Origin of the sequence: Paenibacillus spongiae (genome assembly GCF_024734895.1) — a bacterium.
Classification (GTDB): domain Bacteria; phylum Bacillota; class Bacilli; order Paenibacillales; family Paenibacillaceae; genus Paenibacillus_Z; species Paenibacillus_Z spongiae.
The window spans coordinates 2,922,722-2,980,392 of the sequence record NZ_CP091430.1 but is presented as its reverse complement, the minus strand read 5'-3'; the positions used below and the strand labels follow the sequence as shown (position 1 = coordinate 2,980,392).

46 protein-coding genes and 1 pseudogene (1 of these 47 cut by a window edge) are annotated in these 57,671 nt (G+C 49.4%); 8 read left to right on the top strand and 39 right to left on the bottom strand.

What is annotated here, in order from left to right:
• Positions 1-34 precede the first annotated feature (34 nt).
• The 8 genes and pseudogenes from L1F29_RS13795 to gap form a co-directional block, all read right to left on the bottom strand.
• Entirely contained in the window at positions 35-556 is a 522-nt protein-coding gene (locus L1F29_RS13795) for an ankyrin repeat domain-containing protein (protein ID WP_258388875.1), read from the bottom strand.
• Positions 557-646: 90 nt separating this feature from the next.
• A complete protein-coding gene (locus tag L1F29_RS13790) occupies positions 647-739 on the bottom strand; it encodes a helix-turn-helix domain-containing protein (RefSeq protein WP_258388874.1) in 93 nt (30 codons plus the stop codon).
• Between the two features lie 116 nt (positions 740-855).
• Positions 856-1,002, bottom strand: a pseudogene (locus L1F29_RS13785) (helix-turn-helix transcriptional regulator); the annotation flags it as partial.
• A 656-nt stretch (positions 1,003-1,658) separates the two neighbouring features.
• Positions 1,659-2,693, bottom strand: coding sequence for a tRNA 2-selenouridine(34) synthase MnmH (gene mnmH, locus L1F29_RS13780; protein WP_258388873.1), 1,035 nt, complete (start codon positions 2,691-2,693; stop codon positions 1,659-1,661).
• 27 nt (positions 2,694-2,720) lie between these two features.
• Positions 2,721-3,773 carry a selenide, water dikinase SelD gene (gene selD, locus L1F29_RS13775; RefSeq protein ID WP_258388872.1) on the bottom strand — a complete coding sequence of 351 codons (1,053 nt, stop codon included), beginning with the start codon at positions 3,771-3,773 and terminating at the stop codon, positions 2,721-2,723.
• 136 nt (positions 3,774-3,909) lie between these two features.
• The gene (locus L1F29_RS13770; RefSeq protein ID WP_258388871.1) at positions 3,910-4,980 is read right to left on the bottom strand and encodes a hypothetical protein; all 1,071 of its coding nucleotides are present in this window, start codon (positions 4,978-4,980) and stop codon (positions 3,910-3,912) included.
• An 84-nt stretch (positions 4,981-5,064) separates the two neighbouring features.
• On the bottom strand, positions 5,065-6,123 hold the full coding sequence (aroC, locus tag L1F29_RS13765) for a chorismate synthase (protein WP_258388870.1): 1,059 nt from the start codon (positions 6,121-6,123) through the stop codon (positions 5,065-5,067).
• A gap of 1,127 nt (positions 6,124-7,250) precedes the next feature.
• A complete protein-coding gene (gap, locus tag L1F29_RS13760) occupies positions 7,251-8,285 on the bottom strand; it encodes a type I glyceraldehyde-3-phosphate dehydrogenase (protein ID WP_373876542.1) in 1,035 nt (344 codons plus the stop codon).
• Positions 8,286-8,605: 320 nt separating this feature from the next.
• On the opposite strand from gap, the gene L1F29_RS13755 reads away from it, so the two are divergent.
• The gene (locus tag L1F29_RS13755; protein WP_258388868.1) at positions 8,606-9,232 is read left to right on the top strand and encodes a DedA family protein; all 627 of its coding nucleotides are present in this window, start codon (positions 8,606-8,608) and stop codon (positions 9,230-9,232) included.
• Between the two features lie 88 nt (positions 9,233-9,320).
• Here L1F29_RS13755 and L1F29_RS13750 read toward each other — a convergent pair whose 3' ends face one another.
• Positions 9,321-9,617, bottom strand: a complete 297-nt coding sequence (locus tag L1F29_RS13750) for a hypothetical protein (protein WP_258388867.1) — start codon at positions 9,615-9,617, stop codon at positions 9,321-9,323.
• A 130-nt stretch (positions 9,618-9,747) separates the two neighbouring features.
• Here L1F29_RS13750 and L1F29_RS13745 point away from each other — a divergent pair, with 130 nt between their 5' ends.
• Complete coding sequence (locus L1F29_RS13745; RefSeq protein WP_258388866.1) at positions 9,748-10,848, top strand: PRK06851 family protein; 1,101 nt, start codon at positions 9,748-9,750, stop codon at positions 10,846-10,848.
• 198 nt (positions 10,849-11,046) lie between these two features.
• Here L1F29_RS13745 and L1F29_RS13740 read toward each other — a convergent pair whose 3' ends face one another.
• A complete protein-coding gene (locus tag L1F29_RS13740) occupies positions 11,047-11,481 on the bottom strand; it encodes a CBS domain-containing protein (RefSeq protein ID WP_258388865.1) in 435 nt (144 codons plus the stop codon).
• Between the two features lie 133 nt (positions 11,482-11,614).
• Between L1F29_RS13740 and L1F29_RS13735 the strand changes: the two genes are divergently transcribed.
• On the top strand, positions 11,615-13,288 hold the full coding sequence (locus L1F29_RS13735; RefSeq protein WP_258388864.1) for a ribonuclease J: 1,674 nt from the start codon (positions 11,615-11,617) through the stop codon (positions 13,286-13,288).
• A 115-nt stretch (positions 13,289-13,403) separates the two neighbouring features.
• Here the strand turns inward: L1F29_RS13735 and L1F29_RS13730 are convergent, their stop codons facing one another.
• Positions 13,404-14,351, bottom strand: a complete 948-nt coding sequence (locus L1F29_RS13730) for a ribose-phosphate diphosphokinase (protein ID WP_373876506.1) — start codon at positions 14,349-14,351, stop codon at positions 13,404-13,406.
• A gap of 313 nt (positions 14,352-14,664) precedes the next feature.
• Between L1F29_RS13730 and L1F29_RS13725 the strand changes: the two genes are divergently transcribed.
• The gene (locus tag L1F29_RS13725) at positions 14,665-15,327 is read left to right on the top strand and encodes a phosphatase PAP2 family protein (RefSeq protein ID WP_258388862.1); all 663 of its coding nucleotides are present in this window, start codon (positions 14,665-14,667) and stop codon (positions 15,325-15,327) included.
• 79 nt (positions 15,328-15,406) lie between these two features.
• Here L1F29_RS13725 and L1F29_RS13720 read toward each other — a convergent pair whose 3' ends face one another.
• The 3 genes from L1F29_RS13720 to L1F29_RS13710 form a co-directional block, all read right to left on the bottom strand.
• A complete protein-coding gene (locus L1F29_RS13720; protein ID WP_258388861.1) occupies positions 15,407-17,605 on the bottom strand; it encodes a heparinase II/III family protein in 2,199 nt (732 codons plus the stop codon).
• A 69-nt stretch (positions 17,606-17,674) separates the two neighbouring features.
• On the bottom strand, positions 17,675-19,357 hold the full coding sequence (locus L1F29_RS13715; protein WP_258388860.1) for a type 2 periplasmic-binding domain-containing protein: 1,683 nt from the start codon (positions 19,355-19,357) through the stop codon (positions 17,675-17,677).
• Positions 19,358-19,524: 167 nt separating this feature from the next.
• The gene (locus L1F29_RS13710) at positions 19,525-20,445 is read right to left on the bottom strand and encodes a carbohydrate ABC transporter permease (protein WP_258388859.1); all 921 of its coding nucleotides are present in this window, start codon (positions 20,443-20,445) and stop codon (positions 19,525-19,527) included.
• A 112-nt stretch (positions 20,446-20,557) separates the two neighbouring features.
• Between L1F29_RS13710 and L1F29_RS13705 the strand changes: the two genes are divergently transcribed.
• The gene (locus tag L1F29_RS13705) at positions 20,558-20,698 is read left to right on the top strand and encodes a hypothetical protein (protein WP_258388858.1); all 141 of its coding nucleotides are present in this window, start codon (positions 20,558-20,560) and stop codon (positions 20,696-20,698) included.
• A gap of 16 nt (positions 20,699-20,714) precedes the next feature.
• Here the strand turns inward: L1F29_RS13705 and L1F29_RS13700 are convergent, their stop codons facing one another.
• The 9 genes from L1F29_RS13700 to L1F29_RS13660 form a co-directional block, all read right to left on the bottom strand.
• Entirely contained in the window at positions 20,715-21,683 is a 969-nt protein-coding gene (locus tag L1F29_RS13700) for an ABC transporter permease (protein ID WP_258388857.1), read from the bottom strand.
• A gap of 103 nt (positions 21,684-21,786) precedes the next feature.
• Positions 21,787-22,947, bottom strand: coding sequence for a trans-sulfuration enzyme family protein (locus tag L1F29_RS13695; RefSeq protein ID WP_258388856.1), 1,161 nt, complete (start codon positions 22,945-22,947; stop codon positions 21,787-21,789).
• A 166-nt stretch (positions 22,948-23,113) separates the two neighbouring features.
• Positions 23,114-25,009 carry a heparinase II/III domain-containing protein gene (locus tag L1F29_RS13690; RefSeq protein ID WP_258388855.1) on the bottom strand — a complete coding sequence of 632 codons (1,896 nt, stop codon included), beginning with the start codon at positions 25,007-25,009 and terminating at the stop codon, positions 23,114-23,116.
• Between the two features lie 25 nt (positions 25,010-25,034).
• A complete protein-coding gene (bglB, locus tag L1F29_RS13685; RefSeq protein ID WP_258388854.1) occupies positions 25,035-26,111 on the bottom strand; it encodes a beta-galactosidase BglB in 1,077 nt (358 codons plus the stop codon).
• Positions 26,112-26,314: 203 nt separating this feature from the next.
• Positions 26,315-28,105: a sensor histidine kinase gene (locus L1F29_RS13680; protein WP_258388853.1), complete on the bottom strand. Its 1,791-nt coding sequence runs from the start codon at positions 28,103-28,105 to the stop codon at positions 26,315-26,317.
• A gap of 15 nt (positions 28,106-28,120) precedes the next feature.
• A complete protein-coding gene (locus L1F29_RS13675) occupies positions 28,121-29,209 on the bottom strand; it encodes a glycoside hydrolase family 88/105 protein (protein ID WP_258388852.1) in 1,089 nt (362 codons plus the stop codon).
• A gap of 130 nt (positions 29,210-29,339) precedes the next feature.
• A complete protein-coding gene (locus L1F29_RS13670; RefSeq protein ID WP_258388851.1) occupies positions 29,340-30,986 on the bottom strand; it encodes a response regulator transcription factor in 1,647 nt (548 codons plus the stop codon).
• Positions 30,987-31,168: 182 nt separating this feature from the next.
• Positions 31,169-31,420, bottom strand: coding sequence for a YolD-like family protein (locus L1F29_RS13665; RefSeq protein ID WP_258388850.1), 252 nt, complete (start codon positions 31,418-31,420; stop codon positions 31,169-31,171).
• Between the two features lie 179 nt (positions 31,421-31,599).
• Positions 31,600-32,655: an LCP family protein gene (locus L1F29_RS13660; RefSeq protein WP_258388849.1), complete on the bottom strand. Its 1,056-nt coding sequence runs from the start codon at positions 32,653-32,655 to the stop codon at positions 31,600-31,602.
• Positions 32,656-32,871: 216 nt separating this feature from the next.
• Here L1F29_RS13660 and L1F29_RS13655 point away from each other — a divergent pair, with 216 nt between their 5' ends.
• Positions 32,872-34,050 carry an AI-2E family transporter gene (locus tag L1F29_RS13655; RefSeq protein ID WP_258388848.1) on the top strand — a complete coding sequence of 393 codons (1,179 nt, stop codon included), beginning with the start codon at positions 32,872-32,874 and terminating at the stop codon, positions 34,048-34,050.
• 325 nt (positions 34,051-34,375) lie between these two features.
• On the opposite strand, the gene L1F29_RS13650 is transcribed toward L1F29_RS13655, so the two are convergent.
• From L1F29_RS13650 to L1F29_RS13615, 8 genes are all read right to left on the bottom strand, one after another.
• Complete coding sequence (locus L1F29_RS13650; protein ID WP_258388847.1) at positions 34,376-35,158, bottom strand: formate/nitrite transporter family protein; 783 nt, start codon at positions 35,156-35,158, stop codon at positions 34,376-34,378.
• A gap of 51 nt (positions 35,159-35,209) precedes the next feature.
• Positions 35,210-35,554, bottom strand: a complete 345-nt coding sequence (locus L1F29_RS13645) for a nitrite reductase (NAD(P)H) small subunit (protein WP_258388846.1) — start codon at positions 35,552-35,554, stop codon at positions 35,210-35,212.
• A gap of 35 nt (positions 35,555-35,589) precedes the next feature.
• Positions 35,590-38,025: a nitrite reductase large subunit NirB gene (gene nirB, locus L1F29_RS13640; protein ID WP_258388845.1), complete on the bottom strand. Its 2,436-nt coding sequence runs from the start codon at positions 38,023-38,025 to the stop codon at positions 35,590-35,592.
• A gap of 924 nt (positions 38,026-38,949) precedes the next feature.
• Positions 38,950-40,401, bottom strand: a complete 1,452-nt coding sequence (locus L1F29_RS13635) for a glycosyl hydrolase family 28-related protein (RefSeq protein ID WP_309252396.1) — start codon at positions 40,399-40,401, stop codon at positions 38,950-38,952.
• Positions 40,402-41,088: 687 nt separating this feature from the next.
• The gene (locus L1F29_RS13630; protein ID WP_258388844.1) at positions 41,089-41,997 is read right to left on the bottom strand and encodes a beta-L-arabinofuranosidase domain-containing protein; all 909 of its coding nucleotides are present in this window, start codon (positions 41,995-41,997) and stop codon (positions 41,089-41,091) included.
• A 192-nt stretch (positions 41,998-42,189) separates the two neighbouring features.
• On the bottom strand, positions 42,190-43,749 hold the full coding sequence (locus L1F29_RS13625) for a glycoside hydrolase family 32 protein (RefSeq protein ID WP_258388843.1): 1,560 nt from the start codon (positions 43,747-43,749) through the stop codon (positions 42,190-42,192).
• 51 nt (positions 43,750-43,800) lie between these two features.
• Positions 43,801-47,034: a hypothetical protein gene (locus L1F29_RS13620; protein ID WP_258388842.1), complete on the bottom strand. Its 3,234-nt coding sequence runs from the start codon at positions 47,032-47,034 to the stop codon at positions 43,801-43,803.
• Positions 47,035-47,241: 207 nt separating this feature from the next.
• Positions 47,242-47,427: a hypothetical protein gene (locus L1F29_RS13615; RefSeq protein WP_258388841.1), complete on the bottom strand. Its 186-nt coding sequence runs from the start codon at positions 47,425-47,427 to the stop codon at positions 47,242-47,244.
• A 493-nt stretch (positions 47,428-47,920) separates the two neighbouring features.
• Between L1F29_RS13615 and L1F29_RS13610 the strand changes: the two genes are divergently transcribed.
• Positions 47,921-48,937: a LacI family DNA-binding transcriptional regulator gene (locus tag L1F29_RS13610; protein WP_258388840.1), complete on the top strand. Its 1,017-nt coding sequence runs from the start codon at positions 47,921-47,923 to the stop codon at positions 48,935-48,937.
• A 20-nt stretch (positions 48,938-48,957) separates the two neighbouring features.
• Complete coding sequence (locus tag L1F29_RS13605; protein WP_258388839.1) at positions 48,958-49,944, top strand: LacI family DNA-binding transcriptional regulator; 987 nt, start codon at positions 48,958-48,960, stop codon at positions 49,942-49,944.
• A gap of 121 nt (positions 49,945-50,065) precedes the next feature.
• Here L1F29_RS13605 and L1F29_RS34385 read toward each other — a convergent pair whose 3' ends face one another.
• The 8 genes from L1F29_RS34385 to L1F29_RS13570 all read right to left on the bottom strand — a co-directional run.
• Positions 50,066-50,263 (bottom strand): GH32 C-terminal domain-containing protein, encoded by a 198-nt coding sequence (locus tag L1F29_RS34385; protein ID WP_373876505.1) that lies wholly within the window; start codon positions 50,261-50,263, stop codon positions 50,066-50,068.
• Positions 50,264-51,100: 837 nt separating this feature from the next.
• A complete protein-coding gene (locus tag L1F29_RS13600) occupies positions 51,101-51,427 on the bottom strand; it encodes an AzlD domain-containing protein (RefSeq protein WP_258388838.1) in 327 nt (108 codons plus the stop codon).
• Positions 51,418-52,152: an AzlC family ABC transporter permease gene (locus tag L1F29_RS13595; RefSeq protein WP_258388837.1), complete on the bottom strand. Its 735-nt coding sequence runs from the start codon at positions 52,150-52,152 to the stop codon at positions 51,418-51,420. The genes L1F29_RS13600 and L1F29_RS13595 overlap by 10 nt, the downstream gene beginning before the upstream one ends.
• A 300-nt stretch (positions 52,153-52,452) precedes the next feature.
• Entirely contained in the window at positions 52,453-52,656 is a 204-nt protein-coding gene (locus tag L1F29_RS13590; RefSeq protein WP_258388836.1) for a GNAT family N-acetyltransferase, read from the bottom strand.
• Between the two features lie 272 nt (positions 52,657-52,928).
• The gene (locus L1F29_RS13585; protein WP_258388835.1) at positions 52,929-54,044 is read right to left on the bottom strand and encodes an aminotransferase class V-fold PLP-dependent enzyme; all 1,116 of its coding nucleotides are present in this window, start codon (positions 54,042-54,044) and stop codon (positions 52,929-52,931) included.
• A 27-nt stretch (positions 54,045-54,071) separates the two neighbouring features.
• Positions 54,072-54,980 (bottom strand): carbohydrate ABC transporter permease, encoded by a 909-nt coding sequence (locus L1F29_RS13580; protein WP_258388834.1) that lies wholly within the window; start codon positions 54,978-54,980, stop codon positions 54,072-54,074.
• 13 nt (positions 54,981-54,993) lie between these two features.
• Entirely contained in the window at positions 54,994-55,929 is a 936-nt protein-coding gene (locus L1F29_RS13575; protein WP_258388833.1) for an ABC transporter permease, read from the bottom strand.
• A gap of 290 nt (positions 55,930-56,219) precedes the next feature.
• Positions 56,220-57,671, bottom strand: partial view of a type 2 periplasmic-binding domain-containing protein gene (locus tag L1F29_RS13570; RefSeq protein WP_258388832.1) — the 3' portion only. 177 nt of this gene lie beyond the right edge of the window; 1,452 of the gene's 1,629 nt are visible here — the last part of the coding sequence; its start codon lies off the right edge, out of view — the gene reads right to left on this strand; the stop codon is at positions 56,220-56,222.

The window sequence follows — 57,671 nt, the reverse complement described above, 5'->3', positions numbered from 1 at the left end:
CGAGTCCTGACTGCGATCGTCATAGCCCTGATACTTAGCTCAACGCACCATTATCCCGAAGAAGCTCCGCCACATTATGATTCCCTTGTTTGATTGCTAGAGACAATGCCGTATCTCCGCCTTCAATTCTTGCGTTAACATCGGCTCCATGTTCAATTAATAATCGTATCATTTCCAGATTATCGTCATGGAATGCAGCCGTGTGCAGACTGGTATGGCCGTTGCTGTCGAAAATATGGGTATTCGCTTGATGAGCAAGCAGCAGTCTAACCACATCCATGCTGCGTTCACCCGCAATTGCGGCATGCAGCGCGGTATTCGACGGAATGAAGGCGATTTTGGAATGAGACACCGCGTTCACATCTGCACCATGATCCAGCAGAATTTGCACGGCATCCTTGTTCCCGTGATGCGCCGCGTAACCCAACGGCGTAAGCCCCTCATCATTTTCCATATTTGAAAGCTGCGGATGAGCATCCAGAATTGTTTTGAGGCGAGAAGCATCCCCCGGCTGAACCGCTTGAAATACATCTGCAATACGCTGCTTGAGCTCCATTCATTATTCCTCCGTTTCGAATATTCCTGCTATGTAAATTCGGGTGTACTTAGAATTATAACGGCGGATTGAAGCTTTGCTTATCGAAAATCACTTTTTTTGACGGAACTGCGAAGGGTTCATGGCAAAGCGTCTGGAGAATAGGCCGCTAAACGAACTAGGGCTCTGGAATCCAACCTCCAAACAAATATCCGTGATCGGCTTATCGGTTTGAAGCAGTAGCTTCTTGCTTCCCGAAGCCTTCTTTCCGTTAGGAATTGATGCGGAGATATGCCAAACAACTGCTTATAGCTTCTTAGAAAATGGTTCGGCGACAGATAGGCCGCAGCCGCTGCATCCGCCAAGGAGATGGGTTGACCAAAGTAAGCCGAAATAAACTCATGGCCAATATATACGCGTTTATATAATTCCTCGCGCGTCGAGGCTCTTATGGACTGCAGCTTCATGATTTCATTATTAACCTGCCGATGAACCCCGAGGAGCCCGCTGGCTAATTCGTCTAACTTCTCTTCCAGCCATGCTGCATCAAGATTTCGATTGGCATATTCAGCCTTTATTTGAAACAAAGTGGCGGCCAGCCACTTGTCATCGTACGTTTTCTCAACAAATTCAACTGACTTATGGATGGGCGGAACAGGGTCATCTAATAGCTGCTCATTGGATGCCGTCAAACTATGATAGACCTCTTCAACCTTCATCTCGGGGAAAAAGATGCAGAACGATTCCACCGGAACCTCGGACTCAATGGTGATCGAGTATTCTTGACCTTGATTCAGCAGCAGATAGTTTCCTTCATCGACTGCGAAGTGTCCATGACCGGCTTGATAGTACGCCCGGCCATTCTTAAATGTTTTGATAGATAATGCGCCCTTGCCCTTCCAGAAATAATTCGCGCTCCTGGCATGGAGAATCGGACTTCGGCCTTGATTACGCCTCTTGTTTACTGCCATCATTCCCACCTTATCCAAGAAATAGCTGCTGTAAATTTCTTCTGGATCGACGACCGGTCTCCTGCTTCGGGCCGCTTGTACATGCCGTATGTACAGCACCATCCCCCGCCTACAAAAAAAACCGCGCAATGCGCGGCTCTTCTTTCATCCGGTCAAGGCAGCTTCGGCAGCTGCTTCATAATCTCCTTCAACGCTTGGTCCGTGTTCACTGCCCGAACCGTAATCCGGCCATGATCATACTGTTCCATGGCGAATTGATAGCGGGGGTCGTAATAATGCTCAAGCAGCAGTCTTGCCGCATCGTCATACTGCTCCTCCTGCAGAGAGCGTCGGATTTCGGCTGCGACTGGCGTGTGAATCCGTTTCTCGATCCGAGCGAAGGATTTGAGATACTCTTCCTTATAGTCTTTCGGATTATAATCGTTAATCAGATTGGCCACTCTTGCCTCGAACGGAATTTCGACAAACAGCGCAGTCCCCTTCTCCTTGGCTTTCATGATAAAATCAGGCAGAACGACCTTCCCAACCCGCTTGCTCTCTCCCTCTACAATCAGATAAGGCGCATTCTCCAGACGAATGAGCGCTTGAATCAGCAGCGATTCGAACGACTTCTGGTTATTCGGCCTGGTGCCGATATGCCCGAATATCGATCCGCGGTGCTGGGCCATCGCTTCCAGGTTGATGACCGGATAACCGAGCTGCTCCAGCCGATTGAGCAGCTCCGTCTTTCCGGTACCTGTGTACCCGTTGATCACATAGCAAGGAGGCAGCTCCGAGATCCCCTCCAGCTTCTGGACCACCCACTTGCGGTAGGCGCGGAAACCGCCTGTCAAGCGGTACATTCGTAGGCCCATTAAGGAAGCGAGGGTCGCGGATGTTTTGCTGCGCATGCCTCCCCGCCAGCAGAAGACGACCTTGCGCGCGTGCTCCGTGTCGCTGATGGCCCGAATAAACGCAGGCAGCTTGCGCGAGACGATCTCGAGCCCTTTATCTTTAGCTGCTTCTATGCTTTCCTGCTTGTACAGCGTGCCAACCTCCGCCCTCTCCGCATCGTCGAAGATCGGGATGTTCACGCTGCCGGGTATTGTTGATTCCGCATACTCGGACGGGGAGCGCACATCGATTAATTCGACTTCACCTTTGCGTTGAAGCTCAAGCAGCTCCTCTATGGTGAGATCCTGAAACATTTCGTTTACAGCTCCTTTTGAATAGCCCTAGGCCGTTACCGTTATATGTCCTGGCTGTTCGTTCGTCACCTCGCCGATCAGATGCGCATTCACGCCGGCACCGCGCAGATCGCCCAGGAGCGAATCCGCCTGCGCCGGGTCGACCGCAATAAGAAGCCCGCCTGAAGTGACCGCATCGCATAGAATCCATTGGTCGATCTGATCCAGCTCCTCAGCGAACGTAACCGAGCCCTCCAGATGGGCGTAATTATTCTTCGTTCCTCCGGGTACCAGCCCTGCTTCGGCGAGCTCTCGTACGCGAGGCAGTACAGGCACGAGGGATTGGGAAATCCGGATGCCGGCCCCGCTGCCCTTCGCCATCTCCGAAGCATGGCCCAGCAGGCCAAAGCCCGTCACGTCGGTGCAGGCATGAACGTTATAAGGCTCCATCGTCTCGGCCGCCGTCTTGTTGAGCGTCGTCATGACCTTGGTGACCGCGGCGACTTCCTCATCGGACAGCTTGTTATTCTTGATCGAGGTCGTCAGAATGCCGACGCCGATCGGCTTCGTCAAGATAAGCTTGTCGCCCGGCTTCGCGCCCGCATTTGTTCTCACTTTATCCGGATGAACAAGGCCCGTTACAGCCAGCCCGAACTTCGGCTCCTTGTCATCGATGGAATGCCCGCCAACCAGCGTCGCTCCCGCTTCCTTCACCTTATCCGCCGCGCCGCGCAAAATATCGGTCAAAATCTGCTTGTCCAGCGTATGAATGGGAAAAGCGACGATGTTCAGCACCGTCAGCGGCTTGCCGCCCATCGCATAGATATCGCTGATCGCGTTGGCCGCAGCCACTTGTCCGAAATCATACGGATCATTCACGATCGGCGTGAAGAAGTCGACCGTCTGTACAATGGCCATCTCATCGTTCAGTTTATAAACACCTGCGTCATCGCTTGTATCGAGTCCGACTAACAGATTAGGATTCGGCTCCGCCGCCGGAAGATTGCGAAGGACTTGGGACAGATCGGCCGGCCCGATCTTGCAGCCGCAGCCCCCTTTGCTCGACAGGCTGGTCAGCTTGACTTTATCGACTTGTGACATACTTGCCATCCCCTTCTCGATTAAAATAAGGCTTTATACCAAAGCTATGATTATAATATGGATTCAATAATTCAGATTACCATAGTTGCTGCCAAAAAAGAAATGATGCCTCACAAAGGCATCATCGGATTGTTCCCTATGTCGGTATTTCCTCGGCATTCTTTCGGAGTAAGCGGCTATTTCTTCGTCTTATCCACATATAGCACAGGAGTAAACACGACCCCACCACTACATCGGTCATAGCCACAAATATATCGTTGAACGGATACCCGCCCATCTTCGTGATGTAATACACGGTGAACAGGAGTATGAAAGGGGCACTAACGAGGAAAAAGCTGCTTTTTCTAAAGAAAAGAGCTGCTCCTGCCGCAAGTATCGCGCCAACAAACGAAGTGCCTAATACCATTAGGTTATGATCTTTCTCCCGGTTCGTCGGGAAGAGAATCCGGCTCGAATCCGCGAATGAGAAATACCATTCCTCTTCGGGCAATTGCTTGAGAGTGGCTCTGTAGGTGACGTCATCCGCTTTCTCAAGCAGAAGGTTCGAGTGCAGCCGATTCCCCGAATCCGGCAGACGAACCTCAAGCTCCACGAGAGGCTCTCCCTCCCAGAACTTCGCAGGCGACAGATAGTAGAGGTGTGAATAAATCGTATTGATAACACCTTTATCGTACATTCCCCCACGGTCGCCATATCGGATTGTAATCGACTTCGTCTCGCCTGGCCCGAACGTTAAAGTGAACCGATTTCCGGCCGCTTCCTGGCCACTGCTGTTATTCGCCATCCGCAGCGGCTTGCCGCTTATCGGCTCTGTAACGGCAGCTTTCATGCCAGGCGCCCAGTTGACCAGCCTTGGATCGTCCACTTCCGCGGTGGGAACCGGCTTCGATCCTTCTGTAACCGTCAGTTCCCCTTGCGCAGGGGTTAGAAAAATAATAGCGACTGTGTGCGGACTATCGTTCGTGTTATGAAGCTCATACAACACCGATACTTCCGCTTCCCGCTCATAAGGCGTAACTCCCTGTCCAATATCGAACGTAACCTGCTCCCGGATCAAGCTTATATTCGACTGGTCATCCAGCTGAAGCAATCCATACCCTCCGGCAGGATCGACTAACGGTCCTCCGTTCGCGCTCACGATTATAGGCTGCAGCATAAACAGAGCGGTTAAGGTCAACACAAGCCGTCGAATCCATACCCAAGACATCTCGCGCACCTTCATTTCTTCATAAGAGTCTATGGATATATTTTACTTCTAATTCGACTTGTCGTGAACTTCTATTTCCCCCGCTTAACGATCATGCATAGCTGCCTGCCGCTTTATTAGATCCTCCAATACGATGCAGGCCATAGCCTCCACAACGGGAATAATTCTCGGACAGATGCACGGATCATGTCTTCCTTCCGTTATTATCGTTTGTTCCTCGCCTGCGGTATTCATCGTTTGCTGTGGAACGGTAATGGAGGAAGTCGGCTTCACGACAACTCTGAACACGATCTCCTCTCCTGTACTTATGCCTCCTACAATTCCTCCGGCATTGTTCGTCAGAAATCCGGATGCGTTCATTTGGTCGTTATGCTCGCTTCCCAGCATGCCTGCTGCCGCAAATCCTGCCCCGAATTCAATGCCCTTAATCGCTCCGATCGACAGCATCGCCTTGGCCAGCTCCGCATCCAGCTTATCGAACACCGGCTCGCCGATTCCGGGACGCACCCCGCGTATTCTACATTCCACGATCCCGCCGCAGCTATCGCCTATGGAAGACAAATATTCGATTTTCTCCACCATACGTCCAGCGGCTTCAAGATCGCAAGCTCTGACCGGATTGCGCTCAATAACGTCCTCATCGAAGGATTCACATCGAATACCGCCGATTTCCTTCGTATAAGCAACAACGTTGACGCCTCTATGCTCAAGCAGCTTGCGCGCAACAGCCCCCGCCGCGACTCTGCCCGCCGTCTCTCTTCCAGATGCCCGTCCGCTGCCGCGGTGATCCCGAATACCGTATTTCATCAAGTACGTATAGTCGGCATGTCCAGGCCGGAAGGAATGTTGAATATCACTGTAAGCTTCAGGCCTCATATCGGTATTGTGCAGCATGATGAATAATGGCGTGCCTGTCGTCTTTCCTTCGAATACACCGGACATAATATGGATCTTATCGTATTCTTTCCTCGGTGACGTGACCGACGATTGTCCAGGCTTGCGCCGGTCCATTTGAACTTGAATATAGGGCTCGTCGATTTCAACGCCTGGCGTAACGCCGTCTACAATGACACCTACTGCCGCTCCGTGCGACTCGCCGAAGGTCGTTATTTTAAAGCTTTCTCCGAATGTATTTCCTGCCATGATGTCTGCCTCCCGAAATGAATGATTAGACCGATAAAAGTTATATAAGCTGAACCAAACACAACATGCTCCACAGTCAGAAGTCCCTACGATCGCATCGATTTTCTGGAGCTTAGCCCGGATGGAGCTTGCGTATTTCACCGATCAGCTGCTGTTGCCGGATTACCTGGCATGCTATCTTTTCTATCGAGCGATCGATGCGTTTGCCGGATTACCTGGCATGTAATCTTTTCTATCGAGCGATCGATGCTGTTGCCGGATTACCTCGCATGCTATCTTTTCTATCAAGCGATCGATGCAGATATTGGAATGTTGATGTTGTTGTAAAATGTGCAGACCTTTTGAGTAACCAGATAGTGGGCACGGTAAGGCTAGGTTGTTCGCTAAATATTCATCTACCATTTTGTGCCTAATCAATAGGCCTGTATTTGATATCATTTCTCCGATTAATAACGTCTCTGGTGTCCGCAACCTGTCCAATTCGGCTCGGTATTCAACAATAACGTCTCTGGTGTCCGTTACAAGTCCAGCTCACCTACATTACATGGTACACGGACATGGAATCCGTTATTTGTGACAAACACCTTATAGGGACGAACCATCCGGACATCAAATCCGCTATTCGCACCAAATGACCGCATTCCCTCCGATAATCGCATGAATAATGTCTCTGGTGTCCGCAACCTGTCCAATTCGGCTCGGTATTCAACAATAACGTCTCTGGTGTCCGTTACAAGTCCAGCCCACCTACATTCATATGGTACACGGACATGGAATCCGTTATTGGGACGAACCATCCGGATATCAAATCCGCTCACTTCATCTTCCGTCGGTTGTTGTGGGCGTACAAATCACTACCCAAATAGGATTATCCAATCAGAGGAGCGCCCGCTTGCACTTCTCATCAACGATTCTTCCAGCTCTGCTCGCTTTAACTTTCTTTTGATCACTTTTATAGATCCAGTATAGATCTCCGGTTGGAATAAATGAAATCAAAATATCGCCATGATGATATAGATTTAATTTATGCCATAAGAAAAAACCGCGTCTGCACGCGGTTCTCATCTTCTCAGCTTCTCATCTTCTATTCCAATATCCCAATCTCCCAATCATTCAGGCTGGTTAAACTACACAAGCTGCGGGGATTTGGCTTTCTCCAGCATGAGCTGCGCCAATTCGATAACACGGCTGGCATATGCCCATTCATTGTCATACCAGGCCAACACTTTAATCTGATTTTCCATGACCATGACCGATGGGCCGTCGATGACCGCCGATTTGGGGCAGCCGATATAGTCGGCCGATACCAATGGTTCGTCGGAATAGCTGACATAAGGCGATAACCGGGCCGATTCGGCTCCCGCTCGCAGAACAGCCTTCACCTCTTCCAAGGAACTCGCGCGGGATACGCTAACGGTTAAGTCCACAAGAGATACATCCTGTGTCGGAACGCGCAGGGAAATGCCTTGAATATGCGGAGCCAAATCTGGCAGCACATCGACGAGCGCCTTACCGACTCCTGTCGACGTAGGCACGATGGATGATGTGCAGGAACGGGCTCTGCGCAGATCCTTATGTGGATTATCCAGATGGTTCTGATCGGACGTGAAGGAGTGAATGGTCGACATCCAACCGCTCCGAACGCCGAATGCTTCGTTAAGAATGTACAGCAGCGGGGACAAGCAGTTCGTCGTGCAAGACGCGGCCGATACCAGCTTGTGCTGGTCCGGATGATAGAGCTGCTCATTTACCCCCATCACGATGGTCAAATCCATCTGTTTGCCGGGCGCTGTGATTAGAACACGGGAGGCGCCGGCTTCAATATGCTTGCCTGCTCCTTCCCGGTCATTAAATTTGCCGGTCGCATCGATTGCTAGGTCAACGCCGAGGCTACGCCAGGGCAAACGCGACGGATCGCGTTCGGATACAATTTGAATTGGAGTTCCATTAATGATCAGTTTGCCGTTGCTGACGGCGATATTGGCGTCCCATCTTCCATGTACGGTATCATACTTTAACAGATGAGCAATCGTTTCCGCGGGATAGCTGCAATTAATCGCCTGTAAATTGACCGATTGCTGCTTTTCATCGAATATTTTTCTGACTAACAGTCTTCCGATTCGTCCCATACCGCTAATCCCCACGCCAATATTCAACTTAATTCCTCCCCATACCACTATATAGTGTGTACTATTTAATATAGTATACACTATTTAAATCTATTTTGACCATCATTAAATCATTTTTGGTTATTTCACCGGACTAAATTCACGATAACGCAGTCAAATTTGATGTCCACCCCCTTATTTATGATGTAATATATTCCTATTGCGACATCCAATATTCAACCCTCTGGGTCTTAACCGATCTCTGACCAAAGTCCAGTACGAATCCTAAACTCCGGACAGTGTTGAACCGTTCCTGTCTCCTCTACACTTAGATGCATATCTAACGTTTTGTTTTTTCGGTGAGGAGCGAGATTATGGAATGGATTAGCGGCCTTTTTGAACAATATGGCTATTACGTATTATTTCTTGGACTGTTTGCCGAATCATTGGCGCTGCCCTTTCCCGGTGAATTGGCGATGGCGGTATCCGGACATATGAGCACGTTAGGAAACTTCCGATTACCGGCAATTATTCTGATCTCCTATATTGGAGCCATACTCGGTACGGTCGTCACGTACTATTTGGGCTCCAAACTGGGTGCTTCCTTATTCGAACGCAAAGGGAAATTCTTGTTTATGAACAGGCAGCGGCTGGATAAGATGACCCAATGGTTTGACCGATATGGCACTAAGCTTATTCTGGTCAGCTACTTCATCCCCGGCCTGAGACATTTCACCGGTTACACAGCCGGCATTCTTCAAATCCGTTTTCGCACTTTACTGCTGTACAATAGTATAGGCGGCTTCGTATGGGTATTGGGCTACGTGTCGATTGGCCATTTCTTCGGTATACACATCGAGCAGCTGCTGCATCAATTTTCCCGGTATTCCCTTGTCGCATTTATTGTAATCGCTTCGAGCGCGGCAGTCATTCTAGTCCTCAAGCGCAACAAAGAAGCGGTAACGAATTGGCTCCTCCGGCGCAAACGCAGCGATTTGTAACCCCTATACAGCAAAAAGCGGTCTCCTGCGGATATCCATCCGAAGCGAGACCGTTTTACTTCTGCTCATCATCCAAATTGGCCGGTACTTAATGCTCACTGCGCTTCTTGCGCCTTGTCAACGACAGCCCGCCGAATCCGCTAATGACAGCGATGTAGAACCCGATATCATACCACCATCCCGTATTATGGATCTCATAAATTCGAATCGAATCCTTGAATATACCGATAATCAATGAGATTGGCGCGATCCATCCATGCCAGATTCCCCAGAAGAAGCCAGCCGGGTTATCCGCCGAATTCTTGCCGTCGCCGGGCACACATCCCGTTAAGGATACGCTAATAAGAATAAGGGCGATTAACATGATGACCGTTCTTTTATTCATTGTCCTCTCACCTTTCGTTCGATCCATAAATTCGCGACTTCGATTTCCCCTCAGATGCACCCTTGCATTAGAGTTTCCATACAATGGATTAAAACACCATGACATTAGCCTAGAAAGGTGTGACTTTGAGATGACGGGAAACATCATTAATTTCTATGCGGGCGGCAATACCGCGCAGGGTTTTACGAACCTGTTCGATTCATCGCTGCAGGGGCTCGATCGGATTTACATTCTGAAGGGCGGCCCCGGGACAGGGAAGTCGAGCTTGATTCGAACCATCGGGAACAAGATGGTCAAAGCCGGCTATAATATATGGTTTATTCACTGCGCGTCCGATAATGACTCGCTCGACGGATTAATTGTTCCGGAATTGAAGATCGGAATCGTTGACGGAACAGCTCCGCATGTCATCGAGCCTCAGCTGCCTGGCGCCGTCGAGCAGTATGTGAATTTGGGCGCGGCTTGGGATGCCGATCAACTCGGTGACCGCAGGCAGGAAATCGAACAATTGAATGGCAGAATCAAGCAGGCCTACGAGCGCGCCTATGCCGGTTTTGCCGAAACGCTGCGGATTCACGACGATTGGGAAAAAATCTACATCGCCAACATGAACTACGCGGCTGCCGACGAATTAACGCTGGAATACGAGCAAATTATTTTTGGCATCAAGCAGCAGGATAAGCAAAGCCGGGTCGACCGCCGGTTCCTCGGGGCTGCGACGCCTAGAGGAGCGGTTGATTTTGTTCCGAATCTGACGGAAGGCTTGGCCAAAAGGTATTTTATTAAAGGCCGGGCCGGATCGGGAAAATCCACCTTCCTGAAGAAACTCGCCGCTTCAGCCATCGAACGGGGCTTCGACGTGGAAATTTACCATTGCGGGTTCGACTCCAACAGCCTGGATATGGTCATTCTCAGGGAGCTGAGTGTCGCTATCTTTGACAGTACGGCGCCTCATGAATATTTTCCCGATCGGGACACGGATGAGATCATCGATATGTACGAACGGTGCATTACGCCTGGAACGGATGAACTTCATGCAGATGCTCTCCGGGATGTGAAGGAAAGATACGCGGCCAGCATGAAGCAGTCCGTCGTCTTCCTTGCCGAGGCCAAGTCCTGTCATGATGAACTGGAGAACATCTATGTGCAGGCCATGGATTTCGGCATTGTCGATCAGATCCAGAAGAAGATTCAGCAGGAAATTGCCAGAATGCTGATCGTAAGCGATTAGATTCATCTAAGGCATCGCTGTCCTCCACTAAAGTATATGTTAATTCCGTCTTGCCCAGCAATACGGTAGCATTGAAATGGTATCGAATAACGAAGAAGCCTCCACAATCACTTTGACAGTGATCGTTGGAGGCTTCTTCGTTACCGGTTGGGGACGGACTCATTCGGTGCAATCCCGGGTGGTACGCGCCCCGATGAATCAATGAAACGCCTGTCCTGACTCATGCTCCGAAATTCCGCTTAACGCTTCCCCTGCTTCGTTGACGAATATTTCACGGACAGCCAGGTCGCCGAGCGATACGACCCCTAGCAATTGACCGTTCTCTACGACAGGAAGTCGGCGAATTTGTTCGGAAGCCATAATATTGGCCGCTTCATCGATTGAAATCCCGGAAGTAATGGTTCGAACGTCCTTCGAACACACATCGTTGACCGAAGAAGAACCGGGGTGATTGTCCGCATAGCCCCTGATGACCAAATCACGGTCCGTAACGACGCCGATCAATGAGCGGTTGTCGATAACGGGAACAAAACCGATGTCATGGTCGCGCATGATTACAGCGCAGTCATGAATGGAACTGTGACTATTGACTGTGATACAGTCTGACGACATAATATCCGCAATTTTTCTCATCAATTAACCTCCTTGTGTGAACTGTAAGTAGAATATCCCTTTACCGCTTTTCTATACACGACGAATCGACATAAAAAAGCTCCTTCAAGCAAATAATACCCTTCAAAACACGGAATACGGGAGGGGTTGCGCCATGAAAACAAAGGAAACGTTATTGTCGATCGTTGCCTTGGGCGGCGTGAATGAAATCGGGAAAAACATGTATGTGATTGAATACGGGGATGACATTATCGTCATTGACTGCGGCTCCAAATTTCCCGACGAAAGCTTGCTAGGTATCGATTTAATCATTCCGGATATCACCTATTTGTTGGACAACCACAGCAAGGTGAAAGCGATGATCGTCACGCATGGCCATGAGGATCATATCGGAGGAATTCCTTATGTCCTGAAGCAGCTCAATGTACCGGTATACGCCACCCGGTTAACGCTTGGGCTTATCGAGAGCAAATTAAAGGAGCACGGCCTGTCGGGCAGCACCGAATTAATCATCATCGATTCCGAATCTCAGTTCAATATCGGCGAGATCGGGCTGCGATTCTTTAGGACCAACCACAGTATCCCGGATTGCTTAGGCATAGCGTTCACGACGCCGGAAGGCACCGTTGTGCATACGGGCGATTTCAAATTCGATCTGACTCCTGTGAATGAGCAATACCCGGATTTGCACCGGATGGCTGAAATCGGCATGAATGGCGTACTGGCCCTCTTGTCGGAGAGCACGAATGCGGAACGTCCCGGCTTCACCCCGTCCGAACGGCTCGTAGGCCAGCATATTGAAGAAGCGTTCGTTCAAGCGCGGCAAAAAATCTTTATCTCCACCTTCGCTTCCAATGTGCACCGTCTCCAGCAAATCATCGACGCGGCAGAGAAAACGGGCCGTAAAGTCGCCTTGCTGGGCAGAAGCATGCTCAATGTCGTATCGATTGCAAGCGAGCTCGGATATTTGCGTATTCCGGATACAATGCTGGTCGAAGCGAGTGAAGTCAATCAATATGCGCCCGAGAAGATTGTCGTGATGTGTACGGGGAGTCAAGGCGAGCCAATGGCCGCCCTCTCCCGATTAGCCAGCTCCAGCCACCGCCAGGTTAAAGTTCATCCGGGCGATACCGTTATTATTGCAGCTACATCCATCCCCGGCAACGAACGGAACGTAGCGCGTATCGTGGATAATTTATATCAGCTGAAGGCGAAGGTAATCTATGGTTCAGGAACCGTGACAGGGATGCATGTATCCGGTCATGCCAGTCAGGATGAGCTGAAGCTGATGCTGTCCTTGATGAAGCCGAAATATTTCATCCCGATCCATGGTGAATTCCGAATGCTGCATCAGCACCGTCTGTTAGCGGAAGCCGTGGGGGTGGACAAGAATAACATCTTCATCGTGAACAACGGCGATGTCGTCGATATCGTGCACAACAAAGCCTTTCAAACCCGCAAAATACCGAACGGCAATACGTTCGTGGACGGTCTTGGCATCGGCGATGTCGGTAACATCGTTCTGCGTGACCGCAAGCTCATGGCGGAAGACGGCATTTTGATCGTGATCGTCACGCTGAGCAAGATGGATGGTCATATTTTATCGGGACCGGACGTGATATCGCGCGGGTTCGTATATGTTCGCGAATCGGAGGGTTTGCTGGATGAAGTCAGCCGGATCGCCGTGAAGGCGATCGAACAGCTGCAGGATACGGATGTTAGCCAATGGGGGGTCTACAAGCAGACGATCAAGGAATCGGTCGGACGGTTCGTGTACTCCTATACAAAAAGACGGCCGATGATCCTCCCCATCATTATCGAGGTTTAAAACCACAACAAATGGGGGCGGTCCTTGCCATTATGGCTTGAGACCGCCCCCGCTGCTTGTTAACGTGCTGTAGAGCGCATGAACCTTTTACTCCATGCAGCTTACTTACGCCATGCTATACACTCTTGATCTTGAACAGACAACTGATGGAACCGCCATGAATGTTCGTGCGAATCGCCTCGGCCAGCAAGGACGAGACGGTCAGAACCTTAACGTAATCCGGACACGGCTCCTGCAGCGGAAGCGAATCCGTAATGACAACCTCTTTAATGTTCTTATGCTTCAGCCGATGCAGAGCCGATCCCGAGAAAACGGGGTGGGTCGCGCACACGTACGAATCATGGGCGCCTCTTTCTTTCAGTCCCTCGACAACATTCACGATGGTCGATCCCGTATCGATCAGATCTTCAATGATGATCGGAGTATGTCCTTCGACTTCGCCGATCACATGCGTAATAACCGACTCGTTATGACTCGGACGTTTCTTAACCATGATGGCAAACGGATAATCCAAGTAATTCGCCAGCTTCTCCGCCGTTTCCGCACGTCCCGCATCCGGCGAAACAATGATCGGATTTAAAATGTTTTTCGATTTGATATAGTCGCAGATCAGATCGAGCGCGGTGAGATGATCGACTGGTATGTTGAAGAATCCCTGGATCGCCGGCGAGTGTAAATCGAGCGTAATGACGCGGCTTGCACCGACAGTCGTGAGGACGTCGGACAGCATTTTGGCCGAGATCGGTTCGCGCGGCGCGCTCTTCCGCTCCTGCCGTGCATATCCGAAGTATGGAAGGACGATATTGATCGTCTTTGCTGAAGCCCGCTTGGCCGCATCGATCATGATGAGGAGTTCGACAAAATGCTCGTTAATGGGATGGGAAAAGCTTTGGATCAAATATACGTCACGGTTGCGAATGCCTTCTTCATAATGCACATAGATCTCGCCGCTCTTAAACCGGGAGCGCTTCATCTTCCCAAGCGGCTGGTCCAATTGCTGGCAAATCAGTTCCGCTAACTCCGGATTCGACGAACCCGTAAAGATAGCAATTTTGTCGTTCAACGGAATTTCCTCCTTAATTTCCAACAAAAACTTCTGCTGGTGCATTCACTTCTTCACTCTTTACTGCTTCTCAACATGCTATGTCATCATTGTACACGCTATATGAATTCTATCCAAGTTTTTATCCTTTAATCGGTTCAGGCGTGAACTTGTTTCCGGGCATGACTGCGGGCGCAAACCTATGGTTCACGCTGGTTTGCCAGGCTCTTGGCATCGATGTCGTAAAATGTTCACAATTTGCAGAAACGAATTTATATTATAATTGCTTCTGCGTGTGTTTTTTGGACGACATCATAAACGGAGATTGATGATTATGCTTATGCGAATGAAAAGATTTTGGCCTTTGTCCACCATGCTTGTTTTTCCCGTTCTCGGCATGCTGTATGCGATGTTCAATAAACCGCTTGAGACCGTCTACAGCCTTGAGCTTGGCATCGACCGGGCGATCCCATTCGTCAAATACTTCGCTTTGCCGTATTCAATCTGGATTTTCTACATTTACGCCTGTCTCATCTATTTCTTTATCAAGGATTCGAGGTTCTATTACCGTTCACTGCTGACATACACCCTGTGTGCTTTGCTCTGCTACGGGATCTACTCCGTCTTCCAAACGACGGTTGCCCGGCCCACACTTACAGGTGACGATGTATTTACCGCGTTAACCCAGTTTATTTATAATCGCGACCAGCCGTTTAACTGCTTTCCGAGCATCCATTGCTTCTCCAGCTATATGGTCATGAAGGCGTTGTATACCAGCGGCTTCCGCAACAAGTGGAATCAGATTATCATTTACGGCATGTCTTCCCTCATCATCGCATCGACATTGTTTGTGAAGCAGCATGTCATTCTGGATGTCATTGGCGGCATTCTGATCGTGGAAATCGTGTACCGCGCTGTCGTCTATGCGGAGCGCACCTTCTTCAACCCTTCTCCATTGGCCAAAAAGAGCCAGCCTCAATACCCGGTCAGCAAATAAAGCGGACGCCTCAAAGGCGATCCGCTTCTTTAATCTCCAAGTATACGAAATCAAAAATGACATGCAAATGAATTGCCAATTATCCGAAGGAGCCGTCCCACGCTCTCCACTTATGATCCGAAGTCAAGAAGGAGGAAGAATGAAATTGATAGGCGGACATCTGAGGGGTCCGGAACAACAGCGAACCGTTAAATTCAATGCCGCAGCCATTGACGAAACCATACCGCCTTGGTCCGATGCCGTCTTCGCGGACGAACGAGAAGTCCGCGTCCGTATCGATTGGCCCGTAATTCAGGCGTCCCTGCTCCCACTTATATTTAGGATAACCCTCACCTTCCAGAATGCCTTGATCCAGATCCAGCTTATACGTAAGATGAATCGATTTCCCATTGGCCGTATAAGAGAGTGACAGACGGTCATGCTCGGGTGTGTCCCGGCTGATCCGCACCCGGTCCCGTACCGGATCCGCTGTGTCTGTGAGCGCAAATGGCGTCAACACGGTTACAAAGCTGTTCATCGATCCCTTCGTAACGCGGCGGGTATCCATTTCATAGACCATCTCACTATCCGCATAGCAGCGTTTGATCGTTTCCTGGCCGGTCCGCCTCGCGCTGCCAGGAAATTCAATTAGCAGTGCCAGCTCGGTACGATTCACAATCGGGTTCGTATCGCCGGGTCCTTGATGAATTCGCTGAACCTGACCGACATAGTGCTGCTCGCCTGATGCTAGCACGCTTCCCGGATGCCATAGATTTAAGGTGCTCAGCAGCTTATCGCTCTCGCTCTGTGACTGGGTCCAGTCGACGATGATGAATACGCCTTCCTCTTGCAGGTAGGTAACCGCCCGGTCCCATAGGATCTGGTGAAACGGCTCCCTCAACCGGGTACGGCCGTAGACCAGCTCGCCGAACCGCTGAAAGTGAAGCTTCTCCGTGGAGACCCGTTTGTAGGTGCCGTCATCATGAATAAAATCGAAGATGGAATCGTTTTTACCCGGTTCGCCATCCCGAAAGACGAGACGATTATGATAGATATCCGCGCGATACCGTCCGTTGGGCGCGCCGTCCCGGTATCCGCCGTCATGCAGCAGTATATTCTGCTTCTTGGCTAGAAATAGGATCGAGTTTTCATCCGCATGGCCGTGGTGTGCCTTCTCGGCAGGAGCATGGATCGTCCGCCGCAAATACTCCCTCGGGATATACGCATAATCCCCTTCGTCGCGGTAATTCAGCAGCATGTACGTCGAATCGTCCTCCCAGCCATCGCGGTACACAATCTTCTTCCCGATCACATCCTCCAGCAGTTCTTCGCTCTGCCAGTCCGGCCGAACCGGCTCCAATTCGTCGTCCGACCATAAATAGGCATTGGAGAAATAGGCGGCGAGATAAGCGGAAGGCGGCCCTTCATGGCTGGCAAGGAAGTATTCGTATATTTTGCTGGCGGCATACTTCATATATCCGCACCGGTAGTGGGCGGCTCCCTTCTCCAGACATGCCAGCCACAAGTACCAGCAGGAATTATAATGCGAATCCCCGAAGTCCGGCAGCTGTCCATATGGAATTAATGCATGCGTAATATAATCAAAATAATATTTGGTTTGCGGCATTGCGAAGTATTCCGACTCCTTCCCGGTCATCTCCGCATAGATGATGCAGGAGATCAGCCACAGCGGCAAATACAGCTCGGCATCCTCGATGGACCAGCCGCCATACGATTCTTCCGCCAAGTAGTCGCGCAGCTTCGCCCACTCCCGTATCTCCTCGGTATCTCCAAGCGCCGAAATTGCCAGCGATAGCGTGAAGACCCGCAGCATGGAACGGTTATGAGCGCCCCACTCCGGATAATGCAGCATCGCTTGCACGGAGCTGCGGATCGATCCTTCGATTTGCCGCTTGTCATCATCCGATAGGAGTGCAGAATCCTTCATGAACAGATAGCCTTGTATGTAATGTGTGCCCTGGAAGAGAGGCTCGAAGGAAGTGATGCCCTCCGCATATTCCGGATGCCGCTCCTTGATGAAGTCCGGCACGATATCCTTGAACGACTCGACCGCAAGAAGAATTCGTCTGGCCTGCTCGCCGTATTCGGCTTCGCCTGTCACGTGATAGAGAAAAGCTTCGGTTTGCGCCAGAATCGGAATACTTCCGGGAGGGGCGTACATCCCCAGAAATTGATCCGGGCGGTACGACTGCCGCCACTGTTCGATACCGGCATCATAATGAGTCCGGCCTTCGATAACCGCCGCTTTAATATAGTCCAGATACGTTTGCTTGTTCATTTCTACTCCTCCTTCGAATCTTCGGTTCATTAGAGAAGACCGCTGAGCAATTCAGCGGTCCCTTCGCCCTTATGGCTGGTAGTTTATTTTCGTGTAGATTTCCGTCAATTCCCGGTCGAATTCTTCGCCGCCGAGCTTCTTCCATCCAGCGATCATCGCATCATACTCTTTGTCAGGATCAGAGGAAACGATGATTTTCGTAATCGATTCGTTAATGAATTTCGCAATGGTATCCTGATTCTTCTGTGCGAACGGTCTTGGCTCCGACAGAATGACATGCTTCGGCGTGTAGGTTTCAAATATCTTCCACCAATTCGTTATCGTCGTCGCGTAATACTCCGGATCGAATACCTCCGATTTGATCGCGGCGTTCTTCAGCTGCTCATAGGTCATCTTCGGCTGCCCCTGCTGGATCAGGGAGAGGTCTCCGGGACCTGCATACCAGGCGACTTCCTTGGCCGTTTTATCCTGATCGATATTTTCCCATGATCCGTCCTCCGCCTTCTTGCGATGAACGCCCTCGATACCGGATTGCATCGTCAGGATGACATCGGGGTCAGCCATCCAGTTCAAATATTTCATCGCTGCAATCGCCTGCTCTTCCTTGCTTGCCTTCGGAACCATAATGAGCATTCCGTAGTCGGCCGATCCTGCAGCGTACCGCTTGCCGTCCGGTCCGATGAGAGGCTCCACCGGCACCCATCTCGCTTCCGGAACCGCCCCTCTGGACGAATCGGTCGAAGCCAAGCTCGAGTCATTATTCTCCATGAAGCCGGCTACGCCTTGCGCAATATACTGGTTAAACTGCTGATTGTTCACGTCCGTACCGAATTCCTTCGGTATTAATCCTTCCTTATACAGCTTATTCAGAAATTTGAACATATCGCGCGCACCCGGCGAGGCGATATTCGATACATATTTGCCGTCGAGCCATACGCCGCCATACATATCCGTTCCGTTACCCACCAGCTGCGGACTAACGCCGAACGCGCCGGAGAGGTTATACATGAATGCTTTGCCGATCGCCGGGAACGCATACGGCACCACTTTGTCCTTGCCTACATTGCCCGGATCCTTCTCTTTGAACGCTTTGAGCACCGTATAAAGTTCATCCGCCGTCGTCGGTGCCTTCATATTCAGCTTATCCAGCCAATCCTGACGGATCTTGATCGTCGGGCCACCGAAAGGATTCGCTCGAATTGCCGGTATGGCATATCTCTTCCCTTTGTATACGCCAGCCAGGTCCAGCGCTTTCTGATTATTGGTCTTGATTTGAGAACCGTACTTCTCGAGCAGCTCATCCAGCTCCCACAACCCGCCCTGCTCGGCATATTTGAACAACGTATTGGAATCGTAGGAGTAGATAATATCCGGTGCTTCGCCGGAGGCGAGCCAGACGTTCAGCTTGCTCTCCGCTTCTCCGCGCGGTACGCCGACCATCTCCAGATCGATGCCAAGCGGCTTCACCTGCTCCTGCGCCCACTTGACGAGAGGCGCTTCCGTCAGCTTCATGCCTTCAGGCGTATTGCCGCGGTCGTAAATCATGACGCGAAGCTTCACCTGCTTGACCTCTTCTTCTTTCTTGACCGGTTCTTCCTTGTTAACTGATTCGCCCTTGTCTTCCGACTCCGGCTTGTTCGTGCTGCCCCCAGCGCTGCCTGGATCATTGTTCGAGCTGCAGCCTGCCAATAGAAGCGAGAAGGATAGGATGATTGCAATAAACAGGGTGATCCCATTTTTACGAAATGCCACGTTCGTTCCTCCCTCATAATTCGTTTACAGGAATCGATATAAGTCGAACGAGTTAGAATGTCCTTCCGTCCGTTCTTTCTCACGCTCAACTTATAGATCTATATACGGGAAGGCTGCCATGCAGCCGACCGGCCCTGTCCTGGTTAGCAACCGCTGCTGAAGCTCCATTACCCTTTTACCGAACCGAGAAAGGAGCCTTTCACAAAATATTTCTGCAGGAACGGATACACGATGAGAATCGGCACCGTAGCGAATACGGCTGTCGCCGCCTTCAAGGATTCCTCGATGACCTGCAGCTTGCCCTCCTGCTGCATGACCTCCAGGGATGTATCGAGCTGAGAAAGCAGCAATATATTTCGCAACCGGACCTGCAGGGTGTAGAGATCCGGATCGTCGATCATAATAACCGCCCCCATGTAGCTGTTCCAATGTCCAACCGCATAGAACAAGCCGATCGTCGCCATGACCGCGCCGGAGAGCGGAAGCACAATGCGCAGCAGGTAGCGCATGTTGCCGCAGCCGTCAATGATGGCCGCTTCCCGCAGTTCATCGGGCATATTCTGAAAGAATGATTTCATGATGATGACGTTGAACGCGCTGATTGCTCCCGGAATCATAATGGCCCACAGCGTATTCAACATACCTAGATTCTTAATTAACAAATAACTGGGGATCAGACCGCCGCCGAACATCATCGTGAAAATCATATAGTTCAGAAAATATTTTCTGCCCACCAGATCCCGGCGAGACAGCGGATAGGCCATCAGAATGGTGAAAACCATATTAATGGCTGTTCCCACTACCGTAACGAAGATCGTCACGAACAGGGAGCGAATGACGTTATCGTCCCAGAAGACGGACTTCATGGCGTCGATCTGAAAATCCACCGGCCAGAGCACGACCTTGCCGGCCTGGATGGCGTGGCTGCTGCTGAAGGCATTGGCGAATGTGTTGACGAACGGAAAAATACAGATAAATGAAATCAACGCGATGAGCGTGTAATTGACGACGTGAAACGATGTATCCCAGGGTGAGTATCTTCGTCTCCGGATATATCTTGCAACAGGCGATCGGGTCTCCTCTGCCATAGGCTCACTCCTAAAAGTTTTGTGAAGCTAAGCTTCTTGGATTTTACTTCGCAACAAAACTTGCTTCGGAAGCATAATCACAAATGAAGATACGACGGGCGGAGCAGGAAGAATGATTCTGAAGAAGCGCCAGCGGTCGCCTTTGTTTCCGGATTTCAACCTCAAGAAATGGAATTCAAGAAAATCCGGGAACAACAGCGATCGGAAGAACATTCTGCCTGCGCAGCGGGTTGTATTTCAATGGTTCAACTGATCCTTACGCTCCTTGTTTACCAGATGCCTTCGCGGCCCATCTTATTGGCGGCATAGTTGGCGCCGATAATAAGCATCAGATTGACAATCGACTGCACCATGCCGATTGCCGTCGTTAGTCCGAATCCGCCCTGCCGGATACCCAATTCGTAGATATAGGTGCTAAGAACGTCGGCAACGTCCATAACGAGCGGATTCATTAAGGCATAAGGCTGCTCGAAGCCGATCGACACCATATGGCCGATGTTCAGAATAAGCAGGATCACGATCGTCGGCATAATGCCGGGAATGGTGATGTTCACGATTTTCTTCCATCTGCCGGCTCCGTCGATGGATGCGGCTTCGTATAAATGCGGATCCAGCGTCGTCATGGCCGCCAGATAGATAATGGTTCCCCATCCGACGCCGGCCCATATGCCGGAGCCGATAAATACGGAAACCCACCAGCTGTTGCTCGCCATGAAATAGATGGGCTCGAGGCCAATCCATTGGAGGACCAGGTTCACGATGCCGAATTTCGGCGACAGCAGGGCATAGATCATGCCGCCCATGAGGACCCATGACATAAAGTGCGGCAGGTATAACAAGGATTGCGAGATTCGCTTGAAGTATTTGCTGCCGACCTCGTTCAGCATGATGGCGAGAATGATCGGAGCGGGAAAGCCGATGACGAGGCCAAGCACGTTGAGCATCAGCGTATTGCGCACGATCTTGTAGAAGTCGGGGAGCTGAACCATTTCCTTGAAATACGCGAAGTTATTCCAGGGGCTGTCGAATACGCCCCGGAAGATGTTGTAGTCCTTAAATGCGATTAACAGGCCGAACATGGGGATATACGAGAAGATGAAGAAATAGATCAGGCCGGGTGACAAACAAGCATATAAATCCCAGTTTTTGCGAATTCGTTTCCAACGGGTACGGCTGCGGTCACGCTTAGCGGGCAAGTCCAGGGATACCAATGGAGGCGATTTTGTTTGCGCTTTCATAAGCTCACTGCTTTCCTTGTGGGATAAACCAATTGTAGCCTGCATTGAAAGCGGTTTACATGCGTTGATTTTTACATTTTATTAGTTTTCTTGACCTCGAATATTAGAACCGCTTCATCCTATGCAGGGCGTCATCCAGGTCGGCGAGCAGCGAATCCGTGTTCTCCAGACCGATCGACAGCCTGACCAGACCTTGCGGAATACCGGTCCGCGCCGATGCTTCCTCGTCCAGCCACAGCCCCGGCGAATTGATCAAGCTTTCGAATCCGCCCCAGCTCGGACCTTCCTCGAACAGCTTCAGCGACTTCATGAACCCGGTAATTTGCTCCCGATTCCCCTTCGGCACGAAGCTGAACAAGCCCGAATAGCCGGACATCTGGCTGCGCCCCAGCTCGTACTGCGGATGGCTTTCGAGACCGGGATAGAATACGCGCTGAACCATCGGATGCGATTCCAGAAAGGCCGCGGCCTTCATTGCGCTTTCCTGATGCTGGCGCATCCGGACAGGCAGCGTGCGAAGGCCGCGAATCAGCAGCCATGCCTGATGGGGATCCATCGCAGCGCCGAACATGCCTCTCTCTCGATGTGTAATTTCGTCCATGACCGATTGGCGCCCGATCATCACACCGGCAAGAATATCGCTATGTCCGCCCATATATTTGGTCGCCGAATGCACGACGATGTCGATCCCCAGGGCAATCGGATTCTGGTAGAGCGGCGTTGCCCACGTGTTGTCGACGATCGTAACGATCCCCTTCGCCCTGGCTATATCCGCCACCGCTCTCAAATCCTGAAGGGTGAACAGATTCGACAGCGGCGTTTCCAGATAGATCGCTTTCGTCTCCGGACGCAGCGCCTGTTCGATCTCGCTTAAGCTCTCCCCTGTTACGAATGTCGTCTCGACGCCGAACTTCGACATATAGGTTTCCAGAAACCCTCTCGTCGGCGGATAGACGTTCGACGGGCAGACGATGTGACAGTCTTTCTCCAATACATGCATCAATGCCGCCGTTATCGCCGCCATTCCGGAGGAGAAGCACCGCGCCTCCTCGCCCTCCTCCAGCGCCGCGATCTTCTTCTCCGCGATTTCGGTAGTCGGATTCGAGACGCGGGTGTACGTGTACCCATGATTCATCGTCTTTCTCGTAAACAGCGTATTCTGGAAGATAGGGGGAACAATAGCCCCTAAATGCCGGTCATACTCATCGCCGTAATGCGTGCAAATATCTTCCTTCGTTACGAACTCGCGTTTCTTCTCATCCATTAGATAGCCTCCTGCAAGCAGAAGCTGCTCACACCGTTCCATGACGGCGAAGCAGGCTTTCTCCTCAGATTATAAGTTAATGTTTACGATAACGATTACTGCCCTATATGTGAAAGAAAAGGCGCCCGGCGCTTCACGGCGGGTCGCCTTCTCGCTTCGTTCGCTCTTAATGGTTCTGCGATACCGCAAACCGGTGAACGGCATTGAAGCTCGTACTCCTGCCGGTGCGGCGAACCAATACGCCCCAGCGCGTCCGGTCAAGACGGTGCTCATAGCCTCTGAAGAGGTATACGCTCGTTCCCGGAGAGCCAGCCATATGCAGCGTCAGCGTCTTGTCTGGCAAGCGCCAGCTTACCTCCCAGTCCTCGTCGGTATCGCAGCGGCTGACATCCAGCATCAGCTGATAACCATCCGCATCGCCCGGCTGTGCGGACTTTGCGAAAGCCAGCTTCGACTCTACCTCGCCCGAACAATGGAACAGCCAATCGATTACATGTTCATCTTGATCATCGCCAGAAGCTTGCACCTCGAATTCATCCTCAAGCCGATCCGGGAATAATTGAAGACGTCTGGCAAAGTCTATGCCGGGGTAGACGTCCTTCGCGGATGCGAAGCAGCTGTTCTGTTCCTGATCGAATGCAACCATCTGTCCTGTCGGGCGATTGGGCTGCGTCTGCTTGTCGACCATGACCGAGTTATGAGCCACCGTCTTCCGCTGCCATTCGCGAAACAGATCCGAGCCGTAACCACTGTTCGAAATATCGCGAGAAATAACCTCATCCTGCAGAAAAATCTCGATATTCATAATATCCGCATGAGAATGACCGCGCAGTACAAACCCGTATTTCAGGAACACGGAAGCTTCGCCGCTTTGCAGCAGGCCGAAATAGATATCCGGGTCGAATGTCGATTTTCCGTCCGGAAGATACCGATCAAGATGACCTTCTGCGAGCTTCACTCCGCCCCATTCCCGTCCGAATAGCAGCCGGTCGATCCCTCCGATGTTCGCCGTCTTGCCGTCTGCTGCACTTGTCCGGTAGCAATGCGCTAGCGCGTACCGGAACGGCGCTTCATCTTGAATCTGCCGGATCCATTCGTACTGATGCGCGTAATTGTCGAAGCTCAGCAGCGGCCAGCCATCGTTCGGATTCGGAAATTCCCCGTTCGGGAACGCATAACGGACCGGATACCGGTACATGCGAAGCAGCGCATCCTCCATCTCCGGAAAATCATATCCGTAAAGCTTGCAGAATGCGAGATAATACGTAAGTCCGTCCGCACAATAAAAATGATAGTGGAAGGACGCCTCGTACCAGAAGCCTTCCGGCAGCAAGCCGTCTGAGAGCTTCTTCTTGATGCCGTATTCCCCTTCCGCGGCGCGCTCGCACCATATTCGCTCATTGAAGAACAGGCCGATCATCCCGGCGGCGGCTTTCATCCAGCAGATGATATTCGGCGTACAGCCGACCTTCTCGATAAGAAACGCCGCTTCCGGCAGGAAGAACCGATGCTTATAGGTCTCCAGCTCTTCGCCCGTCAGCTCCTCCTTAACCAGCTCAAGCCCCTTCAGCATCGCGATGACGGTTACCGCGTCGGTTAAGTCGGTCCCCGAGAACATTCCTTCCTGGCCAGGCGGCGTCCGGACCTGGAATGTGCCGTAATGATCGCAATAGAAGGCCAATACTTTCCGGATGAAGGCCAGATAGGCCGGATCTTCATAGATGTTGTAAAGAACCGCCGCATGAAACACTTGGGAGCCGACTGTGGACCGGTAAATATAACACCAGGCATCGTCCGCTTCCTGTGCCTCGCGCAATTGTCCGCATCCGCTGCATCGGTGCTCATTGGGCTTCTCCGGATCGAAGATCAGTGAGGCAAAACACTTGTCGCAGAAATAATGATGCCCCCATCCGGCGACTCTGGCAGGGTCATCCTCATAATGCGCTGCCCACCAGTCGGTTTGGGGCTTGATTTGATTCACGATTTGCTCCGCCCATGAATGCGATTTGATTTTCTCGCGAACGGCTTGCCAATCCTCCACCAACCGCATCGTAACGTTCATACCGCCCTGCTCCCTTCGGGTTCCATTATTTCATCTGCGGATGCTTCAGGCTTTCCACCAGCATCAATAACGTCATCGCCTGGCCGTACGGCATCGGACAGACGGATATCTTCTTGTAATAATCCATCGTATCTCCGACACAGGTTCCATAGGATACGTCCTGCACCATCCCGGCCTCGTCGATGCGGCTGACGACCGCCCGAAGCGCCTTGCAGCCGCATTCGCGGAAGGATTCAGGCAAGTAGCCTTTGCGGACCGCCTTCAGGATCCCGTAAGCGAAACCGGCCGTGGCCGAGCTCTCCACGTAGGAGTCGGGATCGTCCAGCAGCGTCCGCCACATTCCCTCCTCTGTCTGAAGGGAGACAAGAGCTTCCGCCTGGCGTTCCAAGGATGTAAGAAGAAACTTCCTGACTCCGGCCGGCACCGGCACAATATCCAAATAATCGATTAAGCCCGCGGTATACCAGGCGTTCCCCCGGCCCCAGCGCGCGCCGGCAAAGTGATGGTTCCCAAGAAACGTCCAACCGTGATAGAACAATCCTGTCTTGACATCGGTTAAATATTTGAGATGGACGAGAAACTGGTGGACGCTCTCCTGCACATACTCGTCCTTGTTCAGCAGCACGCCCATCCGCCCGAGAAACAGAACGGACATATACAAGGTATCATCCCATAATTGTCCTTCATTCGCGCTGCTGACCGTCAAATGCGAGATTCCGCCTTCAGGGGTTCGCGGCATCTCCTCATACACGTACTTGACCCACTCCAAGCAAATGTCAAGGTAATCGGGCCGGTTCAGCTCCTCATACAGATAGCTCATTGTGAGCAGGGGACACATCGTATTTACATTTTTCCCCGGCAAGCCCTTCTCGATATGTCGGTCAAACCAGCTTGTCAGGCTGCCCAGTATTTCCTTGCTGCCCGTTTCCTTATAATACAAATACATGGCGAACAAGCCTACGCCCTGCGACCAATCCCATACATCCATCGAAATAATGCTGTCCTTGACATTCTCTTTGATCGTCGGCTTCAAATCCTTCATGCCTTGCAGGACACGAGCGATCGCATCTTCGGTCAATTCCTTGCTCATCGTGCCTAGCATACGTTTAACTCCTCCTTCGCCCAGGTTGGTACTTATTTTACAAGAATATCGGACGTTTTCTATTGGAGTATCTTGCTGTTATATTAGCTATTTTGACGATTGAACTGTCCTCATTCGCTGCGCGAAGTGATGTTCCGATCGCGGCGGCATTACGGAATTATTCGCCTGCTCCGCTGCAATGCTGCCGTCGTGGGCACCCTCATCTAGTCTCGGCTATGTCCGCCATCCAATATCGGCAGCCGGATTTGAACCGTCGTTCCTTCGCCGGATTTGCTCTGAATCGATAGTCCGTACTTATCCCCGTATAAGATTTTCGCGCGCTTGTGAACGCTTATGATGCCGACATTCGTATGCTTGTTCGAATCAATGATGGTACCGTACCGCTCGGGGTTGAGCAGCCGCTCCACCATCTCCTCGTCCATCCCGATTCCGTTATCTGCCACTTCGATAATCAAATCCTCTTCTTCCGCACGGCAGATGATATGGATCACGCCTTTGCCCGGCTTTGCTTCGATGCCGTGGATGACGGCGTTCTCCACCAGCGGCTGCAAGATGAATTTCGGTACGCGGCAGTCCATAAGCTCGTCGTCAAGCCGGTACACGACTTCGATTTTGTCGCCGTAAATCATTTTATGGATCGACAGATAACTTTGTATGAACGAGATTTCCTCCTGCAGCGTAAGGACGTCGCCCTTCTTGCCGATGCTCTCGCGCAGCAGCTTGCCCAGCAGGTAAATCATTTCGCCGATCTCTTCTTCCCCCTTGATCTTGGCCATGCTGTACACCGACTCCAGGGTGTTATATAGAAAATGCGGATTCATCTGCGCCTGCAGCGCTTTGTATTCGAACTGAAGCGTCCGGTATTCCGCTTTCTGCTTCAGCAGCTTCTCCCGATACACCGAGTTGAACAGGTCATTGATCTTGTCCGCCATGGAATTGAATTTGGCCGCCAGCAGCCCGACCTCGTCTCGGCTCTTCGGGACGATCACATGATGATTGAAATCGAGCGAGAAGCTGGTCATGCTCTGAAGCAGCAGCCGGATGTTTTCCGTTATATTTTTGGAGATAAACACGGCCATAAGGAAGGCGATCAGCAGCGATACCAATATGGTGCTGATGGTCCAATATTTAATGCTGTCCGTATCTCGCGTCAGCTGCTTCACATCGATGATTTGTACGATTTTCCATTTATCATACAACGTCGATACGACCGTCGATATATATTGGCTGCCATTATACGCTAGGCTGTTCTTCGATTCATTCGCCAGGTAGAGCTTGTTGTCCAAGAAAAAATGCGCGACGCCGCTATGCTTCAGGTCCGGCACGAACAGCTCATTATTCTCGTTAAGAATGAGAATATCGCCGTCCATCAGTTGATTGACATTCGTTATAATGCTGCTGATATAGCTGCTGTCCAGCCCGATCGCAATCATTCCGACATATTTGGCCGTCGGAATATCGAACATCGCGCGCACCATGAATACCGTTCCATGCTCCCCTTGAAACCAAACCGGCTTGCCGCGTTTCTGCTGAACGGCATCGATATCGAGCCGCTGAAGCAATTCTTGATCGTATTGATGGAACGTTTGCCGCTGCACCAAATAGGGCTTCTCATTCACATCGATGATCATCACGGCCAAGAAATCTTCCTTCGTAAACATAAGCTCGCTCATAAAATCATTAATATATTTATTGCGGAAATAAATGGTCTCTTCGGACGTATCGGTCTGGCTCAGCCGCTCGCTTAGACTGGAGCTGCGAAACTGCTGGAAGGCGATCTCCTCGATATCCTTGGTGCGCTTCTCCAGATTGATGCCGATTTGCCCGATCAGATATTCGGAGAATTCACCGGAATTTCGTTTGATCGCCCCGATGGAGACGACATAATTAACGACGCTAATCATAAGAACCGTTACGAAAATGATCGCTGTAAACGAGAGGAGAAATTTCGAGCGAAGCTTCATGTTCATAAAGAAGCTGCTGATTCTGCGCATGAACTCACCCACATCTTAAGAATAACAATCGTCATCGAAGTGATGCAGATACTCGACCAGCATGAGAAGCGTCATCGACTGGCCGTAAGGCATCGGACATTGCGGAATCTCCTTATAGAACTGCCGTGTGAGCCCCATCCGGGTGCCGTACGATACGCCGTGAACGATTCCCTGGTCGTCAATATGACGAATGACCGCATGAAGTGCCTGGATTCCCGCTTCTCTGTAAGTCTCGCTAATATAGCCTTTACGCACCGCCTTCAGAATGCCATACGCGAAGCCTGCTGTCGCCGACGTTTCTTCATAGGCTTCCGGATCGTCCAGAAGCGTCCGCCACATGCCGTTCTCCGTCTGCAGCTCGCTAAGCTTGCGGGCTTGCTGCTCCAGAGAAGAGATGAGAAACAGCTCGATCCCTAGCGGAAGCTCGATGATGTCGAGATAGTCCACCAGTCCGGCCATATACCACGCATTGCCCCGCCCCCATAACGCCCTGGCATAATTGTCCTTGCGCACGAATGACCAGCCGTGGAAGAACAGGCCTGTTTCGGTATCCGTCAAATATTTCAGATGGACGAGAAACTGGCGCATGCTCTCCTGTACATAGAAGTCCTTCCTCAGCAGGACGCCCATCCGGCCCATAAACAGCACCGTCATATACAGCGTATCGTCACGGAGCTCGCCCTCGTTGGCGCTATCGAGGGTCACATGCGTAATGCCGAATTCCGGCGTTCTCGGCATTTCATCCGCGGCATAGCTGGCCCACTCCTCGCAAATTTCCAAGTACAGCGGATTGTTCGTCTCTTCGTACAAGTAGCTGAGTGTGAGCAGCGGGCACATGGTGTTCACATTTTTCGCCGGAAGGCCTTCCCGGATCCGGTTATCGAACCACTCCGTCAAATAACGCAGAACGCCTCGGTTGCCCGTTTCCTTGTAATACAAATATAAGGAGAAGAGCCCTACGCCCTGGGACCAATCCCATTTGTTCATATTAATAATGCTGACAGGGGTGTCTTCCTCGATGGAAATCGTCAGATTCTGCATGCCGGTAATGACCTTGCCGATTAAGGTTTCGATTTGCTCCCGCTGCAATCGAATGGCTTTCATTTGACTTTCTCCTCCTCTGTCTACCGGATGTAACCGCTGCCATAATGATTGACGGTCATGATGTATATCATACAAATCTCACCATAAGACAGAACGGCACCGCATAGTATCGGGCAAATTTACGGTTATATTAGCTTTCTTTACTTCTGTTCTTGTATTCCTTCGGGGATATGCCCTCCACTTTCTTGAAGACTTGATAGAAGTACGCATATTCTTTGTAGCCGACCATTTCCCCGACCTCATTCACTTTATGCTTCGGGTCCTTCAGCAGCCGCTTTGCCGCTTCAATTCTTGCCTTATAGACCAGGTCGACGAAATTGATGCCGGTTTCCGTACGCAGCAGACGGCTCAAGTAGCTCGGGCTTAAGCCGAAGTGCTCGGCGACGGCGGTCAAGCTAATATTTTCCGAGAAGTGGCTGTTAATATAGTCGATGGACTTCTTCACCACGAGGCTGTACTGCTTGTCGCTGCCTTCCAGCTTGCCCTTGATGTTCTTGACGAAAGCAGCCAGATAGTCCGAGGCTTCCTTCATATTGGGCAGCCGGTAGACGTCCTCCAAGATCTCGTCAATACTCTTGTTCAAGCCGAATTCGTCACCGGTTACACGGAAGTAATAGCGTGCCGCCACAAGACAAACATCGGACAGCAGCCCCTTGGCAACGAGAATATTGCCTTCGCAATACACTTGGATCTGCTCCAGGAATTGCTCCAGATGCGCGATCATCTCTTCGCTGCTCGCATGCTCAAGCATCTGGTTGAATTGCTCCAAATCGCGGATAATCGAGAACTTGCCGCCCTCGATCGAATGATGGCGGGGTTCTGGGAAGAGGACTGGCTCCTCCGTGCGGAAGAAGCTCGATTCCATGAGGGCAGAAGCCTCCGCGAATGCCGGCTTCAGCTCCGGCAGCAGCTTATACGCCGAACTGACCGCTATACAGCAGTGCAGGCCATGCCGCAGACGGACCAGCTCGATAAAATCATGGCAGAAGCCCTGCAGCTTCATTCTCAGCTCGCGCGGCGTCAATACTTTGGGGAATAGACATGCGAATACGAGGTCATCGCGAGGGTAGGATTCTATAATCTGAAATTCACGCTTCGCCGCGGCTGCTTGCGCCATCTCGGTAAGGCTTCTATGAATGCCTGAATGGATTCGGGTGCTGTCGACGCCCTGTACGGTTGCGGCCGTCTGCTTCGACCGGACAATAACAATCGCATTGCGGACGCCAGTAATCGCGAGATCGGCTGCTGTTTGATCCAGATCCGGCTCGAGGGGCACGCTTCCGCTTATGAGTTCGGCTATAAATTTGCTTCGCAGCGAAGGAAGCGAGCTTTGATGACGCGCTTCCAGCCACGTACAAGCGACGGCCATCTGCTCGAGATGATGAATCTCCATGTCCCTGCCCTCCATCTCTTCCACGGCCAAGCCGATCACCCGCTGCAGTTCTTCATTCCGGACCGGCTTGACAATAAAGTCATAGACGCCGAGGCGGACAGCCCGCTGTGCATACTCGAAATCCTGATACCCGGTGATCAATATCGTTTTGGACAAAGGAAAGGTCGCATGCATGTAAGCAGCCAAATCGAGACCGCTTAATCCGGGCATCTTAATATCCGTGATCAGAATATCCGGCTGTTGTTCGAGGATCAGCCGTTTGCCTTCGATACCGTCCTCCGCTTGGCCGACGACCATGCAGTTCAGCTTGTCCCAATCAATCGTCTGCACAATCGATTGACGGATAAGCGGCTTATCGTCAACGACAACTACGGTCCTTTTCATTCATGTCCTCCTCTATCTTCATGTTGGGTCCTGCGGCGGTCCTTTCAACCATCCCTAGTGGATTCCACAGAAAAGGCGCGACTCCTCTAATTCAACCCATATTTGGCAGATTAGTATGAAAACAAAAAAAGCCGTGCTTCACACGACTTCTGCCTCGTCTTCTAGATCTATGATTGCATTCTCTAATCTCTCGGATAGTCCACCCGCATGATATCCATGAAAGGGACCTTCGTCGTCACTCCGTTCCATTCAATATGTACCCGGCCCGTACGAGGATCCATCAGCACGATCTGACCGCGCACGGGCTCCTCTTTTCCCCATACCGTCAGAACGATTTCTGAATTCTCCAGCTTTGCCTCGTTCAATTGATTGCCGATTTCCTCAAGCACGAATTCATCCCGCGTCGGCCTCTTTGGTACCTTTGCCTTAGCCATATTTCATTCCTCCCCAATAATGCCCATTCAATCATGCGTAAAATAGACGCCTCCGCACTTCTTGCCCGTCCGACTCATAACTTGCGATGGTTGTGCTAGCATACCATGTTTACATACCTGTATGCCATATGTGGAATAAGAAAGCCGCTGAGAGCTTCACCCTCGCGGCAATCATTGTCCTATTCTTCCGTTGTCTCAACCGTTCCGATCCGATCGCTGACTTCGCTTGATTCCGAGACGATACCCGCTTCCGTTCTCAGCTTGGTCAGCGCATCTTTGAACTGCTGCTCATTCACATACATATAAGGACTATCCCACACGCTTTCCACCTGCTGGAAGGTGATCTGATTGGGCTTCATATCCTTGTAGTTCATAATCCAATCTTTAAGTTCCGCTTCCGGGATGTCCGTCTTCATATTCTGGCCTACAATATCCAGCACCTTCCCCCACTGGGCAGCGCCCTCGAACGAGGCAAGCTTATCGAGCAATTGCTGGAGCACCTGCTGCTGTCTGACATTGCGGTCCGAATCGGAGGATTCGCCGGTACCCTGATTGGACTTGCGGTAACGGACGAAATCCAATACCTGCTTCCCGTCCAGATGCTGATATCCCTTCTTCAAATCGATGTTCGTGCCGTCCGCGCGGTCGATGTATTTCATATCCATATCGACGTCGATATCAAGTCCGCCGACCGTATCCACGATTTGACGAACGCCGTCGAAATCGACGGTGACCATATGCGTAATCGGAATGTCCAACAGCTCCGAGAACATCTGCTTCGTGTTGGCCAGCGCGGTCGTCTTGTCTTCAATCGAATAATGCGCGTAATAGTAATTCGCCTTATGGGCTCTGCCTTCCTCGGATTCAATCCTTAGGTCCCGAGGGATGGATAACAGGCTTGCCGAATGAGCGGCCGGATTATAGCTGGCTACCATCAGGACATCGGAATTCATGGTGCCTCCGCTGCCTTCGCGGCTATCTACCCCGGCTAACAGAAAGGTCATCGGCTTCAACTCATCGGCCTTGTCCGCTTCCTCCTGATTCGCGGTATTATCTTCTTGCCCGTCTTGTGTCGGCTGTGGATCTGCGGCGATATTGCGTATGGCATTGTCTGCTTTCTGATATAAATACCCGGCATAGGCACCAACTCCGATTAAGGTAGATCCCAGCACCACGAGTACGACGATCATGATTCTGCGGACAATGATTTGTTTTCTGGATCGTGTGACGGACATAAGCTCCTCCATAATAATCAATGTAGGGAATACCTATCCATTTTAAGGGTATAGTCAACCGTTGAATAGTTAATTTTTTCTTAGAATTTGTCGAATTCGCGTCATCTGTGAATGAATATCCATCCTACGCGGCACACTCCAATTCCAGATCATGATTGAAGGATTACCATTCTGGAAAAAATGGCTACTATTAATTCTCAACGGGGGAATGCCATCATGAACAATGTGCGCGCCTGGTCAGACCGATTCAAAATTCTGTTTCTTAATAACCGATTTGTCTTGTTTCTGCTCATCTTGTTTCTAATCGCCATTAATATATTCGTGTTAAGCAAGATTTCATTCGTGTTCAAGCCGTTCATCGTCCTGTTCAAGACGGTCCTCCTCCCGCTGCTGTTAACCGGAGTGGTCTACTACTTGTTGAAGCCCGTGGTCGATCTTCTGGAACGGAACAGAATAAAGCGAGTTTACGCCATCATTGCCCTGTATCTGTTCATTATCGGCGTTCTGGCTCTGCTGATTATTGCCGTCATTCCGCTTATTCGGGTCCAGTTGACGAGTCTGGTGGAGAACATTCCAACCTATACCCGCGAGATTGAAGAGAAGTTCCGAAGCTTGATCGGCAGCACGTTCTTCAATGATGCCCAAGCGGCGCTCGGCCTGGAGAATATGGATTTGATGAGCAGCATCGGCGAGAAGGCCTCCTCATTATTCAAGAATGCCTGGCAGCGGGTCGGAGGTGTGCTGGGCGCAGTTACGGAAACGATTCTGGCCATCGTCACCGTCCCCTTCGTCCTCTTCTACTTATTGAAAGACGGCAGGAAGCTGCCGGCGTTTATTCTATCTTACGTCCCAACGTCCCTGCGCCAGGAAACAGGACGGATTCTGGAAGAAACCAATCATCAAATCAGCTCCTATATTCGCGGTCAGGTCCTGGTAAGCTTCTGTATCGGCGCGCTGCTCTATATTGGATACCGCATCATCGGTCTGGAGTATTCGCTCGTTCTCGCTATCGCAGCAGCCTGTACGGCTGTCGTTCCTTATCTCGGGCCTGCAATTGCCATTACGCCTGCGCTCATCGTCGCCACCGTCACCTCTCCGGCGATGCTGCTGAAGATGATCGCGATCTGGACGATCGTGCAGCTGATCGAAGGTAAATTCATCTCGCCGCAAATCATGGGCAAGACGCTGCATATCCACCCGGTTACGATTATTTTCGTTATCTTGACGGCCGGCAATTTATTCGGCATTGTCGGCATTTTATTAGCCGTCCCAGGCTATGCTGTATTGAAGGTCGTCATGTCCCACGGCTTCCAATGGTTCAAAGTGCGCTCGCGGCTCTATCACGAGCGCAGCGGCGGCACGGCATGGACAGCTCCTGTTCAGGACACGGAATAGTCCGCTCGCCGTTAGCTTCGTATGGTGTATCTGGCGGGTCAGAGGCTGTAACGGTCAATAACGGGGTTATAGTCTGCGCTCGTTGTGATGAGCTCGGCTGTAACGCCCTTTTTGGGACTTACAGTGCCAGATTGAAATAGACGCACAGTAACTCCGCAGCGCTCGCGTTACATTCCGATAAATACTGGGCTTTTCCCCCATATCCCAAAGCCACTCAATGTCAGCAGCATCGCGCACGCAAGAGCTTCATCAGAAACAGTAAAGCCCGCGTTCCTGTTGAACGTGGGCTTATTAGAGCAACTACAAAAGCTGCAGGTAAGTTCACTCATGGCTTGCTTCGCACAGGAGAGATGAACCAATATACGAACCCGACAAAGATTCCTCCGCCGACGATATTCCCGAGCGTGACAGGTATCATGTTGCTCAACCAGCCGGCCAGCGTAATCGATTCTGGATGCTGCGGGAGCATGTAAGCGAGACTGAGCAGCGTCATATTCGCAACGCTATGCTCGAAGCCGCTGGCGATAAAGGCGTACAGGCACCACCAGATGAGCACGAGTTTGGCGATATCTTCCTTCGCCCTCCCGGCCGTCCATAGAGCCAGGCAAACGAGCCAGTTGCACAAAATGCCGCGGAAAAACGCCTCTCCGAAAGACAGCTCCATTTTTTTGGCGGCAGCGGTGAAGAGCAAATGCTCCGGCCCAGCCCCTTTGAACAGGCCAGCGCCAACGATAAGCAGACAGAGCAATAAGGCGCCGGCCAAGTTGCCAAGAAATACGATGCTCCAGTTTTTCAACGTATCGCTCACCGTCGTTTTGCCGGCCAGCGTGCTAGCCGTAAGATACATATTATTTCCCGTAAACAGCTCCGAGCCTGCGAAGACGACAAGCGTAAGCGCCAGGCCGAAGGACATGCCCATGACCATGGTCTGGAATGCCGAATTCGCAGCCGCAAGCGGCGCCCCTACGGAGTAGATCAAGATGATGCCAAACCCTACGTAGGCCCCGGCAAGCATTGCCGACACCGCATAGCGCGCAACGTTTTTGTTCATTTTCTCTTTCTTTTTTACAGCGGTTTCTATGATCGCTTCTACACTTGGTGTAAACATATGGTCATCCTCCCCGGTCTCTCTTCGATGCTGATCGATTGAACGATTGATTCAAGTTGATGCCGGATGGACGTCAGGCGCCGCGATGTAAACCTGATCTCCCTCTACCTTAACCGGGAACGAAAGAACCTGCCCCTGATCAGGCAGCTGAACGAGCCCTGTCCTCAAATCGATTTTCCAATCATGAAGCGGCTCATACAGGAAGCACCCCGATACCATCCCCTCTGCGAGCGGCCCGCCTTTGGGATGCGGACTGCGATTTTCCAGCGCGAATACCTCCCCTGCCGAAGTTCGAAAAACGGCGATTTCCCATCCGTTCCAGTTCACGGTGCGCCCGATCTGCGGCAGAAACTGCTCAAGCGCTCCGATCGGATCAAATACTTTCCGCTCCTTCATACATCCGTACCCCTTCCTATTCGTGATAATGCAGTTCATTTACTGGCAGTAGGCTCATGACTTTGGAACAGCGCCGTACATGTATCCGTGTCGTTCAACATTTTTTTCCATGGATCTTCAACCTGCTGGAGCGCAAACTCGATCCGCTCCACCAACGCTCTGCGGTTGTCCATATCTTCAACAACTGCCTTGCGGATCGCTTCCACCCCCATGCGCTCCACCCAATCCGATGTCCGTTCCAGATAGATTCCCGTCTCTCGGTAATATTGCATGATTGCCGAGCACAGATCGATCAGCTCCTGATCCGTCTTCACTTTACACAGCAGATCAGCCAGGCGCGCCGTAATCCCGCCGTTGCCGCCGATGAACAGCTCCCAGCCCCCATCATTGCCGACGATGCCAATATCCTTGGTGCATGCTTCGGCGCAGTTTCGCGGGCAGCCGTTGACCGCGAACTTGAATTTGGCCGGCAAATCCAAGCGTTCAAACTTGCGTTCCAGCAATGCGCCCATGCTCATCGAATCCTGGGTGCCAAAGCGGCAATAGGTCGATCCGACGCAGGTTTTGACAGTCCGGAGCGATTTGGCGTAAGCATAGCCTGATGGCATATCCAGCTCTTCCCATACTTTGGGAACATCCTCTTTCTTCACGCCCATAAGTCCGATCCGCTGTCCGCCCGTCACTTTAACGCACTTCACATCGTATTTCAGCGACACGTCTGCGAGCTTCTTCAGGTCTTCCGGAGTTGTGACGCCGCCATACATCCTTGGAACGACGGTATACGTGCCGTCCTTCTGAATATTAGCGCTCAATCGTTCATTGACGAAACGCGATTCTTTCTCATCTTCATAGGTGTCCGGATAGATCATGGTCAAATAGTAGTTCAGCGCGGGGCGGCACTTGGAGCAGCCCTCCGGATGGCTCCAGTCCAGTACGCTCATGACTTCTTTGGTCGTGGTTAGCCCTTTGCTCTTGATCTCCGCGACAATCTCGTCGCGGCCGAGCGTTGTGCAGGCGCATATGCCTTGCTTCTTGGAGGTCATGAAGCCATCGCCAAGGACGTATTGCAGGATTTGCTCCACAACGGGCTTGCAGCCGCCGCAGGAACGCGTTGCGCCCGTACAGGCTTTGATTTCCTCCACCGTGGATATTCCTTTATCGGCAATCGCATCCACGATGGCTCTCTTGGTCACTCCGTTACAGCCGCACACAATTTCATCGTCAGCCATGGCTTCCACCGAAGCCGGGTTTTTGGCTCCGCCGCTGCAGCAGCCTGTACCCATCAGCGAGTCATATATTTCGTCGGTCATCGCCGTTTTTTCCTTAATGAGCTTCTGCAGACGGGCGGAATCCGTGATGTCCCCGAAGAGCACCGCGCCTGCTATCACATTTTGCTTCAGCAATATTTTTTTGTAGGTTTGCTTCCATTCATCTTTGTGCACGATAACGGCATGCTCCGGTCCTTCGATAAATTCACCTGTCGAAAAAACGTCAACGCCCGATATTTTTAGCTTCGTCGATACGACGGAGCCTTCATAAGGAGCTGTTTCGACACCGCATAGATGCTTGGCAAGCACCATCCCCTGCTCAAAGAGCGGAGCAACAAGTCCATAGCAGACGCCGCGGTGTTCATTGCATTCACCGACCGAATAAACGCCCGACATTGATGTTTGCAAGTAGTCGTTTACTAAGATTCCGCGATTCGTTATGATCCCGCTCGCTTGCGCCACGGCCACATTCGGCTTGATGCCTACGGCCATGACGACGAACTCGGCTTCCAGCACCGTACCGTCCGAGAACCGAAGACCGGCGACGCGTTCGTCTCCGAGCAGTTCTACCGTTTGGACCCCCATTGCAAACTGAATGCCCTGACGCTCCAGCTCGGCTTTCAGCATCAACGCGGCCTGATGATCAAGCTGTCGCTCCATCAAGTCTTCCATCAGATGGACCACCGTTACGTTCATGCCGAGATGAACCAGACCTTTGGCCGCCTCCAGTCCCAGCAGCCCGCCGCCGATAACGGCCGCTTTCTTGTAAGTCTTGGCCGCCTCCACCATTTGCGTGCAATCAGAAATATCCCTAAAGCCGACAATGCCTTGCTTGTCGCAGCCGGGTATTGGCAGCATAAACGGTGTCGACCCTGTTGCAATAATGACTTTATCGTAATGGACGCGTATCCCGCTTTCCGTCACAACCTCATGACTTGCTTCGTCGATATGCGATACCGTCGTCCCGGTATGAAGCGTTATGCCGTTCTCTTTGTACCAGTCCCATCCGTTCAACACAATATCGTCAATCGTTTTGCTTTCATCCAGGACGTAAGAGAGCATAATGCGATTGTAGTTGGGATGCGGTTCGCTGCCGAATACGGTAATATCAAAACGCGACGTCAATTTCAATATTTGTTCTACCGTACTGATGCCAGCCATTCCGTTGCCGATGATGACAAGCTTTTCTTTACTAGGGGTCATAGCAGGAGCCTCCTCGAAAATCTCTGATTTGCTGGTCTATAGAGAAAGTATAGAGGCATTCGGTCAAAAGTTTAGTGACCAAGCTCACAACAAGCATAATTTTTCACAAAGTTCTACAATTACGCGACAAGCTGCTTCCAAAATTGAGATGGCCTGCACCCTGTATCCGCCATTTCTCCAGGAACGAAAAAAGAACCCTTCTATGAGAGGAATCTCTACGCAACGGTAGAAACACTCGTAAAGAGGGGATCTGTATAAGTTGAACCAATTATTTGACAATGCATGCTGCACAGGCAGAGGTTCTTACGATCATTACACTGTTACCGGTTTTCCTTGAATGGAACTGGAAGATTGAAACCCGGGAACAGAGGCGGCCCGTCCATGAATGATCTTTCTTCATGCAACAGCTGCTTTCAATCGATTCGCTCCCTTAGGCTGGTTTTAACAAGAGATGCTGTTCCATTTGCCTTGTATTTGATCAATGAAGATTCGGAGGGTGTTGTACAACGTACAACAATTTCTACATTATTCAGCGCCAGAGGCCGTTTTGTTGTACGTTATACAACAATATGGAAATGAAATCATGAGTTAGCCGCTATGCAGAGGGAGTTATTGTAGAATGTGCAACAATATCCGTATCATCAAGGCTTTTGCCCGCCCATTGTTGTATAACATACATGATTACAATGCCATAACCATATCCGATCAGGGGAGCGCCTGCTACGCCAACCGTTACCCGTCACCCGTCTGCCGATGCGATAGGGAAACGCCCGCACCGCCGCTTTATGGCTAACCGATGAGTGTAAACACGAACCCCCTGTAGCGACGATTTTAATCTGACGGATCGCGAATGTACGACTTCGTTCGCCGCACACACTGGTAATTGGACAGTCCATATGATCGCGTGAAGTATTATGTTCTATGCTACGTTGTTAAATTATTGGCAACGACCTTATTCGACGATCCGCCGTCCGATATTTGAGCGGTCGGGTTGCCTCTGACGAGATTTCCTGTGAGGATGTAGTGGTTAACCCCGGTATGGATTCGAATCCCTTGGCCCAGGGTGGAATTGCCGTTCAATGAAATCGTATTATTCGAAATATTGGCTCCCTGCACCGTTGAATCGGTCAGTATAATCCCGTGTCCGCCGCTTGCTCCCCTGCCATTATTATGGAAGCTGCTTCCTGTGATGGTCCATTTGCCTCCCTTGGAATATACACCCGATCCGAATGCGTTGAAGACGCGGCAGCCGCTCATCATAATATCGTTCAAGCCTGCCGAGGTGTTCTCATAGTGAAGATTGTTCCCGTTCGGGTACCCGCCGGAGGCTGTTGTGCCGCTGGAAGCAAGCCACGTATTGTTAAAATGCAGCAGCGCAACACCGTTCGATTTGACATGAACGCCATGCTTCCCGGCACTGTCAATGAAGCATTCATTGAAAAATATTTCGCGGTTGAGTACGCCTGACAGCGTCGTATCGATCAAGGCATTCGTCTCGCAAAGGATGACATCTGTCGATTCAATGACAATTCCGCCGCAGCTCCCGCCAAAATACAGGCCGACACTGCCGGCCGTTACATTGGTATTGATTCGCGAGCCGTTCGTAATCCACAGATTAGCCCCCCAGGTTTGATCGGTTTTTCCGTTTGCGGTGATCCCGCTGTGAGAGCAAAATACTTGCACATTGGAAACGAGACAATTATCGAAGTATCGGAAGTAGAATCCGTCATATAGATTAAAGCCGGTCATCCCCGGATCGTCCGCCTTAACGCCTTCGATCACGCTGCGCTGCGCATGCTCGCCGAATATAGCTGCACCCGAGGTTTTCTTCACATTAGAGGTGATGGTAAAATCCTTGAAGAAGTTGTTAATCGTCCCTGTATTGGTTGACGTCCCTCCGAAATAGATAATATTGCCCGCTGCAAAAGTACATTGAATAACACTTGACCCGCCGACGCCTGCCAAGCCGACATTGTGTCCAGTAATAGTCAAGGTGCCGCTGACCGCATACGTTCCTTTCGGCAGGAAGACGACTCCCCCACCCGCGCTTTGCGCCGCATTGATGGCAGATTGTATCGCGGCTCTGTCATCTGTCATTCCGTTGCCGGCAGCACCATAGTCCATAACGTCGTAATACGAATTGACGCTCGTTGCAGCTGCGGCGGTCTTCGGCCAACCCGCCGAGCCCGCGGCGTACATCCCGATCCCCGCGATGCCCGCGGTTCCCATTGTTTTCAACAGCTGTCTTCTGCTGATCCTGCCATCCCCGTCGTTCGTTGCCCCGTTATCCACTGACTTATGATGGTGTCTATGCTCCAGCCCTTGCCCTTGTCCTTGCTTCTGTCGCTGTCCCTCCGGTCCGCGTTGATCCTCCATCGTCCATCATCTCCCAGTCATTAGTCGATTCCGTATGCTGGCGTTCGTCATCCGATTGTTCGCGTTAATAACGTATGGAATGTATCAGTCAATTCATATTTATCCGTCGATTCATTTATGACCCGACCCGTTAAGAAATACAGGAATAGCGAGATTTCCTACCTACAATTCCCCTGAAGTACGAATCATACATTTGGCCATACCTTTGCTATGTTATTGAAGCCATCGAGCATGTCCATACCGTTGAGACGAGCCCTCGCAGTCGCGTGAGTACGGGACTATAGAGATGCAGCTTCCGCAAGCTTCAAGAGCCTAGTCTTCTCCCTGCCAAGCGGTGGTTCGAAGCAAAAAAGCGATGCATCGCTTCATGCACCACTTCGTTTAAGCCGTATGTATGAAACAGGCTCTTTTCGTAAGGCTATGTTAAATCTTAATGTTGATTTTCAACCAATAGAAAACCGCCTTCTGAAAAAGGCGGTTAATTGAACTATCGTTCCTACGTCAGTTGAATAAAGTCATTGATAAGAGTGGCCTTGTTTAGATACGCGTTAGGTGAACCGTTATATACTAGCGGCAACTTCGAATTAGCGGCAAAGGACTTCGGAGACAAGACTACAAAAAGAGCCTCCGAAATTTGGAGGCTCTTGCTCTTTTTCTTAGTTTCAATCATTCTCTTGTCCATCTCTTCTATGGATTCGGTCTTAAAATGGCTTCGGAACGCAAAGGAGGAAATGAAAGTCCTTCATAGATGTAGTTATCCTCCTTAGAGCTGGTGATTCGCTTCACTTTACCATCCCGACTGAACGTCAGGCTGCGAATTCCTTTTGCGGCCGCATCCCGGTGGATCGCTTCCCCTGACCGCAAATAATACAAAGCAGGATCTTTGATACCCATCGCAACATTGACCATGTGATTGCGGTGATCGAACTGGGTCTGATAACGCCAGAATGGAAAATCCGTGAACAAACCGGTCCAGTCCAAAGTTTGCCGATGGATTAAATCCGTCAATTCCAACAAAAATTCATCACCTGTACGATTATAAAGCCATTGAACGCAGAGGATATTTTCCCCTCCGCGGGATTCTCCCCAACTGGTAAGCGGTCGCTCCGATAGATATGCAAACTGGTAGATGAAGTACCTGGTCAAGAAGGGTATAACTCGCTCATCACCGGTTGCTTCCTGATATTGGATTAGCACCTTTAGCATGACCATCCGGGGCCACCAATCCTTGTTGCTCTCGGGACCGAACCATCCGTCCTCCCGTTGACTGTTCAGAGTCCATTCAACCCACGGCTGCACTTTTTCAATCAAAGCCTGATCTCCCAGCAGATACGCCAGAGGAAGCAATCCGTCCAGATAATACGGTCCGCGTTCCCAATTCTCTCCTGTGCCTCCCAGCCAGCCGCTGTTCGGTCCGACATCCTCCCAATGATCATGAAGTTTTCCGGTTAGTCCCTGTGCTTGGATTTCCAGCTGGTCGCGCAGCCAACCTGCAGGTTGAATCGCACCGAGCGGGAGCTCATTAAAAGGCGTCTTCTTCAGAGGGGCGCGGTTTTGAATATTAATCTTTGTACCAGCAATTAAAATTCCTCCCAATCAATATCAATCAGCATATTAAAATGAGGTCTAACCTTTAAGAAAGCAGCTCATTTCGAATCATGGGCGCCCTTTCTTTAGCAAAAACAAATTCTGAGCCGTTAGAAAAAACGGCAATTGGCAAGGGAGCAAGCTGTTCCACATAAGTATATAGAACAGCCGGAGCGGCCGACCCTTGTCAAGTTACTATGTTTAATAAGGATTTGAAGGCATCATTTCCCAAACTTGAATTGTATCGAATGCTGCATCGCCGCCTTCACTAAAGAGGTAAACACCTGTACTTTCCAGCCTAACCGGGTAAACTCGTCTCGTTATGGCCTGACGATCATTTGCAAATACTTCGATTACTGATTTATCAATAAAAATAGTTAATTCGAGTTTTTCAAACGCATTCAATTTAAATGGGGCCGCTTCACTGACCATTCTCCCCATAACTCCACTTTTTGTTGAATCAAACACAAGTTGGTTTGATTCTGTATCATAGTAGAGCAACGTTTCTTCTTCTTCATCCGCAGAAGCTCGTACTTTCAATCCCATTTTCTTGGCTGATCCAGGCGTTATTACAAGCTTTATTTCAGAAGATTCACCATTTATCCCAGAAAGTTCCACCCTATCCCCATCATTGATTCTCATGGAAGAAAACCTTTTTTCATTGTATCTCAGCGTTTTAAGTTCATCGACGGGTGCCATCCGAAGGGTGTTATCTTCTCCTAACCATAATGTTCTTGGCAAACCAAATACACCAGACCATCCGTTTTGCAATTCATCAGCTGGATTATCTAGTAGCCATGCCCACATGATCTGTCGACCTTTATCATCGATCAATGCTTCTGGAGCAAAGAAAGTATTATCCACCCATGACATACGTCCATGCGTTTCAAGTAAAAGTTCATCTTCCGTATATGAGCCAATATAATATTGGCAGCCTTTATTATGTGATATAAAGAGCTGCAGGTGTTTTCCACTTTCACTCCCTCCTTGTCTAGAGACGGGAAGCGGAAGGAAACTTGGACACATATCATCTTCACTTTCATCCGTCCATTTATTCGACATATCTCTTTGATAGAATCTATCTACATAATCCCACTTTTTTAAATCCTTTGATTGGAATAGATCGACCCAATCTCCTTTCATTTTAGGAGAAGAAGTCTCGTCTCTACCGTATTTATTCAATACACAAAGATTTCCTGTCTGCATATAATAAACGCCATCTTTTTTCCAAATATTACTCGGATCCGCACAGCCTAAATACAGCTTTTCCCCTTTACTATCAACAGTTTCGTGTATGCCATCCTCATTGCACTGTAATACAGGAGAATCGAACTTTTCCCATTTTTCATAATGCCTGTCTGAACTCTTGGCAATACATATACCTGAACCGCTCATACCTTCATCTTTAACAGGCAGCCCCCAATAGGTGAGATATACCGTATTATCATCATCCACAAAAGCGCCTCCACTAAAGCAGCCTCCATCCCCTCCGCCTGGGATTATTGCATCAGGATGATGTCGCCAGTGTATCAGATCAAGACTCGATATATGCCCCCAACGAAATCCGTCGCTCCTGTTGTCATAGAGATACATAAGATGATATCTTCCATTTGCATAAAAAGCACCGTTTGGATCGCCAGGTAAACCCAGATCTTCAGGTATGGCGAAGTGATAAGATGGACGATACCGATCATTAAGCAGCTTCATTCTAAATTCTCTTGTTGTCTGAATGGAATCTGACATATTACCAATATTTACCATATTTATCTCTCCCTCAAATTACAATCTCCGAAAATGTCCAATCCGATGAAATCATGTTAATAGCCAATTGTGTTTTACCTTCCGCGATTCACTTATTCCACCGTGTTTGTCAACAACCCATATAAAAGCTTCTTTACAATCTAGAATGATAGAAACCCTGGTATGTATAGTTAATTGCAGACTCCAAATTTCTGTTTCTCGATTAAAAGTCATTCGATGGTCTTTGTAGACTCCTCCCCCAACCATAGTAGATACATATACCCCTTCTACATTAGAGAATGGGATATTTACTGTGGCATAGTAGCAATAATCACTATTCTCGCTTAAGTACTCCGGCGTTATCCATGCGCTAACAACTTGAATCGACCGATGATTTGTCATCGCCATGTCAGCGTTCGAATTAGTAGCTATCACTGGCCTTGTATAGATTACCCCATCATCAACTTGGATCGAATGGTCTATGCTAATCTCCTCAATGACTGGTGAAGGCGGGTATTCCAAGTAAGGACCTAGAAATTGATTCTCTTCAAGCTGGCTCAGAATCAACTCCAGTTTATTTTCTTCACCCCAGATGACCCTTTCGGTTATATCTACATAATAGATGACTTTATTGTTCACAAAGCCTATTGCATTCTTGCCCCCTGTTGTATAACATTCGACCTTAATGGGTTTATCATTTATCTGCAGGCCGACCTCTTGCACCGCTTCCCCATCCGTGAAAGGAATAACTAAAATCAGCTTATTTGGAAAAGCCCAGGCGAATGAATCAGGAAAGCCCGAATCAATCCATTTTTCCACCAAATGTTCGGCTTCATTCTGATTCTTCAACTCCCCTTGCTCTAATAACACTTGGATCGCTGGGTCTGCGTAAAAGGAATGGCAAATTTGCAAGTGTTCCATACTTTGATGATTAGGGAATTCAAACCGCACTCCATCCGGTAGACACCATTGATCCAACTCTCTCGCTAGGCGTTGGCCCTCAAATCGAATAGGAAGATGTAAATAGTCGCCTATTTCCAGAAAGAATGCTTTGTTATCGTTTACGCTTACTTCTAAAGGAACACTTCCGGGCAAAACGCTAAGCTTTGTTTGACTTCCCGCTATGCCTTTCACGCCTGAAATCGCCATTGTCCCATTATTTAATCTAATTTCTCCTGAAACATTAAATAGTAGAGGCAATTCCAAATCGTCCAAAATGATCAACTCATATAGCACTACCTCAAACGAAGGAACGGTGATTGTAATTGAGTCCCCTAGTGAATAAATCCCTTTATCTGCATTGTCATCGTAAAAATAAACATTTGAGGCCGGATATAGCTCCTTCAAAACATATTGCCCAGTTCCTTTAAATCCGATTGCTTCATCTAATACAATCTTAGTTGTCGTTCTTCTTGGCGCTGGGTTACAAAGAAATATAAATCCATGATCTCCCTTTATTCTCGCATATCCATCAATTCCGCCTATCTCCACTTGTTGACCGAAAGCGATCTGGTAAGGAACGTAAGAATAATGATCCCGTGCCCATTTCAACCATTTATGATAGAAGGACTTGAAATCCTGACCATAAACATTGTCAAAATCATGGGGTAGTATACAGGCTGTCACACTTCCCGCTACAGCAATCCCGGACATTAATCCATATTTCCAGCCAAAGTGATCCCACACCTTCGTTAATTCAGGATCATCTAAACAAACCTGAGTAATTCGATGTACAAGTGCGTGATTCGTTTCTGTCGGAAGGAAGCGAAAATTCTCATTCCACCAGCTTTGAAATCTTATCCCATCAGCATTCATCCGTTCTGAGGACAGTTCAGGATAAACAGTTGCTAAATAGGCCACTTGCTGCTCCCAGTAAGCTTCATGCTGGTCCGTTCCTTTCAATCCCCACAATCCGTATTCTTTAACTCCATAGAATCCTTGGATAAAGAGATCCGGATGTTTGCTTTTTAACTCGGCAATCAGTGCCATTGCATTGCGCCATCCTTTATAAGCCCCATTACCGGGGATGTGGCCATGCTTATCGGAATAACAAAAGAAGCCGTTTCCGGGTCCAGGATCCCAACTCCAATTGGATAAATCATATTGGGCAATTGTATTGTCCTGCACTTGACTGAACCATGTCGCATATGCATCAGAAGCCATACAATTTTCTTTGGATTGCTTCCCTTCTATATCAATCTTTTTCCATTCTGGATATTGTTCAGAATAGGTCGTTACCGAACTGTTGCAAAAGGCTGCGTTATTAGCAGCAACTCCCATATAGAAGCCAAATTTGAGCCCCTTATCTCTTGTGTAATTCATGATTCGTTCAGCCGCCGAATCCTTCGGGGCAAGCTCGAAAAAGCTCTCCGGGCTTGCAGTTGGCAATTTCGCTTGCGCGAGGGGCGTAAAAATAATCATGTCACCGCCAAGCTCTTTAAACTGATCAATGACCTTGTAGTATAAATTTTCCTGCTCTTCATTGACAGGCAATTGCGGAAGAGGAAACCAATAGCAATATAAAATAAACAAGAATTGCTCGCTCTTAACTTCCAAAAAGTCTGAGGCAAAATGCCGCATCGCCTTGATTTCATTTAGATCTATCGGAATATGTCCTGAAGGATTGCGAAATCGCGGATAACATTTCTTCTTGTTTTCAGAAGCATTGGCGAAATCATGATTCATAATATAGTCGAAACTTCGCCGGTAAACCCCAATAAATTGCGGCTCACTACAATAGGCCTCATTCTCTGCTAAAACTAATGATGGTTCAAAGGAAAAAATATGGGTATCCTCGTCTATGTTCACTTCGAAGAAAGGATTTTCTATACCAGAGAACACCCCCCCTTTTTCCCATCTTAAAAATTGAACCGTCGGTGCATTCCAAAAGGTATCGTATTTGATCGATTCCTGCGGGCCCTGCTCAAACGTCGTCCGGCCTAACTCAACCCCAAACAGGTGTAGACCAGCATGCAGGTTTTTAAGGGAAAGATTTCTCTCCACATATTGCGAATGTATTCCAAGTTTATAGACTAAGGTCAATTCAAATAAAGGGGGATAGGTAAAAATAAATGAAGCCTCACCCGATGAGTATTGTGTATCTATGAGGATGCCGTTACTATTAGTGAACATTCCATGATCTGTCTTAATGATAAATTGATCATCCACAATCGAATAAATCTCCGTTGAAAGGCGGTTTTCAATAAATTGAAGACATCCTGATCTTGATAATGCTATAGAAATAAACGCGTTCTCCAATGTAATGATGGAATCCTTGGGAATATGGTCAGCTATGTTGTCAGTCAATCAGAATCCTCCTCTTTAATCTTTTATTCCAGTCAAACTGATTCCTTCAACAAAATACTTTTAACCTATTGCGAAAATAACAATAACCGGAAGGATCATCACTGTTGAAGCGGACATAATCAAATTCCAATCCGAGCTATACCCTTATTGTAAAACAGACTTACCACTTCGTTGCAAGCACTGTTTCCAGCGAATGAACCATTAATATTAAAAGCTATTTGGTCCAACTTTTTTTCTATTTTTCCATCCTTGTAAAGAGGAGTTAAATCCATCAATTTTCCCGTTCTCTACCCATGGCGGCATATCTTGCTCGATAAAATAACCTACATCTGGCAATTGGTTGGATGTTGCAAGCGTATTCAGCTTTATCGTGTAATTTTCCGGAATATGCATCGGTTCAACAGTGCCTCGGTAGGTGCTGGTTCATTGTCTGGAGCAGTGGTTTTTTGTGCGTTATCACTGTTCGATGCCGATTCCCCCCCATTACTGCTGCAAGCGGATACAATCAACAATACAGTCAACGCCAACAATACCCACACTTTTTTGAGTTGAAAATGTTTTAAAAAAAGACCTCCAGTAAATGATTTTTAATTACATATGACAAAGACAACGTTATCATTATTATTTCAATATTAAATCTGCTTAGTTCCAATGAATTAAGCAAATTTCATCGAACTAAGAGACTAAATTCATGAATTAATATGAATGACGTTGTCACATGACTTTATTATATTAAAGTCATTTGGATTGTCAACGGTTTTTTAGACTCTCAACAAGCAGTACTTCATCAACTTAACCTTCACAGCCTTAAACACTTGTATATGCTATAAGCTCCCTGCTATAATTATTCTGATTACGTTATCACATTTTCTGCAGGAGGTAATTAATGGTCACCAGCCTGGATGTAGCAAAAATGGCCAATGTTTCTGTCTCCTCCGTATCACGCACTTTTCAAGGCAAGGGATACATCAGCAATGATACGAAGCTTAAAGTGTTGGAGGCCGCTCATAAACTAGGCTATACCCCAAATCTGTTAGCCAGAAGTTTACGAAATAATAGAAGCAAAACGATTGGTTTGATCATATCTAACATAGATAACACATTCTATTCAGATATCGCCAAATACATTGAAATGGAATTAAGAAAATTAGACTACCGACTTATTGTTACTTATAGTGACAGAAGCTTAGAGCAGGAACGCAATTGTTTGGAATTACTTTCATCTTCAAGAGTGGATGGAATTATTCTAATTCCCGTTAAACCACAAAAATCAAAATCGAATTTAAAATATATCGATGCATTGATTCGCCAAAACATTATAATTCTGCAAGCTTTCCACCGACAGTATGAGGCTTTGGATTCTGTCATTATCGATGACTATAACGGATCCTATTTGGCAACAAACTATTTGATAAATAATGGACATGTCAATATTATTAGCGTTCAAGGAGAAGGAAATGTCATCAAATTGGACGGATATACGCAAGCTTTTACAGATAACGGGTTACAAGTCGGGAAAAATAATATTTTGACGATTCCTTCCCACGCTGATGCAATAGACATTATTTCCCGCACATTTGTCGAAAATCGTCCCACTGCAGTTATCGCCAATGATAATCGAATTACTCTGGACGTACTGAAGGTTTGTAAATCACTGAATCTAAAAATTCCCGATCAGATAAGCATCATTGCCCATGATGATAGCGCATGGCTGAATCAAATGGGGCTCTCCTCCATTCAAAAACCAAAAGAAACGATAGGACGCGCAATCTGCAACAATTTATTGAATCGCATAAACGCTGTCACAGCTTCAACCGATCCTATAACACTTAAGATGGAAACCAGTCTAATTATGCGTCGATCTATTAAAAATTTACATTTCCCAAAACCTGACATATCGTAAAGATTATTGAGGTGAATGATATGATTACAAGTCGCGATGTAGCAAAATTTGCCAATGTTTCCGTTTCCACAGTTTCCCGCGCTTTTCGCGAAGATGTTTATATCAGTAAAGAAAAAAAGAACAAAGTTCTCGCAGCTGCCTCTAAACTTGGCTACACTCCCAACCATATGGCAAAAAGCTTAAAAAGCAATAAGAGCCATACAATTGGCATCATTATTACTGATATTGAGAATAGCTTCTACATTCAAATCACGAAATTTGTTGAGAACGAGATAAAAAAAGCAGGTTATCGCTTGCTCATAACTTTTAGCAATGAAGATCCTGAACGAGAACTGGAATGTCTCAAACTGCTCTCGGCATCCAGAGTGGACGGAATTATATTCACGCCGTCATCGCGCACAAATAAAGATTTTATCGACAAATTAAGGGACCAGAATATTCTCATTATCCAGACCTATAGAAACTTGTTTGATTATTTGGATTCCATTGTTAATGATGATGAATATGGCGCTTATATGGCAACCAAACATCTAATTGATCACGGCCATACCCAGATCATCATGACGGATCAACCCAACGGAGTAAAAATTAATGGCTATCAAAGAGCCCTGTTAGAAAGCAACCTCCCATTTGATCCCAATAATATAATTATTCTGCCAGTAGGGTTTGAATTTCAAGATAATTTATCAAAAGCCATAAAAACTAGAAATCCCAGTGCAATCATCTCGGGAAATAACGTGATTTCTTCATACATCCTGAAAATATGCGAAAACTTGAATCGAAACGTACCTAAAGATTTAAGTATCATAATGTATGATGACAATGAATGGATTTCTTTAAACGACATTACAGTAGTAAGTCATTCGATCGAAAGACTAAGTCAACATATTACTTCGACACTTTTTAAAAAATTGAATACAGATAAGCAAGAGCATCAACTTTCCACCATAAAGCTCGAACCCGTATTAATTGCAAGAAACTCTGTCAAAAATATATATCGACAATAATAACAACAAAAGACGAACTTAAAGGGCATCCAATGGGTGCACTTCGTTGTTTGGGACAGAGGTTCAGCGCGGCAAACTGGCTGTATCCATTCCTATCTTCAGGAATGCAATATTCTTCTTATCAATAACGATTTGAAGGCATCATTTCCCAAGTTTTAATCATATCCAATGCAGCATCGCCGCCTTCACAGAAGAGGTAGACACCTGTGCTATCCAATCGTTTCGGGTAAACCCGCCTTGCGATGGCCTGACGGTCATTTGCAAATAATTCAATAACGCATTTATCAATATAAATCGTTAATTCGAGTTTCGAGCTCATTCAATTTAAAAGGTGCCGCTTCTCTTACTTTCCTGCCGTTCTGCTTCTTCATTGGCCGAGGTACGCACCTACAAACCTGCTTTCAGAGAAAATTATAATTTCTTGTGAAGGTATATACTCAATTAACGGGGGCGTTTCTGATCCTTGCGATTGGAGGAACCGATGTCCTGATCTTTGAGTCTGACCATATCGTACCTCGTTTATTTTTTTACCAATTAATTAGTACAAAAAGGCCTTTCTGTCAAACTTATTTTTCCCGTCAAACGAAAAAGGCCGCCCCGGGCCTATTACTCCCCCGAGAGACGACCCACGTCATCCACCTGCTTTTTACTGAGCGCCCAGACCCCCATCGATGACAAATTCTGACGTATAGCTCGAATCGTTCGAAGTGAGAACAGGACGAGATTCGATCCTCCTCCGATTGCCCGGTTTTACCAGGAAGCATTACCATCAAACGTCGTTTGATAGCGCCTTGCTCTTAAGCTTTGTGGATAGTCGTTTGCGGGAACGTGCTAATTGGGGGGGCCTGCCTGGACAAACATTTGATGAATTTGTTGCAATGTGGGAGCGGTATACCCGAATATATACCACCCGTAGGCGATTCAGCAAAGCAATCAGGTGAACGTTTGTAATAGCGAGCTGGTTCCCGAATGTTCGATAACAACACTAGTTTATCGAAACGGAAAGTATAAAATGGTAGACTTTGCATCAGTTGAACATTTGAAATCAATCGGTTAACTGGAACGATACGAATAACATAATAAAACCCGCCATTGATTGGTGGGTTTTATTATGAAAAACGCATTTATTTGAAGCAACAATACGATCGAAAAGAGCCTAAAAAAAGAGACGCAGCAGCATCATGCTCACGATGCCCGTTATGACGGTCATCAACAGACTTCGTGTCTTGACGGCAACTAGCAGCGTCGGCAGGGCGGCAAAGAGCTTCAAATTGCTTGCCAGAGAAGCAATGTCCCCGTTATGCGTAAACAACTCCTGTCCGACTAGGGCAGCCATGACCGAGATCGGAACGTATTTGAGCCAGCGCAGCCCCCAATCCGGCAGTTCGATTCGGCTGAGCGCCATCAGCGGCAGAACCCTTGGTATAAAAGTTACGATCGCCGTTCCGAATATAATAACGAGAATATCCCATCTTACTTCCATTTATCCATCACCATTCCTATCGTTGCCGCGATTACAGTTGCCGCTATGACGGCCATACTGCCCGACAATAACATGCCCACGCCAACGACGATTACGACAGCCGATATCGCTACCACGATATCGAGCCGGAGATTGTTCCGGCTTGCCATCGCGAGTGCAAGCAGACCGATAAACATCGCAGGCAGGGCAAAGTCCAAGCCGTATTTCTCCGGATTGGTCAGCCATTGACCGAAGAAGGCACCGGCCATATTAGCCGCGAACCAATTCAAATAGGCGGTTAGGTTCAAGCCATGCATCCACTTCTCGCTGATCCGTTTCTTGTTCGCCGTTTCGTTGATGGCAACGCCAAATGTCTCATCGGTAAGCAGCGAGCCGATTAACATATTTTTAAGCGGGCTGAGATGGCGGAAATACGGCGATAAGGCCGCACTCAGCAGCAAATGCCGCAAATTCACGAATAACACCGTCGTTATGATCGCCATACTTGAACTGCTTGCCGCAAGCATGCCCGATACGATAAACTGAGCCGACCCCGCATATAACAATAAGCTGATCAAGGCAATTTCGATCACGTTTAGTCCCGCTGTTTTCTCCACGACGCCCGCGGCGAATCCTATGCTGAGATAACCAAGCAATGTTGGGACGCAATCCTTTACCCCTTGCCAAAAACCTTCTTCCGAATCCTGTATTCCCGTTGATTCCTGCTGCACATTCTCCCGATTCATCTGTATCGCTCCTAATACTGTACAAGCTGTCCGAAGACCTCCATCCCGATCCCCGTTCTCCATGTGATCTCATTACGATAAGTTCTAATGAACGGATTGTCAAACGTTACGGTAATCGTAGAGCGACATTGCGATTACGATAAACTCGATGATCTATTCGGATTACTGTCGATATGGATCGGGGCCCGTTTTACGCCAGATACTGAAGACTATGATCCAGGAAAGTTACACGAGAAATCCGTAAAGGAGCTATTGTGTATGACCATATTCCTCGTATTCGCTTTTCAACAAACCGTATATTTACTCATCGTAATGCTGCCCGTTGGTATAGATCATATTCCGTATACGGCCTTCCTGCTTGAATCCGAGGCGCTCGTGCAATTGTATGGAGCTCCGCCCCCATAGCAGCTTGCCGCTCCGTCCATGACTTCGTTCCCGCTTCGGATCGTGGAAAATATAAAGCATCGGACGATCTAGCTCCCTCAGAATCCTGATCGTTCTCATGGAATTTCACCCAATCCTCGGCGATTATGGCCCGTCTTGCATTCCCATATCTTCATTGCGCTCCACAGCGCCAATATTCTGGATCAGGGCACGAACAATATGATCGGACAAAATCTGCACTAAAGGATTGGAAAGCGTCGCTGCAAACAGAGCAAAGAGTCAGGCGGGATAACGCCTGACTCTCGATAACTGCAGCTCATTCAGCTGTCCGTTATTCGATAAACGGTATGGTCAAGCCGGCGCAACTAGGATGATCGTTGCTGATTAAGCTGTTACCCAAGCGCCTTGAACCGCTCAATGATGAGCGGAATCTCCTCATCCTTCACATGGAGCGGATTTAAGAAGAATTGATCCGTTCCGTCTCTGGCCAAGCCGATCAGAACGGCCGGATCGCCGTCTTTCATAAGCCGCATAATAGTCTCGGCCGTGCGGCTCGCCCCGCGCATATCGAACATCGCGTATGCGTAATCCTGTCCTGTCGGTCCGGGGTATTCGCGAACACCCTTGTAACCGAGAGAGGCGAGCTCGCGGCAGAACGTCTCCACCACCCGCTCATGACGGCATCGCAAAGCTTCATGATCCTGCATCAGATAGCGCTCAATCGCCGCCAATAAACCTGCCATCTCTTCTCTGCCTACTTTCATCGGCCGCCCTACGGTATCAGACGCAGGTCCGGCCTGCATCCGGCACATCCGGACAAGCTCCCTGCGCCCGACGATCAGCCCGGACGATTGCGGCCCTTGAAGCGTCTTCCCGCCGGAGAATATAACGAGGTCAGCGCCCTGCTGCGTGTAATTCCACAGATTGTCGACAGGCGGCAGCTGTGCCGCTGCGTCCACGATTACCGGAATACCGTGAAGCCTGCCGATACGGATCACCTCGGCTAACGGCAGCGCTCCGCGGATGAAGGCGCTCGTATCGAAATAGAGGATGCATGCGGTGCGCGGACCGATCGCTTCTTCCAGGTCGCAGACGGATGTACCCGCATCGCCCCCGACTTCCGCGAACGTAACGCCCAGCTGCGCCACCGCCCGATCGAAGCCGTTCCGCTGGCAGCGATGTAGGATGACTTCATTGCGCAGACCATTCAGACGGGGAAAAGCCCGGCGCTTCACCGGATCGTCGCCGGCGATGCATGCCGCGACAGCAATAGCCAGTCCGGCCGCCGCTCCGCTCGTCACCATTGCCGCTTCGTTGCGGGTTAGCGCCGCAATTCGTTCGCCGATCCGGTCATGCAGGTCGTCCAGCTCCACGAAATGCTCGGCAGCCTGCCTCATCGCCTCGATAATTTCCGGCGGCATGCGCGATCCGCCAATGGTCGTATAGGAATCAGCCGCATTAATGAACGGATGGACCCCCAGCCGGCTGTAAATATGGTTCTGATCCACCTGAAACCTCCTCTTGCTTCATCAACGTTATCCTTTAATGGAACCGACCATGATACCTTTTACAAAATAGCGCTGCAGGAACGGATAGACGCAGATGATCGGAATGATGACCACGATCATGGTGGCCATCCGGATCGTCTCGGCCGTGAAGGTTTGCGCCGCATAAGTTGCCGCGCGTTCGACATCGCCGCCGCCGCCCTGGACAGCCGTCAGATTCGCTTTATTAATGAGCTCCATCAGCATGAATGAAATCGTTTTCAAATCTTTATCCGTTACGAAGAAGGCCGCATCGAACCAGCTGTTCCAGTGCTCGACTCCCGCGAATAAGGCAATCGTCGCAAACACGGGGGCCGAGATCGGAATCACGATGCTGAAGTAAATCCTCATTTCGCTTGCGCCATCCATCTTCGCCGATTCCTTCAATTCGTGGGGAAGCTCCCTGAAGAAGCTCATCATGATTATCGTAAAGAATGCATTGAGCATCAGCGGGATAATGTACACCAGGAAGGTGTTCATGAGCTGCAGCTTCTTCAGCAGGATGAAATAGGGAATGAGCCCGCCGGAGAAGTACATGGCAATGATCAACAGCGTGATGTAAGTCGTCCGGAACATCAATTTATTATAAGATAGACTATATGCGAACAGCCCGGTAAACAGCAGGGTTGCGAAAGTGCCGATTACCGTGCGGGAAATCGTTATGCCAAAGCCGTTCAGCAGCGCGTGGTTGGAGAAGACCGCCTTGTAGTTATCCAATGAAAACACGCGGGGCCAGAAGTAGATCCCTCCCCGGGACGCGTCAATGCCGTGGTTGAATGAGATGACCAGCGAATAATAGAACGGATATACGGTCATGACGAAGACAACGATCAAGATGGCATAGATGACGATATCAATGACATTGTCTTCCATCGTTCGTCTAATTCCATTTGCCTTCATGGCGCAGCCCCCTTCAGAATAACCCGATACCCGAGAATCGTTTCGAGAAATAATTGCTTAAGTAGATGAGCATAAGCGAGATGACCGATTGAATGAGCCCGATGGCCGTTGCATAGGAATATCTCCCCTGTGCCAGCCCCATCTTTAACGTATACGTCTGCAGAATCTCGGAGACTCCGTTATTCACCGGATTGCCGAGCAAATAGGATTGTTCGAAGTTCGAGCCGCCCAGGCCGCCCCCGAACAAATTGCCTATGCTCAAGATGAGCACGATAATGATCGTTCCCTTGATCGTTGGAAGCGTAATAAACCAGATGCGCTGCATGCGGCTTGCGCCATCCACGACCGCAGCCTCGTAGAGTGCAGGATCGACGCCCGCAATCGCAGCCAGGAAGATGATCGTCCACCAGCCCATCTCCTTCCAGATATCGCTTAAGACCGCCATCGGCCAGAAATAAGCGGGATCGGATAGAAAGGAAATCGGTTTGTCCGCGAGCCCCGTGGACACGAGAAAATGATTCACGACGCCCGTCTGCTCGTTGAAGAACGAGAAGATCATTCCCGATACGACGATCCAGGAGATGAAGTGCGGCAGGTAACTCACCGTCTGAACGGACCGCTTCATGGCCTGTCTGCGCACTTCGTTCAGCACCAATGCGAAGAGAATCGGAATCGGGAATGTAAAGACGAGCTTAAGCAGGCTCATCACGACGGTATTGCGGATGATTTGCCAGAAATAGATGTCGTTATAAAATTCCGCGAACCACTTGAACCCTACCCATTCACTCGTGATGAAGCCGGGTATGCCGGAAGATAGCTTGAAATTTTTGAACGCGATGATGATGCCCACCATCGGCGTATAGGCAAATACAAGCAGGAAAGCTATGCCCATTAGCGCGCAGATCTGAAAAAACAGCTGTCCTCTCAAACGGCTCCAAAAATTCGGCAACGGCCGCTCCCCCCTTTCATTCAATTGGAATGCTTGCAACAGCCCGCTGCACAGGCAGAATGTTCTTCCGATCGCTGTTGTTCCCGGACTTCTTTGAATCGCGGTTTTAGGTTGAAATCCGGGAACAAAGGCGACCGCTGACGCTTCTTCAGAATCATTCTTCCTGCTTCGCTCTTTGTACTTCACTATCGTTCAGTTCTGTTCTTATTCATTTCAGCCAATCGGCAAAGAAAGTCGATGCCCCTCACCCTTGCCGGCTTGCAGCTTTGAAACGCCTGGTCCCAATGAAATTACTCTACGGCGTCATACTTCTCTTTGGCTTTCTGATAACGTTCTGTCATATATTTCTCCAGCTTCTCGACGCCGATCTTCTTCGCGTCGTCGAGCATCTTCTTATATCTGGACATGGCTTCATCCTCGTTGGGCGCCGTAATAATGTTAACCTGTGAGTTCGTGTAGAGCTCCGTTAGCTTCACATTGATATTGAATTCGTCCGTATCGGCCTGGGGCTTCGTGGACGAAAGCGCCGGATTCCGCACGTAGCGGGTTTTTCTAAACTTGAGCAGCTCCACGCCGCTGTGATACTTGCTGTTCAAAGCGCCGGAAGAGACGGCTACGCCTTCCCCAAGGCCGCTGGCCTGGAAGTACCACGGGCCGATGCCGGTCTCGGTGACTTTCTTGTTGTAGAAATCTTCCGAGCGTTGGAGCAGGCCGTCGTCGTTCAACTTATAGTGCACGTTCTCGATTCCCCATTGGGTCAGCATGTCGCCTTCGGGGCTCTTCAGAAATTGCATATATTTTATGGCCCTTGCCGGATCCTTTACTTTCTTGGAGATAAACAAGCTTGCCCAGCCGACCGAGGAATCGACAATTTTCAGTTTGTCCTCCCCTTTGTACGTGAGCGCTTTGGTGACGGGGACGAAGCGGCCTTTGACACCGCTTTCATCAAAGATTTTATTCGTTTCGTCAGCCAGCCCCGAGTTATAAGAGGCTGCAAACACTTTGCCGCTGCGGACGATTTGGAAGAACTGCTCCGGCTTATAGGCGAAGCTCTCCGCGCTTAAGTACCCCTCACGGTACAGCTGATTCATAAACTTGAAATATTCCTCAAAATCCGGATGCATAAAGCCGAAGCGGACATTGCCCTGTTCATCCTCATAAGGGTTCGCCGACCTCAAGCCAAGAAAATCCATGAACGCGCTGGTCCATGTCGGGTGCGGCTGGTAAACGATCATATCCGGATATTTTTCCTTCACCATTCTAAAAATGTTGAGCACGTCTTCGAAGGAATTCAAGTCCGGGTTGCCCAGCTCATTCAGGATATCCTCGCGAACATAGAAACCGGGATCCCCCGGCGACGGAAGATTGCGCGGATCTGCCCATGCCTGTTCATTGTTATAGTGCGTTTTCAACGTGTAGAAGTGGCCGTCATCCGCCGTATTATTGACAATTTCCACAGGATCGATCAGATGCATGAATTCCGGCGCATACTTCTTGATCAGCTCATCCCACGCCCACACCAGGTCGGAGTTGTAGAACCGCTCCACCTGTTTATCCGTGAAGATCAGATCCGGCAGCTCATCGGCGGCAACAAGCACCTGAAGCTGCTTCGGATCGGAGCTCTTCGTTACTTCCAGCGATACGCCGGTTCGCTTCGTTATTTCCTTCGATACGTCATCCTTGCCCCAAGTGTCAATCGGGTACCAATCGAAATCCAGATAAGCGGTGAACGTAACCGGCGA

What these genes read in the sequence shown, in the direction of transcription:
- L1F29_RS13795 (WP_258388875.1), bottom strand. Translation starts at nt 556, where the DNA reads ATGGAGCTCAAGCAGCGTATTGCAGATGTATTTCAAGCGGTTCAGCCG.
- mnmH (WP_258388873.1), bottom strand. Translation starts at nt 2,693, where the DNA reads ATGTTTCAGGATCTCACCATAGAGGAGCTGCTTGAGCTTCAACGCAAA.
- selD (WP_258388872.1), bottom strand. Translation starts at nt 3,773, where the DNA reads ATGTCACAAGTCGATAAAGTCAAGCTGACCAGCCTGTCGAGCAAAGGG.
- L1F29_RS13770 (WP_258388871.1), bottom strand. Translation starts at nt 4,980, where the DNA reads ATGTCTTGGGTATGGATTCGACGGCTTGTGTTGACCTTAACCGCTCTG.
- aroC (WP_258388870.1), bottom strand. Translation starts at nt 6,123, where the DNA reads ATGGCAGGAAATACATTCGGAGAAAGCTTTAAAATAACGACCTTCGGC.
- L1F29_RS13755 (WP_258388868.1), top strand. Translation starts at nt 8,606, where the DNA reads ATGGAATGGATTAGCGGCCTTTTTGAACAATATGGCTATTACGTATTA.
- L1F29_RS13750 (WP_258388867.1), bottom strand. Translation starts at nt 9,617, where the DNA reads ATGAATAAAAGAACGGTCATCATGTTAATCGCCCTTATTCTTATTAGC.
- L1F29_RS13745 (WP_258388866.1), top strand. Translation starts at nt 9,748, where the DNA reads ATGACGGGAAACATCATTAATTTCTATGCGGGCGGCAATACCGCGCAG.
- L1F29_RS13740 (WP_258388865.1), bottom strand. Translation starts at nt 11,481, where the DNA reads ATGAGAAAAATTGCGGATATTATGTCGTCAGACTGTATCACAGTCAAT.
- L1F29_RS13735 (WP_258388864.1), top strand. Translation starts at nt 11,615, where the DNA reads ATGAAAACAAAGGAAACGTTATTGTCGATCGTTGCCTTGGGCGGCGTG.
- L1F29_RS13725 (WP_258388862.1), top strand. Translation starts at nt 14,665, where the DNA reads ATGCTTATGCGAATGAAAAGATTTTGGCCTTTGTCCACCATGCTTGTT.
- L1F29_RS13720 (WP_258388861.1), bottom strand. Translation starts at nt 17,605, where the DNA reads ATGAACAAGCAAACGTATCTGGACTATATTAAAGCGGCGGTTATCGAA.
- L1F29_RS13710 (WP_258388859.1), bottom strand. Translation starts at nt 20,445, where the DNA reads ATGGCAGAGGAGACCCGATCGCCTGTTGCAAGATATATCCGGAGACGA.
- L1F29_RS13705 (WP_258388858.1), top strand. Translation starts at nt 20,558, where the DNA reads ATGATTCTGAAGAAGCGCCAGCGGTCGCCTTTGTTTCCGGATTTCAAC.
- L1F29_RS13700 (WP_258388857.1), bottom strand. Translation starts at nt 21,683, where the DNA reads ATGAAAGCGCAAACAAAATCGCCTCCATTGGTATCCCTGGACTTGCCC.
- L1F29_RS13695 (WP_258388856.1), bottom strand. Translation starts at nt 22,947, where the DNA reads ATGGATGAGAAGAAACGCGAGTTCGTAACGAAGGAAGATATTTGCACG.
- L1F29_RS13690 (WP_258388855.1), bottom strand. Translation starts at nt 25,009, where the DNA reads ATGAACGTTACGATGCGGTTGGTGGAGGATTGGCAAGCCGTTCGCGAG.
- bglB (WP_258388854.1), bottom strand. Translation starts at nt 26,111, where the DNA reads ATGCTAGGCACGATGAGCAAGGAATTGACCGAAGATGCGATCGCTCGT.
- L1F29_RS13680 (WP_258388853.1), bottom strand. Translation starts at nt 28,105, where the DNA reads ATGCGCAGAATCAGCAGCTTCTTTATGAACATGAAGCTTCGCTCGAAA.
- L1F29_RS13675 (WP_258388852.1), bottom strand. Translation starts at nt 29,209, where the DNA reads ATGAAAGCCATTCGATTGCAGCGGGAGCAAATCGAAACCTTAATCGGC.
- L1F29_RS13670 (WP_258388851.1), bottom strand. Translation starts at nt 30,986, where the DNA reads ATGAAAAGGACCGTAGTTGTCGTTGACGATAAGCCGCTTATCCGTCAA.
- L1F29_RS13665 (WP_258388850.1), bottom strand. Translation starts at nt 31,420, where the DNA reads ATGGCTAAGGCAAAGGTACCAAAGAGGCCGACGCGGGATGAATTCGTG.
- L1F29_RS13660 (WP_258388849.1), bottom strand. Translation starts at nt 32,655, where the DNA reads ATGTCCGTCACACGATCCAGAAAACAAATCATTGTCCGCAGAATCATG.
- L1F29_RS13655 (WP_258388848.1), top strand. Translation starts at nt 32,872, where the DNA reads ATGAACAATGTGCGCGCCTGGTCAGACCGATTCAAAATTCTGTTTCTT.
- L1F29_RS13650 (WP_258388847.1), bottom strand. Translation starts at nt 35,158, where the DNA reads ATGTTTACACCAAGTGTAGAAGCGATCATAGAAACCGCTGTAAAAAAG.
- L1F29_RS13645 (WP_258388846.1), bottom strand. Translation starts at nt 35,554, where the DNA reads ATGAAGGAGCGGAAAGTATTTGATCCGATCGGAGCGCTTGAGCAGTTT.
- nirB (WP_258388845.1), bottom strand. Translation starts at nt 38,025, where the DNA reads ATGACCCCTAGTAAAGAAAAGCTTGTCATCATCGGCAACGGAATGGCT.
- L1F29_RS13635 (WP_309252396.1), bottom strand. Translation starts at nt 40,401, where the DNA reads ATGGAGGATCAACGCGGACCGGAGGGACAGCGACAGAAGCAAGGACAA.
- L1F29_RS13625 (WP_258388843.1), bottom strand. Translation starts at nt 43,749, where the DNA reads ATGGTAAATATTGGTAATATGTCAGATTCCATTCAGACAACAAGAGAA.
- L1F29_RS13615 (WP_258388841.1), bottom strand. Translation starts at nt 47,427, where the DNA reads ATGCATATTCCGGAAAATTACACGATAAAGCTGAATACGCTTGCAACA.
- L1F29_RS13610 (WP_258388840.1), top strand. Translation starts at nt 47,921, where the DNA reads ATGGTCACCAGCCTGGATGTAGCAAAAATGGCCAATGTTTCTGTCTCC.
- L1F29_RS13605 (WP_258388839.1), top strand. Translation starts at nt 48,958, where the DNA reads ATGATTACAAGTCGCGATGTAGCAAAATTTGCCAATGTTTCCGTTTCC.
- L1F29_RS34385 (WP_373876505.1), bottom strand. Translation starts at nt 50,263, where the DNA reads ATGAGCTCGAAACTCGAATTAACGATTTATATTGATAAATGCGTTATT.
- L1F29_RS13600 (WP_258388838.1), bottom strand. Translation starts at nt 51,427, where the DNA reads ATGGAAGTAAGATGGGATATTCTCGTTATTATATTCGGAACGGCGATC.
- L1F29_RS13595 (WP_258388837.1), bottom strand. Translation starts at nt 52,152, where the DNA reads ATGAATCGGGAGAATGTGCAGCAGGAATCAACGGGAATACAGGATTCG.
- L1F29_RS13590 (WP_258388836.1), bottom strand. Translation starts at nt 52,656, where the DNA reads ATGAGAACGATCAGGATTCTGAGGGAGCTAGATCGTCCGATGCTTTAT.
- L1F29_RS13580 (WP_258388834.1), bottom strand. Translation starts at nt 54,980, where the DNA reads ATGAAGGCAAATGGAATTAGACGAACGATGGAAGACAATGTCATTGAT.